Annotated in this window: 52 protein-coding genes (2 of these 52 cut by a window edge); 25 read left to right on the top strand and 27 right to left on the bottom strand. The window is 57.9% G+C overall.

The window, feature by feature from the left end:
* Positions 1-1,909, top strand: partial view of a T9SS type B sorting domain-containing protein gene (locus DNI29_RS08985; protein WP_110977750.1) — the 3' portion only. It extends 338 nt beyond the left edge of the window; the window shows 1,909 of its 2,247 coding nt (coding positions 339-2,247); the start codon falls outside the window, past its left edge; it ends in the stop codon at positions 1,907-1,909.
* 145 nt (positions 1,910-2,054) lie between these two features.
* Here the strand turns inward: DNI29_RS08985 and DNI29_RS08980 are convergent, their stop codons facing one another.
* The 3 genes from DNI29_RS08980 to DNI29_RS08970 form a co-directional block, all read right to left on the bottom strand.
* Entirely contained in the window at positions 2,055-2,702 is a 648-nt protein-coding gene (locus DNI29_RS08980) for a cytochrome c oxidase subunit 3 (protein WP_110977749.1), read from the bottom strand.
* A gap of 241 nt (positions 2,703-2,943) precedes the next feature.
* Positions 2,944-3,291, bottom strand: coding sequence for a hypothetical protein (locus tag DNI29_RS08975; protein ID WP_110977748.1), 348 nt, complete (start codon positions 3,289-3,291; stop codon positions 2,944-2,946).
* Positions 3,284-3,517: a hypothetical protein gene (locus DNI29_RS08970; protein WP_110977747.1), complete on the bottom strand. Its 234-nt coding sequence runs from the start codon at positions 3,515-3,517 to the stop codon at positions 3,284-3,286. The genes DNI29_RS08975 and DNI29_RS08970 overlap by 8 nt, the downstream gene beginning before the upstream one ends.
* Positions 3,518-3,712: 195 nt before the next feature.
* On the opposite strand from DNI29_RS08970, the gene DNI29_RS08965 reads away from it, so the two are divergent.
* The 4 genes from DNI29_RS08965 to DNI29_RS08950 all read left to right on the top strand — a co-directional run bounded on the left by DNI29_RS08965 (position 3,713) and on the right by DNI29_RS08950 (position 7,899).
* Complete coding sequence (locus DNI29_RS08965) at positions 3,713-4,510, top strand: TapB family protein (RefSeq protein WP_123823159.1); 798 nt, start codon at positions 3,713-3,715, stop codon at positions 4,508-4,510.
* Between the two features lie 42 nt (positions 4,511-4,552).
* Positions 4,553-5,101, top strand: coding sequence for a DUF4920 domain-containing protein (locus DNI29_RS08960; RefSeq protein WP_110977745.1), 549 nt, complete (start codon positions 4,553-4,555; stop codon positions 5,099-5,101).
* Positions 5,102-5,286: 185 nt separating this feature from the next.
* Positions 5,287-7,440 carry an NAD-dependent DNA ligase LigA gene (gene ligA / locus DNI29_RS08955; RefSeq protein ID WP_110977744.1) on the top strand — a complete coding sequence of 718 codons (2,154 nt, stop codon included), beginning with the start codon at positions 5,287-5,289 and terminating at the stop codon, positions 7,438-7,440.
* A 75-nt stretch (positions 7,441-7,515) separates the two neighbouring features.
* Complete coding sequence (locus tag DNI29_RS08950) at positions 7,516-7,899, top strand: rhodanese-like domain-containing protein (protein WP_202910403.1); 384 nt, start codon at positions 7,516-7,518, stop codon at positions 7,897-7,899.
* A gap of 272 nt (positions 7,900-8,171) precedes the next feature.
* On the opposite strand, the gene DNI29_RS08945 is transcribed toward DNI29_RS08950, so the two are convergent.
* The gene (locus DNI29_RS08945; RefSeq protein WP_110977743.1) at positions 8,172-9,104 is read right to left on the bottom strand and encodes a polysaccharide deacetylase family protein; all 933 of its coding nucleotides are present in this window, start codon (positions 9,102-9,104) and stop codon (positions 8,172-8,174) included.
* Positions 9,105-9,229: 125 nt separating this feature from the next.
* Here DNI29_RS08945 and dapA point away from each other — a divergent pair, with 125 nt between their 5' ends.
* Both dapA and DNI29_RS08935 read left to right on the top strand, forming a co-directional pair.
* Positions 9,230-10,102: a 4-hydroxy-tetrahydrodipicolinate synthase gene (gene dapA, locus DNI29_RS08940; protein WP_110977742.1), complete on the top strand. Its 873-nt coding sequence runs from the start codon at positions 9,230-9,232 to the stop codon at positions 10,100-10,102.
* Between the two features lie 298 nt (positions 10,103-10,400).
* On the top strand, positions 10,401-10,850 hold the full coding sequence (locus DNI29_RS08935) for a VOC family protein (protein ID WP_110977741.1): 450 nt from the start codon (positions 10,401-10,403) through the stop codon (positions 10,848-10,850).
* Between the two features lie 80 nt (positions 10,851-10,930).
* Here DNI29_RS08935 and DNI29_RS08930 read toward each other — a convergent pair whose 3' ends face one another.
* A complete protein-coding gene (locus DNI29_RS08930; protein ID WP_110977740.1) occupies positions 10,931-11,668 on the bottom strand; it encodes a (Fe-S)-binding protein in 738 nt (245 codons plus the stop codon).
* Between the two features lie 138 nt (positions 11,669-11,806).
* Positions 11,807-12,664, bottom strand: a complete 858-nt coding sequence (locus DNI29_RS08925; RefSeq protein ID WP_110977739.1) for a hydroxymethylglutaryl-CoA lyase — start codon at positions 12,662-12,664, stop codon at positions 11,807-11,809.
* 166 nt (positions 12,665-12,830) lie between these two features.
* Here DNI29_RS08925 and DNI29_RS08920 point away from each other — a divergent pair, with 166 nt between their 5' ends.
* Complete coding sequence (locus tag DNI29_RS08920) at positions 12,831-14,168, top strand: M23 family metallopeptidase (RefSeq protein WP_162303558.1); 1,338 nt, start codon at positions 12,831-12,833, stop codon at positions 14,166-14,168.
* Positions 14,169-14,404: 236 nt separating this feature from the next.
* On the opposite strand, the gene DNI29_RS08915 is transcribed toward DNI29_RS08920, so the two are convergent.
* The 3 genes from DNI29_RS08915 to DNI29_RS08905 form a co-directional block, all read right to left on the bottom strand.
* Positions 14,405-15,007, bottom strand: a complete 603-nt coding sequence (locus DNI29_RS08915; RefSeq protein ID WP_123823157.1) for a hypothetical protein — start codon at positions 15,005-15,007, stop codon at positions 14,405-14,407.
* 293 nt (positions 15,008-15,300) lie between these two features.
* Positions 15,301-16,029, bottom strand: coding sequence for a hypothetical protein (locus tag DNI29_RS08910; protein WP_123823155.1), 729 nt, complete (start codon positions 16,027-16,029; stop codon positions 15,301-15,303).
* Entirely contained in the window at positions 16,026-17,771 is a 1,746-nt protein-coding gene (locus tag DNI29_RS08905) for a S8 family serine peptidase (RefSeq protein ID WP_162303557.1), read from the bottom strand. Before DNI29_RS08905 ends, DNI29_RS08910 begins: the two co-directional genes overlap by 4 nt.
* Before the next feature lie 167 nt (positions 17,772-17,938).
* Between DNI29_RS08905 and DNI29_RS08900 the strand changes: the two genes are divergently transcribed.
* On the top strand, positions 17,939-18,772 hold the full coding sequence (locus DNI29_RS08900; RefSeq protein WP_202910401.1) for an OmpA family protein: 834 nt from the start codon (positions 17,939-17,941) through the stop codon (positions 18,770-18,772).
* Positions 18,773-19,154: 382 nt separating this feature from the next.
* Positions 19,155-19,388, top strand: a complete 234-nt coding sequence (locus DNI29_RS08895) for a hypothetical protein (RefSeq protein WP_110977734.1) — start codon at positions 19,155-19,157, stop codon at positions 19,386-19,388.
* A 60-nt stretch (positions 19,389-19,448) separates the two neighbouring features.
* Here the strand turns inward: DNI29_RS08895 and DNI29_RS08890 are convergent, their stop codons facing one another.
* From DNI29_RS08890 to DNI29_RS08870, 5 genes are all read right to left on the bottom strand, one after another.
* Positions 19,449-19,997 carry a 2'-5' RNA ligase family protein gene (locus DNI29_RS08890; RefSeq protein WP_110977733.1) on the bottom strand — a complete coding sequence of 183 codons (549 nt, stop codon included), beginning with the start codon at positions 19,995-19,997 and terminating at the stop codon, positions 19,449-19,451.
* 143 nt (positions 19,998-20,140) lie between these two features.
* A complete protein-coding gene (locus tag DNI29_RS08885) occupies positions 20,141-21,532 on the bottom strand; it encodes a M28 family peptidase (protein ID WP_110977732.1) in 1,392 nt (463 codons plus the stop codon).
* A 92-nt stretch (positions 21,533-21,624) separates the two neighbouring features.
* Entirely contained in the window at positions 21,625-22,761 is a 1,137-nt protein-coding gene (locus DNI29_RS08880; RefSeq protein WP_123823153.1) for a hypothetical protein, read from the bottom strand.
* A gap of 337 nt (positions 22,762-23,098) precedes the next feature.
* Positions 23,099-23,650 carry a SixA phosphatase family protein gene (locus DNI29_RS08875; RefSeq protein ID WP_110977730.1) on the bottom strand — a complete coding sequence of 184 codons (552 nt, stop codon included), beginning with the start codon at positions 23,648-23,650 and terminating at the stop codon, positions 23,099-23,101.
* 121 nt (positions 23,651-23,771) lie between these two features.
* Positions 23,772-24,767, bottom strand: a complete 996-nt coding sequence (locus DNI29_RS08870; protein ID WP_110977729.1) for a DUF1028 domain-containing protein — start codon at positions 24,765-24,767, stop codon at positions 23,772-23,774.
* 298 nt (positions 24,768-25,065) lie between these two features.
* Here DNI29_RS08870 and DNI29_RS08865 point away from each other — a divergent pair, with 298 nt between their 5' ends.
* Positions 25,066-26,493, top strand: coding sequence for a T9SS type A sorting domain-containing protein (locus DNI29_RS08865; protein ID WP_110977728.1), 1,428 nt, complete (start codon positions 25,066-25,068; stop codon positions 26,491-26,493).
* Between the two features lie 69 nt (positions 26,494-26,562).
* Here the strand turns inward: DNI29_RS08865 and DNI29_RS08860 are convergent, their stop codons facing one another.
* Positions 26,563-27,273 carry a TIGR04283 family arsenosugar biosynthesis glycosyltransferase gene (locus DNI29_RS08860; RefSeq protein WP_110977727.1) on the bottom strand — a complete coding sequence of 237 codons (711 nt, stop codon included), beginning with the start codon at positions 27,271-27,273 and terminating at the stop codon, positions 26,563-26,565.
* A 166-nt stretch (positions 27,274-27,439) separates the two neighbouring features.
* Between DNI29_RS08860 and DNI29_RS08855 the strand changes: the two genes are divergently transcribed.
* The 4 genes from DNI29_RS08855 (at position 27,440) to DNI29_RS24100 (ending at position 30,187) form a co-directional block, all read left to right on the top strand.
* Complete coding sequence (locus DNI29_RS08855; protein ID WP_110977726.1) at positions 27,440-28,120, top strand: response regulator transcription factor; 681 nt, start codon at positions 27,440-27,442, stop codon at positions 28,118-28,120.
* 144 nt (positions 28,121-28,264) lie between these two features.
* Entirely contained in the window at positions 28,265-29,590 is a 1,326-nt protein-coding gene (locus DNI29_RS08850; protein WP_110977725.1) for a sensor histidine kinase, read from the top strand.
* Between the two features lie 73 nt (positions 29,591-29,663).
* Positions 29,664-29,918 (top strand): hypothetical protein, encoded by a 255-nt coding sequence (locus DNI29_RS08845; RefSeq protein WP_123823151.1) that lies wholly within the window; start codon positions 29,664-29,666, stop codon positions 29,916-29,918.
* 68 nt (positions 29,919-29,986) lie between these two features.
* A complete protein-coding gene (locus DNI29_RS24100) occupies positions 29,987-30,187 on the top strand; it encodes a hypothetical protein (protein ID WP_123823150.1) in 201 nt (66 codons plus the stop codon).
* Positions 30,188-30,248: 61 nt separating this feature from the next.
* Here the strand turns inward: DNI29_RS24100 and surE are convergent, their stop codons facing one another.
* On the bottom strand, positions 30,249-31,124 hold the full coding sequence (gene surE, locus DNI29_RS08840; RefSeq protein ID WP_110977723.1) for a 5'/3'-nucleotidase SurE: 876 nt from the start codon (positions 31,122-31,124) through the stop codon (positions 30,249-30,251).
* Between the two features lie 130 nt (positions 31,125-31,254).
* Here surE and DNI29_RS08835 point away from each other — a divergent pair, with 130 nt between their 5' ends.
* From DNI29_RS08835 to DNI29_RS08825, 3 genes are all read left to right on the top strand, one after another.
* Complete coding sequence (locus DNI29_RS08835; protein ID WP_110977722.1) at positions 31,255-31,953, top strand: hypothetical protein; 699 nt, start codon at positions 31,255-31,257, stop codon at positions 31,951-31,953.
* 118 nt (positions 31,954-32,071) lie between these two features.
* Complete coding sequence (locus tag DNI29_RS08830; RefSeq protein WP_110977721.1) at positions 32,072-32,506, top strand: DoxX family protein; 435 nt, start codon at positions 32,072-32,074, stop codon at positions 32,504-32,506.
* Between the two features lie 237 nt (positions 32,507-32,743).
* On the top strand, positions 32,744-34,477 hold the full coding sequence (locus DNI29_RS08825; protein WP_110977720.1) for a M14 family metallopeptidase: 1,734 nt from the start codon (positions 32,744-32,746) through the stop codon (positions 34,475-34,477).
* Positions 34,478-34,598: 121 nt separating this feature from the next.
* Here the strand turns inward: DNI29_RS08825 and DNI29_RS08820 are convergent, their stop codons facing one another.
* The 6 genes from DNI29_RS08820 to proC form a co-directional block, all read right to left on the bottom strand.
* On the bottom strand, positions 34,599-35,387 hold the full coding sequence (locus DNI29_RS08820) for a hypothetical protein (RefSeq protein WP_110977719.1): 789 nt from the start codon (positions 35,385-35,387) through the stop codon (positions 34,599-34,601).
* Positions 35,388-35,420: 33 nt separating this feature from the next.
* Positions 35,421-36,113, bottom strand: coding sequence for a hypothetical protein (locus DNI29_RS08815; protein WP_123823148.1), 693 nt, complete (start codon positions 36,111-36,113; stop codon positions 35,421-35,423).
* A 191-nt stretch (positions 36,114-36,304) separates the two neighbouring features.
* Complete coding sequence (locus DNI29_RS08810; RefSeq protein WP_110977717.1) at positions 36,305-36,724, bottom strand: hypothetical protein; 420 nt, start codon at positions 36,722-36,724, stop codon at positions 36,305-36,307.
* Positions 36,658-37,038 carry a hypothetical protein gene (locus DNI29_RS24095; RefSeq protein ID WP_123823146.1) on the bottom strand — a complete coding sequence of 127 codons (381 nt, stop codon included), beginning with the start codon at positions 37,036-37,038 and terminating at the stop codon, positions 36,658-36,660. The genes DNI29_RS08810 and DNI29_RS24095 overlap by 67 nt, the downstream gene beginning before the upstream one ends.
* A gap of 126 nt (positions 37,039-37,164) precedes the next feature.
* The gene (locus DNI29_RS08805) at positions 37,165-38,412 is read right to left on the bottom strand and encodes a bifunctional 3,4-dihydroxy-2-butanone-4-phosphate synthase/GTP cyclohydrolase II (RefSeq protein ID WP_110977716.1); all 1,248 of its coding nucleotides are present in this window, start codon (positions 38,410-38,412) and stop codon (positions 37,165-37,167) included.
* 210 nt (positions 38,413-38,622) lie between these two features.
* Positions 38,623-39,426, bottom strand: coding sequence for a pyrroline-5-carboxylate reductase (gene proC, locus DNI29_RS08800; protein WP_110977787.1), 804 nt, complete (start codon positions 39,424-39,426; stop codon positions 38,623-38,625).
* A gap of 185 nt (positions 39,427-39,611) precedes the next feature.
* On the opposite strand from proC, the gene DNI29_RS08795 reads away from it, so the two are divergent.
* Positions 39,612-40,238, top strand: coding sequence for a hypothetical protein (locus tag DNI29_RS08795; protein WP_110977715.1), 627 nt, complete (start codon positions 39,612-39,614; stop codon positions 40,236-40,238).
* A 260-nt stretch (positions 40,239-40,498) separates the two neighbouring features.
* Here DNI29_RS08795 and DNI29_RS08790 read toward each other — a convergent pair whose 3' ends face one another.
* The 3 genes from DNI29_RS08790 to dnaG all read right to left on the bottom strand — a co-directional run bounded on the left by DNI29_RS08790 (position 40,499) and on the right by dnaG (position 45,087).
* Positions 40,499-41,704, bottom strand: coding sequence for a glycosyltransferase (locus DNI29_RS08790; protein WP_110977714.1), 1,206 nt, complete (start codon positions 41,702-41,704; stop codon positions 40,499-40,501).
* On the bottom strand, positions 41,688-42,914 hold the full coding sequence (locus tag DNI29_RS08785) for a glycosyltransferase family 4 protein (RefSeq protein WP_123823145.1): 1,227 nt from the start codon (positions 42,912-42,914) through the stop codon (positions 41,688-41,690). Before DNI29_RS08785 ends, DNI29_RS08790 begins: the two co-directional genes overlap by 17 nt.
* Before the next feature lie 100 nt (positions 42,915-43,014).
* Positions 43,015-45,087, bottom strand: coding sequence for a DNA primase (gene dnaG / locus DNI29_RS08780; RefSeq protein ID WP_110977712.1), 2,073 nt, complete (start codon positions 45,085-45,087; stop codon positions 43,015-43,017).
* A 369-nt stretch (positions 45,088-45,456) separates the two neighbouring features.
* Between dnaG and DNI29_RS08775 the strand changes: the two genes are divergently transcribed.
* The 6 genes from DNI29_RS08775 (at position 45,457) to DNI29_RS08750 (ending at position 56,558) form a co-directional block, all read left to right on the top strand.
* Positions 45,457-48,426, top strand: coding sequence for a T9SS type A sorting domain-containing protein (locus DNI29_RS08775; RefSeq protein ID WP_110977711.1), 2,970 nt, complete (start codon positions 45,457-45,459; stop codon positions 48,424-48,426).
* A gap of 393 nt (positions 48,427-48,819) precedes the next feature.
* Positions 48,820-49,908 (top strand): efflux RND transporter periplasmic adaptor subunit, encoded by a 1,089-nt coding sequence (locus tag DNI29_RS08770; protein WP_110977710.1) that lies wholly within the window; start codon positions 48,820-48,822, stop codon positions 49,906-49,908.
* Between the two features lie 97 nt (positions 49,909-50,005).
* Positions 50,006-53,194: an efflux RND transporter permease subunit gene (locus tag DNI29_RS08765; RefSeq protein ID WP_110977709.1), complete on the top strand. Its 3,189-nt coding sequence runs from the start codon at positions 50,006-50,008 to the stop codon at positions 53,192-53,194.
* Positions 53,187-54,626 (top strand): TolC family protein, encoded by a 1,440-nt coding sequence (locus DNI29_RS08760; protein WP_110977708.1) that lies wholly within the window; start codon positions 53,187-53,189, stop codon positions 54,624-54,626. The genes DNI29_RS08765 and DNI29_RS08760 overlap by 8 nt, the downstream gene beginning before the upstream one ends.
* Positions 54,627-54,897: 271 nt before the next feature.
* Positions 54,898-56,001: an Mrp/NBP35 family ATP-binding protein gene (locus DNI29_RS08755; protein ID WP_110977707.1), complete on the top strand. Its 1,104-nt coding sequence runs from the start codon at positions 54,898-54,900 to the stop codon at positions 55,999-56,001.
* Positions 56,002-56,222: 221 nt separating this feature from the next.
* Positions 56,223-56,558: a NifU family protein gene (locus tag DNI29_RS08750; RefSeq protein WP_110977706.1), complete on the top strand. Its 336-nt coding sequence runs from the start codon at positions 56,223-56,225 to the stop codon at positions 56,556-56,558.
* Positions 56,559-56,699: 141 nt separating this feature from the next.
* Here DNI29_RS08750 and DNI29_RS08745 read toward each other — a convergent pair whose 3' ends face one another.
* Positions 56,700-57,047, bottom strand: a complete 348-nt coding sequence (locus tag DNI29_RS08745; protein WP_110977705.1) for a nuclear transport factor 2 family protein — start codon at positions 57,045-57,047, stop codon at positions 56,700-56,702.
* 200 nt (positions 57,048-57,247) lie between these two features.
* A protein-coding gene (locus DNI29_RS24915) for a hypothetical protein (RefSeq protein WP_110977704.1) crosses the window boundary here: on the bottom strand, positions 57,248-57,308 show its 3' end. 458 nt of this gene lie beyond the right edge of the window; only the last 61 of its 519 coding nucleotides appear in the window; its start codon lies off the right edge, out of view; the stop codon is at positions 57,248-57,250.

Here is a 57,308-nt window from a genome sequence, read left to right as displayed (position 1 = left end):
CAGCCGGGTTATTACCCTCACGAGCCAGATGTACGCTAACCCCGGCGGTTACTACGTGGCGGTGGAGCGCTGCTGCCGCAACAATGGCATCAGCAACATTGTGAACCCCGGCGGGGCCGCCCAAACGTTCTACCTAGAGTTTCCGGCGGTAGTGCGCAACGCCCAGCCTTTCCGCAATTCCACACCGCGCATCTTCCCGCCCCTGAGTGATTATGCCTGCCGGGGCGAGTTATTCTATTACAACTTCGGGGGTGCTGATGCAGACGGCGACTCGCTGGTGTACGACCTGGTCACGCCCCTGAACGGCCACGCCGATACCTTTGAGCCAAAGCCTGCGCAGGCATTGTCGGCCCCCTACAGTACGGTGCAATGGACGGACAGCCTTTCCGCCACCCGCCAGATTCCGGGGCGACCAACGCTGAGTATCGGGCGGTTTACGGGGCGGCTGGAGGTGTTGCCTACCCGGCTGGGACTGTTTGTGTTTGGGGTGCGCTGTACCGAGTACCGAAAAGGCGTGCGCCTAGGCGAGGTCCGGCGTGACTTCCAGCTGAAAGTTATTAACTGCCCGACCAACTCCCGACCGAAAGTGGTTATGCAGCTGCCCGACCGCCCCCGCACCTACCAACCCGGCCGCGACACACTACGCATGACGCCTACTTCGGGCCGCTGCTTCACGCTTAAATTCACTGACCCCGATCTTACCTCGGCCCTTACGCTGTCGATGCGGCCGGTGAATTTTACGGGGCCGCTGCCTACCCTGAGCCTACTGCAGGGCCGGGTCCGGGCGCCCGGCGCACCCGATACACTGGTGTCGCAGCTCTGCTTTCCAAGCTGCTTTAACACGAAAGGCCAAGTTTACCTGCTGGATTTGATAGTGGCCGACGATGGGTGCAGCCTGCCCAAGCGCGACACCGTGCGGGTGGCTTTCACTTCCCTACCCGACCCAAACGCCCCGCCCCAGCTGCGCACTACAGCCACCCTACCTCTCCGGGCCCGTCCCGGCGACCTAGTGACTTTTGAAGTGGTAGCAACCGACCCTGAGAACGACCCCATGACGATGGAAATGGCCGGGCGGGGCTTCTCACCGGCTGGACTGGGTGCTCAGTTCTCCCAACTCCAAACTAACAGCCAGCTTACCGGCCGCTTCAGCTGGCGTGTTGATTGCCGAGCCGTGGATAAGCCCGTGTATGAGTTTGAGTTCACCTCTGCGGCCGCGCCCTGTTCTGATCGGCAAGCTACTACCTTGGTGATTCCGATACAGATTGACTATCTCAACCACGCGCCGGAGTTGGGGGGTACGCTACCCCCTATCGTGGCCGGAACCTCTGCTCCAATAGTGATTAAGCTTCCTTTGGGCGGGGTGTATGAAGCTTCGCTTACAGGCCTCGATGTTGATAACGACGCACTTGCGCTGGCCGCTGCCGGAACGGGGTTTGAGCTGGCTACTGCTGGTATGAGCTTCGTGCCCCGCAATGGCAATGGGCAGGCGGCGGGTACCTTCCGGTGGCAAGCCACCTGCGAGTCGGTGCGTCCTAATGGGCTGGAGGTAACGTTTTCGCTGCAGGAAAACACTTGCCGCCCCCAGCCGCAAACCCGTGTGGTACGCTTTGAGGTGGAGCCCCCAGTGGTACGGGAATTCATACCCTCCAACATTATCACGCCCTACCAGCGCGATGAAAAAAACGACTACTTCGAGTTGGACAACGTGACCAACAATCTACCGCCCGATTTCTGCGACTCGCGCTTCGCTGATATCGAAATTTTCAACCGCTGGGGGGCTCGGGTGTATCATACCACTAGCCGCAGCTTCCGCTGGGACGGGGGCGGGCTACCTGCCGGGGTGTACTACTACGTCATCGAATTCACAAACAAAAAACGCTATAAGGGCAGCGTTACAATAGCTAACTAGGGCAAAGGCGCATCCGCTATGCCTTGCTTCTGGCTCTGATATAAAGGATTGTAAATTGCCTTACATATCCTCAGTAGCAATCAGCAAAAAGGCCACCATGTAAAGCATGGTGGCCTTTTTGCTGATTAGAACTTGTTTGGCGGCACTAATACAAAAACAGAAACACAGCGAACAGCCCTATCCACAGCGCATCAATGAAGTGCCAGTACAGGGTGATCATGCGCAGCTGCAGGCGGCGGTAGGGGTTGCGGATAAAGACGAGGCTGCGCACAGCGTCGCGGGAGGCTTGGTGGGTGCGCAGCAGCAGTACCAACAGAAACAGCATGCCACCCAGCAAGTGCGCTACGTGCAGGGCCGAGAGCAAGTAAATGAACGTGCCACTAGCTACCCCCTCCAACACCAGTACCCCTTGGTTCTGAAGCTCGCGCCAGCCCAGTACTTGCAATCCGGCAAACACGCTACTCAGCAGCAAGGTAGCCCCCAGACAGCGGCCCAGGCCCACTAGCTCATCCTGGGCATAGAGGCGGCGGGCCTGGTTGATGGTATAGCTACTAATCAGCAGCACAATGGTGCTGAGCGAGAAGAAGCGGGGTAGCGGATAGATACCGGTGGGCGCATCACTCTGGTTGCGCGTGTACACGTAGGCAACTACCAGGATCAGAAAGAGCACGGTAACACCGGCCAAACCCAGGTAGAGCATCAGTAGCAGGGGCGGCACCCGCTCCATGCGCTGGAAGGCAGAAGTGGGCTGGCCAGCCCCAATTTTATTGGTACGTTCTTGATCAGAATTCATGGGTCGAAAGGCAGGGCTGCTTGCCAGTAAGCAAACCAATCAGAGGCCCTTTAGTTCCGGCCCGGCGGGGCTAAGTAGATAAGAGCCTGTTGAGCAAGATACGTAAAAATGCCCCTTACTATATGTGCTATTTTTGGGCGAAATGCACATATAGTAAGGGGCTTAAATACTTGAAAATCATCCGGTGCAGCGCCCTACCCCACGCGCGTAGCTGAATGCCGCTCCTAGAAGAGCACCGGCCTTAGTTACCCCGGAAAAACGAGCCGATTTTGCCTAATACCGCGTTCAGGGTAATCTTGGCAGTACGGCCCTTACCAAAAGTGACGTGGGTTTTGCCAGCTACCCGCATATCCAGCACCAGGCCCAGCTGCAGAGCAAGGTCGTTGAGTTGCTGAAGCGGGTCCAGGGGGGAGCTAGTTTTAGGTTTAGGTGGCGCGTTCGGGTCTTTGGGCGGGCCGCTGGTAATCTTATCGAAAACGCGCTGACTAGGGAAGTTGATGATGAGGTAACCTCCCGAGCCCGCTATTTGCACGTCGTCGCCGTCGAGGGTAATAACCAGCCGGGCTTCAATATCAAGGCCGCTAGCCAAGGTTGCTGGGGTTGGCGGGGGGTAGGGAGCCAGCGGGCGGGTTTTCGCCGCGGGTGCGGATACGCAGGGAACCGTTCAGACGCCAGGTGGTGGGCGTGGTTGGGTTGGCGGGGTTGGGTACCTGCAGCTCCATTTGCTCGAAGTTGAGGGCTACCTCTACCCCACCCGAAAGCTTGGACAACATGGAAGCGGCCGTATCGGCCCAGGAAGTAGGTTGGTCTGGCATAGCAGCTTGCTAAAAGGGAAAAACACAAAGCGCCGGACTAGGGGCAACTACCCTAGCAAAACGGCCCGGCGCGGGGCAAGTTACGAGTTGAGGCTGGCAAGACCTTTGCAACAGCCCGCTCCATATTCAGGTATCAAATCCTGAAAGCTTGCGTATGCAGCTCAACGGTTGGTTTTCCACCCTTTTTCTCGCTCTATGTCTTCCCTTCGTCTTTTGGTAGCGGGCCTCAGTCTGGCGGCTACCCCTGCCCTGTCCCAAAACCTCCCCGCCATCGACTGCGCCCACCCCTTCGGCCTCTACGATAACATGGAGATGGTGTACCAGCTTCAGGATGCCCACGGCAAATCTACCGGCACCATTCGCAACCGCGTGGTCAGCCTGGGCTCAGAGCAAAACAAGAAGCAGACGATTACTACGAATACCGTGCTGCTGAAAAGCGGCATGTACGATACTAAGCACAAGCTGCTGCGCCTTCAGGACCTCACCTTCCGCTGCCGCCAGGATACCAGCTTTACCGACGGCTCCAACGAGTTGAACCCCGAGAGCCTGCGCTCCTTCCGCGACCGACGCTTTGCTTACGCGCCCGTGCCCCTGGCCTGGCCCAATCAGCCCACGGTAGGCTCAGAGCTGCCCAGCGGCGGTATTACGGTGCAGGTTAGCAGCACGGCTGTGGATATTGCCCAAGTGTACACCACCGTGCAAAAGCGCCGCGTTACAGGTACCGAAAGCGTGACGACCCCAGCCGGCACTTTCCAATGTTACAAAGTAGAAGCCGAGCGGGAAAGCGCCACCGCCGCCCGCGCCGATATGGTGATGCGCACGGTAGTACGGGTGGTCGATTACTACTCGCCGGCCGTGGGCATTGTAAAATCGGAGGTGTACGACAAGAAAGGCAAGCTGGAACAAGTGCGCCTGCTGGCAGCCATCAACAAAGAGTCGGCGACGGATGCAGTGGAGAAAACCAAGGAGAAGTACAAGGTCAAAAAATCGTAACTTCAGGTCGGGTTTTCCTTTCACCTCTCAGCCTCTTTGCTCATGCCGAAGTCCTTCTTATATGGTGCCGCATTTGTTCTGCTAGCCCTAAGCCAGCCCCTGAGCGCCAGTGCTCAGAAAAGCAAGCTTAAGCCCAAGGAAGCCTGCGACGACAAGGCGGAAACAGCTGCTCAGGCTAAGGCCGCAACCCAGGCCCCCGGCAGCATTTACGGCGCTAGCTTTGCCGCCGCCGATGCCCGCCCCGTAGGCGAGCTGCGTCAGCTCCTTGGCACCCGCGACTCGGCCCAACTAAAGCTAGTAGGTACCGCCGAGGCAGTGTGCCAGGCCAAAGGCTGCTGGCTGACCATGGCCATGCCCGACGGCCAGAAGGTGCGCGTGCGCTTTAAGGATTACGCTTTCTTCGTACCAAAAGACATTACCGGCCGCCGGGTGGTCGTGAATGGCTGGGCGCACCGCGAGGTAGTATCGGTGGCCGCTCAGCAGCACTACGCCCAGGATGCCGGCAAATCGGCTAAGGAAATTGCGGCCATCACCCGCCCCCAGGAGCAGCTCAACTTTGAAGCCGATGGGGTGCTGATTGAAGGCAAATAACCTAGCTTTTCAGGCGCCGGCCTGATTCACTAAGACTGTATTTGGGCAAACCCGTCTGCTAACTCCAGGCGGGTTTTCTCGTTCACAGACTCACATAAAGCCGTAGCTTGCAGTCCTGAAATCGGGCGGGCAGCCAGGGCTTTACCCTCCGGCCGGCGCTTGTGCCTGTGCTCCAACTTCTTCCCATGACGACCGACATCCAGCAGCAGATAACGGCCCTCACCGAGCGCCTCCACCACCTCAACTACCAGTACTACCAGCGCGATATTTCCGAAGTGCCGGACCAGGAGTTCGACCAGATGCTGGCTGAGCTGGCCCGCCTGGAGCGGGAGTATCCGCAGTTTGTCCACCCTAACTCGCCCACCCAGCGCGTAGGAGGCACCATCACGAAGCAGTTTCCGACGGCCGAGCACCGCTACCCCATGCTTAGCCTGGGCAACACCTACTCTGAAGCTGATTTGCGCGAGTTCGACGAGCGGGTCCGTCGGGGCTTGGAGGGAGCCGATCTGCACTATGTTTGCGAGCTGAAGTTTGATGGGGTAGCGATGAGCCTGACTTACCAGGACGGCCAGCTGACCCAAGGCGTCACGCGCGGCGATGGTACGCGTGGCGACGTGGTAACGAGCAACGTGCGTACCATCCGGACCCTACCCCTGCACTTGCGCGCTGAGGGCCCTACCCAGCCCTCGGAGTTTGAGGTGCGCGGGGAAGTATTTATGCCCCTGCCGGTTTTTGCCGAGCTGAACGCCGAGCGGGAAGCCAACGGTGAGGCCCTGCTGGCCAACCCGCGCAACGCCGCCAGTGGTACCCTCAAGCTCCAGGACTCGGCGCAGGTGGCGGCTCGCAAGCTGCGCTTCTACGCCTATTCCTTCCTGATGCCGGGGCGCAACCAGTTTCCTACCCATAGCGCCTCGCTGGAAGCCCTGCAAGCCTGGGGCCTGCCCGTTTCGGATACGTGGCGGCTTTGCGGTACTATTGACGAGGTGCTGGACTTTGTGCACGAGTGGGAGAAAAAGCGGTTTACGCTGCCGGTTGCCACCGATGGTATCGTGATTAAAGTGGATGATTTCCGCCAGCAGGAGCTGCTGGGCTTCACCGCCAAAAGCCCCCGCTGGGCCATTGCCTACAAATACCCCGCCGAAGCCGCCCGCACCCGCCTCAATACCATTCAGTACCAGGTAGGCCGCACAGGCGCCGTAACGCCGGTAGCTTTGCTTGATCCGGTGCCCCTGGCCGGCACCGTGGTGAAGCGCGCCTCGGTGCACAACGCCAACCAGATTGCTGCCCTCGACCTGCGCCTCGGCGACCTGGTATTCGTGGAGAAAGGCGGCGAAATCATTCCCAAGATTACGGGCGTCGATTTTGCCGCTCGCCCCGCAGATGCTGTTCCCATTGTGTACCCCACGGAATGCCCGGCCTGCGGCACCCCACTGATTCGGCCCGAGGGGGAAGCGCACTTCCGCTGCCCCAACGAGCGGGGCTGTCCGCCCCAGCTTAAAGCCAAACTGGAGCACTTTGTATCGCGCAAAGCCATGAACATTGATGGGCTAGGTGCCGAAACCGTGGGCCGCTTTTTCGACCTGCGCCTGGTGACCAACGCTGCTTCCCTCTATGATCTGCCAGCCAAGGCCCACGAGTTGGCTCAGTTGGAGCGCATGGGCGAAAAATCGGTGCAGCGCCTCACCACCGGGCTGGAGCAAAGCAAGCAAGTACCTTTTGATCGGGTGCTGTTTGGGCTAGGCATCCGGTACGTGGGCGAAACCGTGGCCGAAAAGCTGGCGAATCATTACCGTACCATTGACGCGCTGGCTGCGGCTTCGGCTACCGAGTTGGCAGCCGTGCCGGAGGTAGGCGGGGTTATTGCTGAGTCGGTGGCCGCGTGGTTTCAGGAGCCCGAGAACCGACAGCTAGTGGAAGGGCTGCGGGCAGCTGGCGTGCAACTGGCCCTGACCGGCGAAGCGCCCCAGCCCGTGAGCGACCGGCTGGCCGGCCTAACCTTTGTGCTTTCCGGGGTATTTGAGCAGCACAGCCGCGAGGAATTGCAACACCTGATTCAGCAAAACGGCGGCAAGATTACGGGCAGCATCAGCAAGAAGCTCAGCTACCTGGTAGCTGGCGACAAAATGGGCCCCGCCAAGCGCGAAAAAGCCACAGAGCTAAAAGTGCCCATCATCACAGAAAACGAGCTACTAGCCATGATTCCGACTGGCTTCGACGCCACCGATGCCGTGCTGGACCAAATGCTAGGCACTCCGACTACTGAGGCTCCCGCTACTTCAGATGAGGCCCTACCCCCTGCTCCTGCTTCAAACCCAGGGCAACAAGGCACGCTTTTCTAATTGGTTTTGTCCGTTACGCGGGGTAGGAACTTCACAGAGTAGCTGCCCTGGTTTCATCCTCTTCTACACTCTTCAATGCCTATGCTTTTTCGCCTGCTTGCCGCCGCTGCCCTGCTGACCGTTGCCAGCCCCGGCTGCTCCCAAAACGGTGGTTTGCCCGTTACATCACCGGCTACCGTGCAGCAACAGTTGGCCCAGCCCGGCACCGTGCTACTAGATGTGCGCAGCCCTGAGGAATTTGAGGCAGGCCACCTGCCCGGCGCCCAAAACCTGGATTATCGCGCCGATGATTTCGCTCAGCAGGTTGCCAAGCTCGACCCCAAGCAAAGCTACGTGCTCTATTGCGCCTCGGGCAACCGCAGCGGCAAAGCCGCCATCCTCATGCAGGAGAAAGGTTTTAAGCAGGTGGTCAATGCGGGCGCTTACAAGACGCTGCAAGAGAATGGTGTAAAAAAATAGCGCCTAAACATCTAGAATGACAAAAAGCCCGCGCATCAGTCGATGCGCGGGCTTTTTGTCATTCCGAGCGGAGCGAGGAATCTGGGTTAGCAACTCATGATGACAACTGACTTGTAAGACCGTCATGTCGAGCTTGTCGAGACATCTCGCTTGCGCCGACTGGTTAGTATCCCAACGTCAGCAAGCGAGATGTCTCGACAAGCTCGACATGACGGTCTTTTTCTATCAGGATGTAGTATAGCTGGTTAATTGTCTTACTCTTTTCCTCCCCCTTAAAAGCTTTGAACCATGCTGTTATGCAAGGTGCGGGGGCTCCAGTAGCCGCTGGCGATGATGCGGCGGATAGTGTAGAGTGGGTCCTGCTGGTCGCGCTTTTCGGCTAGGATGAAGGCCGCATCCATGCCGCGCTTCTTCAGCTCCGGAATAGCCTCGGGGTTCCAGAGGCCGAAGGGGTAGGCGAAGTAGTTGATTTTCTTGCCGGTAATTTCTTCCAGCTGCTTGGTGGGCTTCTCAATCTGTGTTACCCAATCGTCGCCCTGGTACTTTTTCACATTGTGGTGGTCCCAGGTGTGCGAGCCGATAATGTTGCCTTCATCGGAAAGCTGCTTTACCTGCGCCTTGCTCATGTAGTTGGGCCGGCCCAGACTTACCGTCATAATAAAGTACACGGCCTTGAAACCATACTTGTCCAGCGTGGGGCGGGCCACCGTGAACTGGTCGAGGTCGGTGTCGTCGAAAGTCAGCATCACGGGCTTGCTGGGCAGCGGGGCGCCAGTGGTGAGGTAGGCGAACAGCTGGTCGGGCAGAATAGTATGGTAGCCCGAGTCGGCCAGCATCTTGATCTGGGCCTTAAACTGCTCTACCGGAACGATGTAGTCTTTAGCGCCCTTGGAGTCGCGGGGGCGCCAGTCGCGGATCTGGTGGTAGCACAGGATGGGCACCTGGGGCCGGGCAATGATGGTAGCGGCGTCGGCGCGCTTGTTGGCCGGGATGGTGGCGGGGCTGCCGCCATTGCCGACACTAGCAGCGGTGGCATTGCCGGCGGTGGTAATGGTAGCCGTTTCGGCTGAGTCGGCGGCTAGGGCCGAGGAGGTGGCGGCGTTGCTTTCAGCGGCGGTAGCATTTTTAGCGTCGCTGCAGGCTGTAAGGGCGCCTAGGCTGGCCAGAGAAACCGCGGCCAGCAGCGGGTAATAGGTAAATTTCATGAGGGAGAGGTACGCGGCCGACACCAGGGTAGCCGTACTTTTGAGAGAAACGGGCCGACCTTCGCCGCGGGTATTGTACCTTCGCCGCGGGTCTTCCCCTTACAAATCAACCGCTAATTTCCCGCATGGACAAACTACGTGGCACCGGCGTAGCCCTCGTTACCCCCTTCACTCCTACCCCCGAGCGCGCTGTGGACTACGCCGCCCTGCGCCGCCTCGTCGACTTCACCATTGAAGGCGGCGTAGAGTACCTCGTTATCAACGGCACTACCGCCGAATCGGCTACCCTCACCACCGAAGAAAAGGCCGAAGTGCTGCGCGTAGTGCGCGAGCAGGTAGCCGACCGCGTGCCCCTGGTATACGGCATTGGCGGCAATGACACAGCTGCTGTAGTGCGCACCATCCAAAGTACTGACTTGACGGGCATCGTAGCCCTCCTCTCGGCCTCGCCGTACTACAACAAACCCAGCCAGCGCGGCATCGTGGCCCATTACCAGCAACTGGCGGATGCCTCGCCGGTACCCGTGATTCTGTACAACGTGCCCGGCCGCACCAGCTCCAACATGACGGCGGCTACTACCCTCACCCTGGCCCAGCACCCTAACATCATCGGCATCAAGGAAGCCAGCGGCAACCTGGAGCAGTGCATTGCCATTGCCGCCACCAAACCTGCTGATTTCCTGCTGATTTCCGGCGATGATATGATGACGACTTCGCTCATCAGCTTCGGGGCGGTGGGTATTATCTCGGTACTGGCCAACGCCTTCCCGCGCCGCTTCTCCGACATGACCCGCCACGCCCTCCAGGGCGACTTTAAGGCTGCCAGCGAGCTGCTGTTCAGCTTTGTAGAGCTAAACCCCCTGATGTACGAGGAAAGCAACCCCGTCGGTGTGAAAGCCGCCCTGGCCGCCCAAGGCCTCTGCGCCGACGCCGTGCGCCTACCCCTCGTAGAAGGCTCAGAGAGTCTGCGGGCGCGGATTGCAGCTTGTGCTGAATAGAGAATTGCACGATGTATAATACGAAAAGGCGGCCTCGTGCCGCCTTTTGTTATAAGTGGTTATCCGTGCCAGCCATAAGCAGGACTATGTTCTCTGCTCATGCCTTTGTCTTATTACGCGACTTATGTTGGGTGATACGCTTCTGCAAAAACTGAAATATTCACCATAGCGCCCACCAGAAAGCCCCGGACCTTTGCACTACTCAGTTACTTACTCTTTCGGTTGCCCCGAGGTAGTCGACGAGCTTCTTGATACAGCACCAACGGCGGCTTACGGTTCGTCTTACGCGAAAAACACGATGGAAAACACTCAGTTGCCGATGCCAGCCAAAGCACCACACGGCATCAACGGAAAAATGCGCGCCGCCCACGTTGGCCTGCGCACTACCGACTATGCGGGCACCCTGAACTGGTACACGGAAAAACTAGGCTTCCGAATAGTAAAGGAATGGACTGTAGGAAACTTACAGCTAGCGTTCCTGGCGCTGGCCAATGATGACAACCTTTGGCTAGAAGTAGTTTGCGAAGAGACACTGGACTCTGCTCCGAAACCGCCCCGCCCCATTACGTCAGGCTTCCATCATCTGTGTCTGGAAGTCGACAATGTGGAAGAAACTCTGTCAGCGTTGCGGGAAAAAGAAGTTCAGGTTATCCGGGAGCCATTCTATGTGCCGGCCATTGGCAAGCGCTGCGGGTTCATTACCGACCTGCACGGCAACATAATTGAGTTTGCTGAGAACATCAACTAACTCCTATCAAACTCCGTCTCGGCTATATGGAGCCGGTCTGGTTTTTGGGCTTAATCAGACCCTGGCTCAGTACTTCCTACTTACCACCCGCTGGCCAGCACGTCGGCGACGTGCAGGGTTTTGATGGGCTTTTTCTCGCGGCGGATGTAGGCATCGAGGTGCATGAGGCAGCTCGTGTCGGTGCTGATGAGGTAGTCGGCGCCGGTAGCCAGGGCATGCTCCACTTTCTGCTCGGCCATGGCCACGGAAATGGCCTCAAACTTTACGGCGAAGGTGCCGCCGAAGCCGCAGCAGGTTTCGGTTTCGGCCATTTCCAGCCGCTCCAGACCCGGAATGGCGTCGAGCAACTGGCGCGGAGCCTCGCGGATGCCGCACTCCCGCAGGGCCGAGCAAGAATCGTGGTAAGTGTACTTACCTGCTAGTTGGGCCCGCGGGATGGACGTCACGCCCAGCACTTCTACCAGAAACTCCGTTAGCTCGAAGGCCCGGCGCTGCACCCCATGGTAGCGGCCTGAGTCGGGCGTACCCTCAAACAAATCGGCGTACGTGTTGCGCACCATGCCGATGCAGGAAGCCGAAGGGCTCACAATGTATCGCTCCTCCTGGGTAGGGAAGTCGTCGAGAAATTTGCGGGCAACCTCACAGCTCTGTTCCTTATAGCCCGCGTTATAGGCGGGCTGGCCGCAGCAGGTTTGGTTGGCATTGTAATGCACCTGGCATCCCACCGATTCCAGCACTTTTACCATGTTCAGGGCAGTGTGCGGGAACAGTTGATCTACAAAGCAGGGAATGAACAGATCGACTTGAGGAGCTGACATAGGGTAGGCTCAGAAAAATAAATCAGGCAGTGCGCCAACGAAAGTACGATTTGATTGCTTCCCGCAATTGTCAATTGGGGGGGCGCCGCGCCTGCCGCCGCTGGTGGTAAGGTGATACAGAGGCTTGCCGGGCGGCCATTAGTGCCCCCCCACAAAAATACGTTGGTTCAGCTGCATGGCTTTGCCTAAAGCCTCCAGGTTCAGCTTCGGCCCTACCCCCTGCTCCCCGGCAAACTCTAGTAACCGCTCGGTGGGCATGTTGCCGGTGAGCTGATCAGCGGCCATGGGGCAGCCGCCGTAGCCACCCAATGCCCCATCGAAGCGGCGGCAACCGGCCTCGTAGGCGGCTTGCACCTTTTCGCGCCAGGTGTCGGGGGTAGTGTGCAGGTGGGCCCCAAAGTTAATTTGCGGAAATGCGGCCGTCAGCTCCCGGAAGGCCGGACCGATGGTAGCGGGCGTAGAAACCCCGATGGTATCGGACAGGGCCACTATTTCCACACCCAGGTCAGCGAGCTTCTGGGTGAACTCGCCGAGCACGCTGGGGCTCCAAGGGTCGTTGTAGGGGTTGCCGAAGCCCATGCTCAGGTACACTACCTGCTTCTGCCCGCTGCGGGCGCACAATTCCTGCATCCGGGCCACGTCGTCGAGGGCCTGGGCAATACTTTTGTTTGTGTTGCGCTGCTGAAAGGTTTCGGACACCGACAGCGGAAAGCCGATGTAGCGGATTTGCTGGTACTGAGCAGCCGTTTCAGCCCCGCGCAGGTTGGCTACAATAGCCAGCAATTGAGTGTGGGTCTGGCTCAGGTCGAGGCCGGCCAGCACCTCGGCGGTATCGGCCAGCTGCGGAATAGCTTTGGGTGAAACGAAGGAGCCGAAATCGAGGGTGTCAAATCCTACTTGCAGCAGGGCGTTGAGGTAGGCCGTCTTGTCGGGGGTAGGAATGAAGGTGGGCCAGCCCTGCATAGCATCGCGCGGGCATTCGGTGAGGTGGAGCATGGGTGGGAAGGTGGTGAAGGTGCGAAGTTGAGAAATTGTAAGATAGGGAAGGCAGTTAACCAGTAGGTAGGCGAATGAGTGAAGTACTATGTTCATCTGCCTTCCTCGAACTAGTAGCGACCAACTGGGGTTTGTCCTATTGCTTACCTCCTATTACCTACAGCACTTGATACTACCTCGCTTGCGGGCCCTGCCGGCCGCGCTGTTCGTCCTATTTCTTACTGCTTGCAGCCAAAGCCAGACGCTGCAGGGAATCTTTCAACAATTAACTCCACACGAAGCCTACGCTCGTAAGCTGAAGCAGGCTGGCCTGGCTGAAACGGCCTTGGGCCGCGACTGGCTACGGGCCGCCGAACAGGCCCTACGCGACTCGCTGGTGGTTAAGTTGCCATTTCAGGAAAGCGGCTTTTTCCCCGCCGACCGGGCTGTTGCCACCGGTCTGCGCTACCTCGTGCGCGCCGGCGAAACCATTCAGATTAGCCTAACACTGGCGCCCGGCACCCAGGCGCCTAAGGTATTCGTGGATGCTTTTGAACTCAGCCCCGACCGGGCCGCCCCCCGCCACCTGGCCGCCGCTGATACTGCAGCCCTCTCGTTTCGCTACGTAGCCGATGCGGACCGTCAGCACGTATTGCGGGTGCAGCCGGAGCTGCTGCGTGGTGGCCGTTACACGTTACGCATCCGCCGCGAGCCTAGCCTGAGTTTCCCGGTAAAAGGCAAGACGGATGTGGCCGTGGGCTCGTTCTGGGGCGTGCCCCGCGACGGGGGTGCCCGCCGCCACGAGGGTATTGATATTTTCGCCAAACGCGGCACTCCAGCCATTGCCTCTGCCAATGGCTACATCACCCGCGTAAACGAAACTAAGCTAGGCGGCCTGGTGGTGTGGCTAGCTGATACCGACCACGGCCAGCACCTGTACTACGCCCACCTCGATAAGCAACTGGTGCAGCCCGGGCAGCGGGTAAAGCCCGGCGATACGCTTGGGCTGGTGGGCAACACCGGCAACGCCCGCACCACCTCGCCTCACCTGCACTTCGGAGTATACCGCAATGGAGCCGTTGACCCCTACCCGTTCGTGCGCCACGCCGATGTGCTGCCACCCGTGCCCAAGGTGCTGCCAAGCCGACTAGGCCAGTGGGTACGGGCCCGTGAAATCCGCCTGACGCTGCGCCGCACGCCCACTACTACCGGGGTAACGGCAGCTACCGCCACGCGCCCTACCCCCCTGCTGGTACTAGGAGCCACAGCCGAGTGGCTACGGGTACAGTTGCCCACTGGCCGCACAGGCTTTGTGCCGGCTAAAGCAGTGCTAACGGCTACCCCGCTGCGCCGCGAAAACCTCGCCCTCCCCACCGACCTGCGCGCCCGCCCCACCGCCGATGCCCTAACCGTAGCGGCCCTTCCGGCGCAAACTACTGTGGCGGTGCTCGGCGAATACGGCAAGTTCCGATTGGTGCGCCAGGCCAATGGCCGCACGGGTTGGCTGGCCGTAGCCGCATCATAAGCTAGCCTATAACGACCTGATGAATATAGACTGATCAGAAACTGCTGATTTATCTAGTTCTTCATGCATTGTTCATGCAGCGGCGCGTAGGTTCACACCGGTGATTGGAGTAAAGACGGGGAGTAGCTTCTACGGAAGCTGCTCCCCGTTTTCCGTTACCACGCTACCTGCTCCCCAAAGCAAAAGGCCGCCAGACGAACTGTCCAGCGGCCTTTTGCTTTGGGGATGTAGTCGTGTTACTCAGCAATAACAACAGCGCGCCCTAACTTTTTGGAGTAGGCCACCCGCCGCTCCCGGCCATCTGCTGAGGGGTAGTCGAAGCCCACGGCGCGGGTATCTTCCTTCACTGAGCTCCAGGATTGGGCATCTACGTTTTCGGGTTGGGTAGCGGTACGGGGTACGGCTGGTTGCACAAACCGGTCGTCGCGGAAGAAGCTATTCATGCCCTGCAGAATGGCAATTTCCTTGTCGCGCACAGTAGCGGCCTGAGGGTCAGCCAGGTCACGCTCGTTAATAAGCGCCGTGGCCGGAATAACTTCTTTGCGCAGCGTATCGCCGGTGCTGCTGATAATCATGAAGTAGGCCTGGGAAGAGGCGATTTTCGGACCGCGCAGCTGCAACACAAAGTTGTCTTTGCTGCGAGGGTTGGAGAAGGTATGGGCAGCGTTTACCGTCCGCAGAACGGTGCGTGCCGACACACGACCCCGATTGGCCTCGGGGGTAGGCGTAAATACCCGGTCGGCATTTTTGGATGTTCCCACTTCGCGCTCTGTATTGATACAAGAGGCCAGCTGGAGCATACAGAAAGCCCCGAAGGTGGGGAATAAAAGCTTTTTCATGAAGGGGAAGTCAGCCATCGTCAATTCAGTTCGGCAAATTACAAAACTACCGACCGCCCAGCGTCAAGATGGCTGGGCGTAAGGGGGTGTTTTTTTGGGAGGGGGTAGTGAAACCGTGTACCGCAAAAGTCGGCGGCGGGTTGTGCCCAAAACCAAGGAAATACGCTGCTACTTTGACCGCCTAGTATCAGAGTAGCGTTGCGCTACCTTGGTAGCAGGCGGCAGCAATACGCGGCGCCTTGTACGGACGAAATCCTGCATCTGGTTGTGCTCTAACCCTAGTTTTTCCGGGATTAAAACAGGCCCAGCTCTAGGCCTACTACCCAGCGGGGCAACTCAGCGTAAGTAGGGCTTGCCTGCGGAGTGAAGGTATCAGAGAGGCGGTAGCGAGCTGTGGCTACGTAGCGCCCCGACCCCAACCGCGCCCCCAGCCCAAAAGGCCAGCGCCGCACGTAATCCAAATCACGCTCTACAACCACGGTGCGTTTGCTGCCGCCGGTGCCGGGCCGGTCTTCGTAGTGATGCGAGGTAGCCAAGGCCCAGCCACCCCAACCGGTCACATCTACAAAGTGGCCAATAACATTGCCCCGGCGCCCGAACCCCACGCGCACATACGGCTCCAGCTGCAGTTGCGAAACCACTAGTGATTCAGAATGATGCTGGCTGGAGTTCGGTAAGAGCTTTTGGCTATTCTGCTGCAGATGGTAGGCGAGCCGGGCATAGCGCACATCGAAGCCGGCCGCCACGGAGCGGGTCAGACGGTACTTGTGGCGCACCCCCACGAAAAATTCCGCCGACTTGAAATAGCGCAGATCGGCTCCCGGTCCATCAGCTTGGCCTACCACTGGCGCGTAGCCCAGATACAGATGGCGGTAAAAGGCCCGGTTTGGTCCGTAGCGGGCCTTGGCAGAATCAGCGGGCGGATCGACGCGCAACAGCACGCGCTGGGCTTGGGCCTCCGGCCGCACAGTCAGGAGCAGTGCCAAACCTAATCCGGCCGGCAGTAGAATTCGCCTCCTCATGGGGCAGCATACGTTTTAGTGTAACCCCGATAATGAACGCGCACGGCATCGCCGGGGCGCAGTAGGCGCAGGGGCACGCGCAGCACAGCCCGCTGCTGCACTTCCAGCACCTCGTAGCGGCGGATGCCACCTTCTCGGTCCAGCAGCTGCCAGTACAGGTAGGCGGGCGGGGTAGCGGGCACCAACTCATTAGGAGATGCCGAAGCGGCGCGTGGCTGCTCCTTCCCTACCTCCCCAACCGGAGCAACGGCCTCGGTGGAAGCCTGCACTGAATCGGCGAACAGCGGCAGGATGCGCGCCGGTACACGGGCTGCTTCCACCCGAATCAGGACGGACAGCACTGAATCCTGGGGCACTAGGTCGAAGGAAGCCGGAGCATCAGAAGCCGGAGCAGTAAAAAAGGAAGCGCGGGGCAGGCCGTAGCCGTGGGCGTAGTCGAAATACGGGTAAAGGGCCGCCGATTCCTGGAGCTTGGCAAACAGCTGCATGGCCGTAAGATGACGCTGCTGCTGCCAGACGCAGGCCGCAAACCCCGCTACCAGCGGGCTAGCGAAGGAGGTGCCTTCTATGCGCACGTAGCCGCCCCGCGGTGCCGCCGCCATGACAACCCCAAACGCGGAAACATTAGGCTTCAGCCGTTGCCCTGGGGCTGGCCCGTAGCTACTGAAATCAAGGTGCAGGAATGTATCAGGGTCGAGGCCCCCAACGGCCAGCACAGAGTCGCCATCGGCGGGCGTGCCCACAGTGCGCCACTGCGGGTCGTCGCCGTCGTTACCAGCAGCATTTACCACCAGCATGCCCTTGCGCACGGCCAGCTCGGCGGCCCGCGCTACCAAACTGGTGCGGCCGTTCATCTGTTCCGGGAAATAGCGGCGGGTAGTGTAGCCCAGCGAAGAGTTGATAATGTCGGCGCCGTTGCGGTCAGCCCACTCGGCGGCGGCGAGCCAGGCTTCTTCTTCGGCGTACTTTTCGCGATGCATCTGCTCCGTGCGGGCCAGCAGGAACTCAGCCCCCTCCCCTAGCCCCAGCCGGGTGCTATCGGGCAGGCGGCCGGCTATGCACGACAGCACTTCAGTGCCGTGGCTTCCGCCCTGATAGACGAAGGGGGTGCGGCGCAGGAAATCATAGGTAGCTACAATGGCTTGGCGCCGCCACAAGTGGGCAAACGCCGGGTGCTTTTCGGCCCCATTAAAACCCACATCAAAAATAGCAATCCGCAGGCCCCGGCCGTTCAGCTGGGCCCGGCGGAAATCTGCGGCGCCCAGGCTGGCCGCTTGACGGCGGGCCAGCGAGCGGTCAGCGGCGGTGAGGATGGTAGTTTCCGGGGGCGAGGCGGTAGCACGGGCAGCGGGCAGCAGCACCGTTTCGGGCCATTCCGTAACGGCTCGCACGCCCGGCAGTTGGCGCAGTTTGGCGGCCTGAGCGGGGGTAGCCCGGCAAGCCACCGCATTAAACCAGCGGCTTACCAGGGTCACGGTATCTGTGATTTTCCGCACATGAGCCAGGTAGTCGGGCCGCACTGGAAAGTCGGTGCTATCGGCAGCGGGCAGGTGCTGGCGGCGCCGACGGGCTTGGGCGGCGGCGCTGAAGTACACGGCGGGCTGAAACTGCTGCCCCGCTTTGTCGCGGAAGGTAACCCAGTAGCGGACGGTAACCGGGTTTGCGGGGCCGGCAGGGGTAGCGGCTCTGCAACAAGCCCCATCAACCAGCAGCAAAACGAATAACAGGATAGAAAAACGCAAGCGCAGGGAAATACAAAAGCCTTAAAGGAGCCGCCAAGGTACAACAAACGACGGGGCCCATTGAATGCCTACCCCCTAATTTCTGCTGAACCCCTTGACATGAATTACAACTCCTGTGTACCGGAAAACGTTTTTAGCTGATTATAATTTTCATTCATATTTACAGCATGAAAAATTCTCTTGCTTCTCCTTTTCTTTCTTCCTGCTTAGGCGCGGCCCTACTGATTGGCAGCGTAAGCTGTGTATCGCAAAAGAAATACACTGCGCTTCAGACGCAATACACTGATGCTGCCCGCTCGCGTGACCAATTACAGGCAGAAAAGAATGCCCTACAAGACGAAAAAAATCGAAATGAGGAGGCGTTGCGCACTAGCTTATTAACTAAAAATCAGCAGGTAAATCAGCTGAACGCCAGCTTGAGCGGAGCCCAGCAGGAAAACACACAGCTCTCTGCCGATTTGCGGGGTAAAGAGCAGCGCATTGCGGAAATGCAGCGTATTCTTGATCAAAAAGACGCGGCAGTAAAAGCATTGCGGCAGAAAGTGGGCGATGCCCTGTTGGGATTTAACGCGCAGGATTTACAAGTGAACGTGCGCAATGGGAAAGTGTACGTTTCGCTTTCCGAACAACTGCTGTTTAAATCTGGCTCTACTAAAGTAGATCCGAAAGGACAGGAAGCATTAAGCAAGCTGGCTGCGGCGCTTAAGGGTAACCAAGATGTAAACGTTTTGGTAGAAGGTCATACTGACACAGTTCCTATTGCCAAAGGTACCCCCGGCATGCGCGACAACTGGGACCTGAGTGTGCTGCGGGCCACTGAAATTACGCGTATTCTAACCCAGTCTGGGCTACCCGCCTCGCAGGTAACTCCCTCGGGCCGTGCCCAGTACATGCCGGTAGCGCAGAATGATACCCCCGCGAATAAGGCCTTGAACCGGCGTACAGAAATAATTCTGACACCTAAACTTGATGAACTGTTCCAAATTTTGGAGCAGAACTAACTCACAGGTTTTCCCTTTGTATTGCAAAAACCCGGGCGTTCTTTTTTAAGAAAAGTATGCCCGGGTTTTTGCTGTTAACTAAAGCGTTATTAGTCTTAATTATTCAATGCAGATCTCCTGCATATTATGCCTTACCCATTTTTTTAATTAGAATTGAGTGGATGCGCCCTGAGATTCACATGTTTTTCATAATATATCCAACAAACAAAACATCTTAACCGTAGGATACGGGGTGTAATTCATGGTGAATGCTTTTCAGACGAATTGCTAAATTGGTTTGGGAATTTAAAGCGAAGCCAATTACTCTCGGGAGTATTATTTTGTCCTGACGAAAAAAAATTTCACCTTTGAATAATATCTCTCTTCTTAAATAAACATTACAATGGCAACTGCTGACCTCAACAAGCTACAACAGATTTTGGCTAATGCTGAAGAAAACGACGCTGTTCTGACCCAGATTCGTAAGCACGTGGTAAAAGTAAACGAGCTGATGACGGAATTGAACGCTATGCTGGAGCCCGGCTACCGGATAGAAAAGAAAGAGCGTAAGCCGCGCGCTACCAATGGCACCGGCAAACGCCCCGGCCGCCCAAAGAAAAATGCCAGCGCTGAATAATTCAGTTTTGCATATAGAAAACCCCGCTGCCTTTTAAGGCAGCGGGGTTTCTTTTTTATATCAGCCCTCCTGTTCAGGTTGCAACTGCAGGGTTTCCCGCGCCTGCCATTTATGGCCGTCATGCCGAAATAGCACTAGCTCGTTCCATACGGCTGTGGCCGCGTAGGTGCGCTGCGCGAATTCTGCTCGTAGTGTCGGCACTTGCGCCGGTGGTAGGTCGCGGGTGGCCAGGGTTACATGCGGCACAAACGGCCGGGTAGGCGCTGGCACCTCTGGCAGACGGGTAGCACACCACTGGTACAGTGCCGCATGTAGCCTTTGTACAGCCTCTGCCTCGGCCACATGCACGTACAGGGTCCGGCTCTGAAACCATGCGAAGTTTTCGAGGCGAATGGGACAGGCCAGCTGTCCGGCCGCAAATTCGCGCAGGGTCTCGGCGGCTTTTGCGTCAAACTCCGGGGGTTGCCGCAGGGGTGGCACCAGCGTAATGTGCGGAAGTAAGTTAATAGCGTTGCGGCTGCCGGTGCGCTGGTGCACTTCCTGCTTCAGCGCCCACATCTCACTTCGTATGGGCTCGGGGGGTAGCAGAGCTACGAGGTATAGGTTCATGAGCGGGGAATTTCCGAAGTACGACCAATAAAAAGACCCACCAAAAGCGCAGTGCTACTTTGCAGCAGCCATAGGCTTTCGATGGGTCTTGGTGTACGCAGGCCGCGGGGCAGCGTTCCTACCCTTGCTTATTAGGGCAAAGATTACAGGCCATATTTACTGAGCAGATACACTAGGGCGGCCATACTGGCCCCACCCAACTCCAGCTCGCGGCGGTTTACTTTATCGAAGGTATCGGCGGCAGTGTGGTGAATATCGAAGTAGCGTTGAGAATCACACTCGTAGCCGATAAGGGCTTTAGCCTGGCTTTTCAGAGGGCCAATGTCGGTGCCGGCGTGGCCCGCCGAAAACTCGCCGCTACCATAAGGCACAAACAGGGGCTGCCATTGCTGCACCTTGCGCACAGTAGCAGGGTCGGCCTCAATATTAAAGCCGCGGGGCGTGAAGCCGCCACCATCCGACTCCATAGCGGCCAAGTGCTTCTCGCCGGCAGTTTTGGCTAGCTCGGCGTACTTGTTGCCGCCGCGCACGCCATTTTCTTCATTCATGAACAGTACTGCCCGGATGGTGCGCTCAGGCCGCAGGCCGGTGGCTTTCAGCAGGCGTAGCACTTCCATGCTCTGAGTGCAGCCGGTGCCGTCGTCATGGGCACCCTGGGCCAGATCCCAGGAATCGAGGTGGCCACCTACCGTAATAATCTCGTCGGGGTACTTCGAGCCTTTGATTTCCCCAACCACGTTGTAGCTCTTCACTTCAGGCAACTGCTGGCAGCTCATTTCCAGCTCTACTGTCAGAGTAGGGTCGGCTTTGAGCAGCTGGCTTAGCTCGTCGGCACCGTTAGTGCTAACGGCAGCGGCGGGCACCTTGGTTACCTGATCGTTGTAGCTCATGGTACCGGTGTGCGGGAAGTCATCGTGGGCCAGAGAAAGGCTGCGCACCAGCGCCCCCACAGCCCCACGCTTCGCGGCTTCAATGGCCCCGCTGCGGCGCTGGTCGCCGGCTTCGCCGTAGGCGCGGCCTGTTTCAATGTACAGCGGGTTCATGGGGCGGTTGAAAAACACGATTTTACCTTTCACCTTTTCGGCGGGCAGCTCGGCCAGTTCCCGCAGGCTCTGCACTTCCACCACCTGGGCCCGGAGCTTGCCGTTGGTCCCGATGGAGCCGCCTAAAGCGCACACGTTTAGGTCAACCCCCTTGCCTTTCGAGCTTTTCACCTGGGCTTTCTCCTTGGCTCCGCGCACCCAATGAGGCACCATTACTTCCTGCAGATACACCCGGTCGAGGCCCATCTTTTCCATCACGGTTTTGCCCCACTGCACGGCTTGCTCAGCCTGGGGCGAGCCGCTAAGGCGCCCTCCAATGCGGGTTGTGAGGTAGCGCAGGTTCTCGTAGCTCTGCCCCCGGGCCAGGGCCTCATCATATATTTTGCGGATGACGAGGGAGTCGATCTTGGAGGCAGCAGTTTGAGCCTGGGTCGTCAGACTCAGAAAGCCCAAGCTTGAAAGCAGCAAGCCGCGGCGAAGAAATGAGCGCATATAAAGGAAAATGAAATGGGTAAGCTCGCGGTTAACTGGCAAAACGGAACTTGGTATGAAAGCTTTACACAGCCGTTTTTCTACTCTCTGAACTATTGACACTCTCTTTTGCCCTGTACGTTGTAAGGATATACCTCCGCAACATAAGGCTGCTGTTGAAAAGTCGTTACGGTCATGTGAGGCTTGATGGCATCCTGCACCATTGCATGTGCCGGCTTAGCGGTTAGGGTCACTTGCTCGTCAAAGGAGGAGCATATGCGCCCCGTAACAGCTTTACTTTTCATCAGGCGGAAACTAACGGGGATTCCTCCATTGATAGGGGCAATCAGATTCCCTAAGGTATAGCGGTAGTTTCCTTCGGCACTTAATACCCTACCAAATCCGGAAAACCATTTTCCCTCCGGATCTGCTTCCAACGAATTAGCGGCTTGTACTGGCTGCCAGTTTGCATCCATTTCTGCAATGAATAGCCCCTGTCTAGCCCCGGGAAGTAACATGCTGTTGGTATTATTATGACCAACAAAGGTGGCACTTCCTTTAGGTGACATGCTTACGCTACTCACATCCATTTTCAATCCTTGTATTGCTTGAGCACGAACTACCTCCCCGGTAGCTGTCAGCTGCAGCAATACTACCTCTTGCTCATTATTGGTTTGGGTTGCAACTACCACCAAGCTTCCATCAGCCAGACAGGTAAGCTTGGCTTGCCATAAATTATGCCCTGGTATTTCGACATCCTTGTTCCAGAGAACTTCGCCTCGATCATCGAAACCCGTGAGAAAAATTCTAGGGTTGGTATCACGGTAGCCCAATAGAACAATTTTGCCGTCCGGCATGGATACAATATTCCCTACTTCTCCCCGGTCTTCTGGGCTACCCGGCCTAAGAGGATGCGTATAGCTTTTCATCCATTCAACTTGGCCAGTTGCGCTAATTTTGCCCATCATCATTTCATCTCGCCGCTGACGTTCAAGCTCTCCGATGAAGATGCTGCCTCCCGCCGATAGTGTAATCAGGCTATTAATAATGACAGGATTGTAATAGAACCCTGTATAATACTCAATTGCTTGGCTCCACCTAATTGTGCCCTCAGCAGTCAGGCGGGCTATTTTATTGGCTCCCGCAACCCAACATCCACCATCGGGACTAGCCTGAACCGCCTTAGTAGTAGCATATACTCTTTTTGTAACTAGCACCTGACCAGCAGTATCTAATCGGGTTAGGCTCATAGACTCGAGAGTAGTTGCTCCTACCCACATAGGCTGGTCAGACCCATACGTGGAGAAACCTACATAATACCACCCTATCGGGTCCAGGGCTGCCGGCCACGAGGTAGTGGACAGACACTGGTAGAAAGTACGGAATCCAGAAACTGGTAACTGAGGCAAACCTGGTTGCTTGTCGGGAGAGTTACCAGGTTGAGGGTCGTTCTGCTTTGGCTTATCACAACTAGTAAAACTAATAATACCAAAGGCCGCCCAAATGAAAGGATAGCGAGTCATTTTCAATACGAATGCTTTAGCTGGCAAATATCTCTAAAGAAAAGGCTGATTTTCTCACGCCAAACTATTTGCCGCCGTAGCGCCTGGCTATTGCCGTTGCAGCCTGGGTAGAATCGCGCGGAATGCGCACTTCCAGCAGATAGTTGTACTCGTTGTCCTGCACGGTGGGCGCGGGCCGCGTGGCACCCAGGGCCTCTACCGTTTCCAGAATGGTGTTGGAGTGCCCCACTACCAGCACCGTCTGGCCCTGATGCTGCCGCCGGATGCGGGCAGCCAGCGCCCCGAGTTGGCGAGCATCGTAAGGCTCGATGCTGAGCGAGCGGGCAGCGGCCAACGGGGCGGCCGTGTTTCGGGTGCGCAGCGTAGCCGTGGAGAAAATAGCTGCTACCTGGGCTTTGCGCAAAGTATCAACTAGGGCCTGGGCGCGTTGCTGGCCGGCCGCCGTGAGCGGCGGGTCCTGCAGGCCAGGGGTGGTTTCTTTCTCGCCGTGGCGCACCACGTACACAATAGTAGCAGACTGCTTGCCTGTTTTCTGGTTTGATGACGCACAGCCGGCCATCAGTAGCACCAACAAGGAAAGCAGCCAGGCCCGCAGAAAGGGGATTCGGATCAGCATAGGAAAAGGAATGCAGCGCTAAGCTTTGGCGTGGCGCTACGTTGAACGGGAATTACTAGGTAGGCAGCAGCTTCTTTTCCCGCCCCAGCTGCGGAGGGTTTAGCCCGCAAACGGGGGTAGGCTACTTGGCTGCCAGAATCTGCTTTAGCTCAGCCTCGCTGACGGTCAATAACCCAACCTTGGGGAGGCGCTGAGTGAGAGTGCGCCAGTTGGCATCCTGCCGGAAGATGGGTGCTAGCAACTTTATGGCCTGTGGTACCTGCTGCTTATTGGCCAGACTGATGGCGTGCCAGTACTTCATTTCCAGGTTTTGAGGAAACAGCTTTTCGGCGGCCTCATACTCGCGGATAGCGCCGGGCACGTCGTTTTTCTCAACGGCCAGGTCGCCGGCGTTCATGTGTTCATAGGCGCGGTGCAAGCGCAGCAGGCGGCTAAGCTCCTGGAGCGGCTCGGCGGCGTCATCTACGCGCAGGTCAATGAGGCGGTCTTCCCAGATGCCCGCGCCAGGCTTAGCCCTCACCACCAACAAGGCAGCCGACTGACGCCCCCGAATGTCGCCGCCAGCCGCCTGAGCCGCATCCAGCGCCGACACTACCCGCTCGGCGAAGGGTAGGCGGGCGTTCTGCTCGTAGGCTTTGGCCATGGCCGCAGGCACAGTGCTATTTAGCATCATGTTAGCCTGCACCGAAAACTGGTTGCCCTGCTGATGGCCCGCCATATCAATGCACTTGCTGCCCGTGTGGGTGGCTACTCTGCCCTGATTATCGATAATAGCTACCTGGCGTACGTCGCGGCCTTCGTCGGTGCGCAGAAGTTCATCCAACGCCTGTTGGGCCGATTTACCGCTTTTTAGCAGCGCCAGGCCGCGCGGCCCGAAGGACTTATTGGTGAACGACTGCGTAGCCACGGCCCCTACCCCGGCCTCAGCCCAGCTCACACTGGTGCCTACTGAAAACCAATGGCTCTGCACAGCCACGGCCAAGTCGCCGGTTTGCGGGTCGCGGGCCACAATGCTGTAGGTATGGGCCAGCGGATCGGAGGCGGTATAAACCTGAGCAGTTGCTGACCAAGCCATTAAGCTCAGTAACAGGGGTAGGAAAAAGGCAAATCGTTTCATGTGCTAAAGCAAGGAAGAATAACGGCGGGGCGCAAACAGCTCGTCAAAAGCACCGTTTTCAAAATGGGCTAAAACCGCCAGTCTTTTGGGAAACCTCCTCAGTAGGACTAAGCCTTGCGGGCACTTGGCAGAAGGAAAATTCCTTAAAGCAGTCCAATTTTAGTGTAATTTTTAAGGGAAATAATTCTAGGATTACAGAATAATCACATAGTTTTACACCAGATTTATGTAACCCTACGCTTACTCATTAAAAAAGCTCTTCGCTGAATTCAGCCTACTGCAGCCTCATTTTATTCCCATGATGAAAAAAATTACCCTCGTAGCCGCCGCTATCTTCGGCAGTACTCTTTCCAGCCAAGCCCAAGGAGTAAACGGCGTCACTGAAATTATTACCGATTTCGGCGGTTTCTGGCAGAGCTCTGCTACCACAGTTAGCGCCGTTAAACCCGACAATTCGCACGATCTGTTGGCCTTCACGCTGAATGGAGTTCGTTATTCTACCGGTGTTGACGATGACCTTCTGACAACTAAAGGCATTTCTTTCACCAAAGCCCGGTATCAGGCTTTGCCCTTGAATACCATTAGTGGTGCTCTTACCGGTAACACCAAGGTAGGCCTGGGTGAGTTTTTTGACGGGGTGCGGAATGGCGCTAGCTCACCTACTCCGCGCCGCGACATTCCGTACTACCTGCGCGACGGCCGCAATGGGTTGAACTTAGGAACAGGGGTAGCCAACGTGCCGGCAGGTACGCTTGACCTGAACATCTCCCAGGTAACCTCAGGCAGCATCGGAGACGGTATTCCCGACATTCTGGTTACCCAGTTCGCTGACCCCAGCAGTTCGCAGGACAGCTACCAGTTTCTGGACGAGAATGGCAACGTGCTTGGTGGTACTGTAACCGTGACGTTCACGAACATTCCGACGGTTGGCCGCTGGACGGCCGACTTCTACGAAGCCTCCTCCTCCCCCATGACGCTGCAGAGCGGCTTCACGCAAACTGACCGGGACCTGCGGCTGTGGTCAGCTGATTTGCTTGCTTTCAACATTAAACTAGAGGATGTAAGCCGCATTCGGAAGTTCCGGATTCTGCTTAGCGGCAGCAGCGACTTGGCGTTTGTAGCTTATAATACCGCATCGGCCACCTTCGTGAACCCGCCCCTGCCGGTGCAGCTTACGTCGTTTGTGGGCGAAGCGGCCCCTGCTCACACCAACCTGACCTGGCAAACCGCCCAGGAGCTCAACTCAGCCGCCTTTGAGGTTGAAGCCAGCTCCGACGGTCGCACGTTCCGGACAGTGGGCAAGGTAGCCGCCGCCGGTACTTCAGCGCAGGCACACACCTACCGCTACCAACACGCGGCCACCGGTACGGGCACCCGCTTCTACCGCCTGCGGCAGGTGGATGTGGATGGCAGCAGCACCTACTCCTCGGTGCTGGCCCTGTCGGTGAAAGGTGCGGCTAACTCGGCCGTGCGGGTAGTGGCAGCGCCCAACCCCTTCAGAACAAGCCTGCAGCTGCGGCTTAGCGCTACGGAAGCCCTGCCCACCAGCGGCTCCGTACAGCTGACGACTCTGGCCGGCCAAACAGTTTACCAACAGAATATTAGCAGCCTGCTGACTCAGGCCGTGGTAGAGCTGCCTCAGTTGCCGCGCCTGCCAGCGGGCGTGTACATGGCCCAGGTTGTGCTGGATGGCCACACCACTTTCCTGAAAGTAGTACGCGAGTAGGTATTTCCCTACCCCCTACTTCAACTCAAAGGCCTCCCCGTTCGGGGAGGCCTTTTTTTGCTCTAGGTCTCACAGTTTATCCTGCCGGATGAGGTAGCGGTAAAGCTGCACCAGCCGGGGCTGCGACACACCCAGCCAGTGCAGCACGGCAATCAGGGTGAAAATCAGCTGCAGCCGGTACACGCCGTTATCCAGGTACTTGCGGGCCGAGGTAACAACAGCCTGGGGCAGCACCCGGAAGGGCCCACCGCGCCGCAGCCTACTGATAATCTCCTGATCCTCCATCACCAGGAGGTCTTCCCGGTAGCCCCTGGCTTGCTCGAACACGTCGCGCCGCACAAACAGGCTCTGGTCGCCGAAGCGAATGAGGTCCACATCGAAGCGGGTAAACCAAGCGTTGAGTTGCAGAAACCAGTGGGGGTAGTCGAATTGCAGGCGGAAGCAGCCGCTGCCGGCACCGGCCGCCACCGCCTCCCGGACGTGCTGCAAAAAGCCCACGGGCGGGTATGTATCGGCATGCAGGAAATATAAAATTTGCCCGCGGGCCTGACTGGCGCCGTGGTTGAGCTGGGCAGCCCTACCCCGCCGGGGGCTCTGAAGCACCCGTGCCCCAGCGGCCTGGGCAGCGGCGGCGGTACCATCGGGGCTGGCGGCATCTACTACCACCAGCTCAGTGGCTTCGTCGGCTTCGGCACGCAGATACGCCAGCAAGTGCCCAATGCCAGCCGCTTCGTTGTAGGCCGGGATGATAATGCTAACGGGTACCGCAGATGAGGCCAAGTGAAAAAGAGGTGGATGAGCGCACAAGAACCAATATTTTGCGCAACCAACGCAAGTCCGCCCTACCCCCTCACGCAGCCGCAGCCCCACTAACCCCACCGGCGCTTCATCGTCTCTTCACGGCGGGGCTGCGTACTTACGTTATCATTTAGCCCTGAATTGCCCTATGCACGTTCTGATTGTGGAAGACGAAAAAAGCCTGCACCAGGAGGTCCGCCAGTTTCTGCTGCAGTCCCAATACCTCGTCGATTCGGCGTTTACCTACGCCGAGGCCTCGGAGAAAATCTTTGTCAATAGTTATGATTTCGTGCTGCTGGACCTGGGCCTGCCGGGCGGCGACGGGCTAGACCTGCTCCGGGAGGCCCGGCAAAATGAGCGGCAGGAAGCCTCCTTTATTATCCTGACGGCCCGCGGCGCCATCGACGACCGGGTAAAGGGCCTGGACCTGGGCGCCGATGATTACCTACCCAAACCCTTCTCTTTGCTGGAGCTGCAAAGCCGCATGCAGGCCATTATGCGGCGCAAGTTTGGTCTTAAGCGCCAGGAGCTAACCTTCGGGCAGGGCTTCCAGCTGGATGCTACCGGCCGTACCCTGCGCTACCAAGATCAGGATGTGACGCTCACCAAAAAGGAATTCGACTTACTGCATTACCTGCTGCTGCACAAAAACCGGGTACTCACGCGCCTGCAGTTAGGGGAACACCTGTGGGGCAACGTGCTGGAAGATGACTCGGACTCCAACTACATCGACGTGCATATCAAGAATATCCGCAAGAAGCTTGCTCAGTTTGCGCCCACTCATTTTCTGGAAACCGTGCGCGGCATTGGTTATAGAATGACGGAGTAAACTGCGCTAACCATTTCAGAACAGCTCTGCATAACGTCGCTTCTCTACTGCCCTCAGGAATGACGTGCCAGACACGCGTGCTGCCTCTACTATCCATTCAGCAGTATTCTCAAAGCACTTTACTCAGCTACACAATTCCCTCCCATGCGGCTCGAAGCAAAGCTGGCCCTGTTTAATGCGTTGTCGAAGCTGCTGCTAGTATTGCTGGGAGCTCTCGTGATTCCGCCTATTGTGAGCCGGGTGGCTATATCGCACACCGATCAGCGCCTGCACGAGAAACAGGCGGAAGTAGTGCAGCTAATTCACCGCAGCGGAATTTCAACCTTTGTGCAGGGCGAGGCCTACGCCGACTACAACATTCTGAAGCAGGAGTACATCACGCTAACGCCCCTACCTGCCACCGCCGACACAGCCGCGCACACGCCGCGTATTTTCGATGAACCCCGGCAGGTAGATAATCAGATTGAGGACTTCCGCATCCTGAGCGAGCAGTTTTCGGAGGGTGGGCGCAGTTACCGGCTGGAAATTGGCTCCTCGCTGGCTACCGTAGAGCTACTGACGGACACGTTGCGGCGCATGGCGCTGTGGGTGTTGGTGATTGGGGCAGCCCTGACCATTTTCACCGATGCGGCCTTTGCCCACTACCTGCTGCGGCCGCTACGGGAGCTGATTACCCGCAAGCTTCAGGGCGTGCATCACCCCTCGGCCTTTTCGTACACCCCCCTGCACACCGATACCGCCGACTTCCGCCGCCTCGATAACAGCCTCAACGAGATGATGAGCAAGATTCAGTCGGCCTTTGAGAAGGAGCGGGAGTTTATGTCGAACGTGTCGCATGAGTTGCTGACGCCGGTCAGCATCCTGCAATCCAGGTTCGAGAACCTGCTGCAAGACCCGGAACTCGGCCACGCCCACTCCCTGAAAATTGTGGAGTCGCAGAAGACGCTGTATCGCCTGCGCAACACCGTCAAAACCCTGCTGCTGATTGCCAACATCGAAAATGAGCAGTATCTGCGCGACGAAGCCGTGTCGCTAACGTCCGTGTTGACTGACGTAACCGACGAGCTGGAAGACCGCCTGACCCAGCGGGAACTGGAGCTACAGCTCGATCTGCAGCCCGATTACGTGCTACCCCAGGCCAACCGCACGCTGCTGTTTACGCTGCTGTTCAACTTGGTCAGCAACGCTATTAAATACAACCGTTGGGGTGGCAGCATTGTGGTGCAGGGACGGCCGGCTCCGCAGGGCGGCTACCTGCTTAGGGTCACGGACACCGGCCCTGGCATTGCCGCCGAGCATCTACCTCACCTCTTCGACCGGTTTCGGCGGTTTCAGGCCGGGGCTTCGGCGCCGGAAGGCTACGGGCTGGGCCTGCCCATTGCCAAAACCATTGCCACCTTCCACAAGCTTACGCTTACGGTAGAATCAGAGGTAGGAAAAGGCACCACGTTTCAGTTGCAGTTTCCCTGAGGGGCCGGAAGCACATCCGTAAATGGTGGGCTGCGTAGAAGAAGTTATTCTCTACCCACACACCTACCCACCCATGAAAAAGCTTCTTGCCTTGCTGGCTTTGTCAGCTTTTGCCTGCAGTGCCCAGGCCCAGGCCGTTCAACAGAAAACCACGGCCACCAAAACCACCTCTACCGGGACCCAAACTACCCGCACCCACCAGGTTGCTACCCCCAGCGGTAACACCAAAACCACCACCCAGACTCAAACCACCAAGAAACCGGCGGCCGTTAAACGCACGACCACCATCCGCCGGACCTCTACCGTGCGCCACGGCGGTGCCCACTAAGACTGCTTGGGTTCACGCAGCCTTCATACGGCCGCGTGTAGTTTTGAGCACCATCTTATGCCGTGCTCATGATGAAAAAACTGCTGTTGGCGGCATTCCTGTTGGCTGCCTTATTTCTCTTGCTTAGGGGCTGGAATCAACCGCCGTCCCTACCCCGACATATGGCCTCAGTGCCCGTTATCCGGCGGCACGTTCCGGAGCTGCACAAGCACGTTTCGGCCCTACCCCCGCACCAGCCTCCAACCCATTCCCACACGCCTTGGCGTTAAGTAAAAAAAGTCCTTGCCGGTATTGGCAAGGACTTTTTTGTAGTTATATGCACAAATACGGTTACCCTAGCCCTTCGGCCGATTCGCCGGGAGCGGGCTGGGCACTGCCCAAGGTGGGCGCTGGCGCGGCCTTGCCCTGAGGCGTGCCGCTGAGCTGCCAGGAAGTGTTCATTTCGCGCAGAGCATGCAGGGCCGTGAGGTCGAACTGGCAGGGCACAATGGAAATGTAGTTGTTAGCCAAAGCGTACTCATCGGTATCCTGGCCCTTATCCTCATTCACGAAGTTGCCAATCAGCCAGTAGTAGGGGCGGTTGTGGGGGTCGTAGCGCAGGTCGAACTCTTCCTGCCACTTCGCCCGGGCTTGGCGGCACAGGCGGGCCCCAGCAATGGGCTGGGCGGAGTTTTTAGGAATGTTGATGTTCAGAGCCGTACCCTGCGGAATGCCATGCTCCAGGGCCTGGCGCGTGAGGTACTCCACCCACTCTTCTACGTGCGAGAAGTCGGCGCCGTGGCCGTAATCGCAGAGGGAAAAGCCAATGGCAGGCAGCCCTTCAATGGCTGCCTCAATAGCCGCCGACATGGTGCCGGAGTACAGTACGTTCACCGAGGAGTTAGAGCCGTGGTTGATGCCGGACACCACCAGATCGGGCTGGCGGTCCTTTAGTACGTGATGCTTGGCCAGCTTCACGCAATCGGCAGGGGTGCCGCTGCATTCATAGGCTTCAATGCCCTCGAAAATAGTGCTGGGGTCGAGGCGAAGCGACGTGCCAATGGTAATGGCATGGCCCATTCCTGATTGGGGCGAGTTAGGGGCCACGACCACCACTTCCCCAATGCGGCGCATCACGCGCACAAGCGTAGCAATACCGGGGGCCGTGATGCCATCGTCGTTGGAAATCAGAATAAGTGGTTTGCGAGCTTCAGCAGACACAAGCAAAAGGATTGGGTGAAAGGAAGGGCCAAAGGTAGGAACAGCACGGTGGGGCCGCCTGGCCTGGCTGAAACACTAACGCCTCATAACGCCATCGGGTTTTCAACGCCTGGCCTACCCCCTGCGTATAGCCCGTATGCAACACCGCGTTTATTCAGTAAGTAAATTTCTGGCCGTTAGCACCTTGTTGGCTGGACTAGCAGGGTGCGACTCCAGTACCACCCGCAACGCCAACGACCCTGGCACGGCTCCTTTCGCCCCGGCTGCTGGCACCACCGCTACGGCCTCGCCAGGAAGTGCCGCGGTAGCTCAGGATGCCAGTGCGCCCACCACCAACCCCGGCGCCCCTACCCCCGACTCCTTGCACTTGCTAAGCCCCGGGCGGGCGGGCCGTTTGCTGCTAGGCATGCGCGAAGACCGCATCAAGGCGGTGATACCGGCCAGCCTGCTGCGCGCCACCACCTATCAGGACAAAGGGCAGACCCTACCCGCCTACGAAATGCGCGATGCCCAGCGCCCAACGGCCCCACCTACCATCCTGCACCTCATCGGCGACTCGGCCACCGGGTTTCGCCTGCGCCGCATCCGTATTTATGACTCGCAATACCGTACGGCCGAGGGCATTGGAGTAGGCTCTCCGTTCGGAGCGGCCCGCCAGACATTGGGGCTCACGAAGGTGCGCAATACGCCGGCGGGCTTCGCCGCCGTATCGGGTGAGGTGCAAATGGCCTGGGTAATTGATCCGAAATCATTGCCGGCCAAGCATCCGGAAGAAATCAGCTCCTCTGAGATTCCACCAGCGGCCCGCATCACGGGGGTATTACTTTACCAGTAGGCTACTTGGCGGCACTGTTGCATTCCGCTGCAAATCTTGTACTTTGGCAACGCCGGAAGCAGCCGCTTATCTTAATCTACTGTCGAACTTACCTGCACGGCCTGCCTTCTCCCTGCTTATGGCCTTCTTTGAAAACCGCTACCGCACCCACGACTTCGGCCTGCTTGCACTGCGCGTAGGAATCGGCATCATGTTTACCATCCATGGCTACCCGAAGCTTACGGGTGGCCCTGAGGCCTGGGCACAGGTAGGCGGTGCCATGAAGCTGGTGGGTCTCGATTTTGCTCCGGCCTTCTGGGGTTTTCTGGCAGCTGCCGCCGAAGCAGTAGGCGGGCAACTTATTGCCATTGGGCTGTTTTTTCGGTGGGCCTGCGTGCTGCTACTGGGCACAATGCTAGTGGCCACCATTATGCACCTCAGCAGCGGCCACGATTTCAATACCTACTCGCATGCCTTGGAAGCGGCCTTTTTGTTTTTTGGGCTGGCGTTTGCCGGCCCCGGCAAATACAGCGTGGATCAGCTACTGTTCCCGGCCCCACGCCGACTGTACTAGTAGATAACCCGATAGTAAAAAGCCCGCCGGGTCGAGATGTGTCGACTCGGCGGGCTTTTTACTACCTGTTCTTACAGCCCGAACCGTTTTTTGCTGCCCACTATTCACCCCATGAAAAGTAGTTGCCCCTGCAAGTTGCTGCAGCTTCTCAGGCGTGAAAAATACGGGGCTTTGTGCAGGATGACGTGTTTTTAGGCTATTTGCACTTCCGACATCCAGTTCTCCTCTTCCTGCCTTATGCTTGCACTGCTTCTTTCCTCCTTTCTGCTGACTGGCCCCGCCCTACCCCCCGCCGACTGGCAAACCCCTTTCGAGAAAGGTAACGGCAACACCACTACTACTCACGCCGAGTGCATCAACTATTACCAGCAGCTCGATGCAGCTTATCCCGAGATTCAACTGCGCGAGGTGGGTAGCACAGATAGCGGGCGGCCTTTGCACGAGGTGGTAGTTTCTTTGGATGGCGACTTCGAGCCGGCTTCGGTGCGCAGTAAGGGTAGGCGCATTGTTTTTATTCAGAACGGCATTCACCCCGGCGAGCCGGAAGGCATTGACGCCAGTATGATGCTGGCCCGCGACTACGTGCAGAAAAAGGAGCTGCGCCGCCAGCTGGCCGATGTGGTGCTCGTATTCATTCCGATTTATAATGTGGATGGCTCCCTGAACCGCAATTCCACCACCCGCACCAACCAGAATGGGCCCGAGAGCTACGGATTTCGCGGCAACGCCCGCAACCTCGACCTGAACCGGGACTACATTAAGCAGGACTCGCGCAACGCCCGCTCCTTTGCGCAGCTCTTTCAGCGCTGGCAGCCCGACATCTACGTAGACACCCACACCTCCAACGGGGCCGACTACCAGTACACCATGACGCTCATTGCCACGCAGAAAGACAAGCTGCACCCGGCCCTGAGCCAGTATCTGCAACAGAAATTGCTACCCTCTCTTTACGGGGGCATGGACAAAAAGAAGTGGTACCTGACGCCCTACGTCGATTTTGAGGGCCGCACTCCTGATGCCCGCGGCCTGGTGGGTTTTCTGGAAACGCCGCGCTACTCAACTGGCTACACTACCCTGTTCAACACCATCGGGTTTGTGACGGAAACCCACATGCTGAAGGCCTACACGCCCCGCGTGAAAGCCACCTACGATTTCCTGGACCTGCTGATTAAAACCGTACACCAGGATGCTGCAGCCATTGCCCAGGCCCGCGCCACAGCCGCTGACCAAACCCGCACCCAGCAGCAATTCGCCCTGGGTTGGCGCCTGGACACTACCGCTGCTGAACGCTTCAGCTTCCGGGGTTTCGAGGGCAAAACCAAGCCCAGCGAGGTAAGCGGCCTACCCCGCCTCACCTACGACCGGAAGGCACCTTACACCAAATCCATCCCGTATTACAACACCTTCCGTCCGACCGTAACGGTGCAGCGGCCAGTGGCCTACGTCATCCCGCAAGCCTGGGGCGAGGTAGTGGACCGCCTGCGCCTCTCCGGTGTACAGCTACGGCAGCTCCCGGCCGATACTACTATCAGCGGAGAGGTCTATTACATCCAGGACTACAAAACCAGCCCCCGCCCCTACGAAGGCCACTACCTTCACTCCCAGGTGCAGGTGCGCCCCGTGCGCCAAAGCCTCCCTTTCCTACGTGGCGACTATGTGGTAACGCTCAGCCAGCCGGCGGCCCGCTACCTCATCGAAACCCTCGAACCTCAGGCCACTGACTCGTTTTTTGCGTGGGGGTTCTTCGATGGCATTCTGCAGCAGAAAGAGCACTTCTCCGACTATGTGTTCGAGGATATAGCGGCTGAATTATTGCGCCAGAAGCCGGAGCTGCGCGCTCAGCTAGAAGCAAAAAAGAAAGCCGAGCCCACCTTCGCCACCAGCGCCCAGGCCCAGCTTGATTGGGTGTATCGCCAGTCGGAGCATTATGAGCCGAGCTACCTGCGCTACCCCGTGCTAAGGGTGCTATAAGAAGAAGTAGCTCAAGTTTATTACCTGTCACCCAAAGCAGCGCGAAGGACCTCTACCCTGACTCTTTTTAGGAGCCATAGGCAGAGGCCCTTCGCGCTGCTTTGGGTGACAGGTTGTTTTATTATTTTCCCTTAGTTCCTAATGAGTTAGCGTAATTCACGAGGTAGGCCAGCTCGCGGGCATCGGTGTAGCTGAGCTTGTTTTCCTTGGCATACTGCTCAATCTGGCGGGAGTGGGTGCGGAAATAGCTGAGCAGATCCTTTTTCGGATTACGTAAGCTGAGCACATTCCCGTTGGGTAGGCCCAAGTAAAAGTTATCCTTCACATCGGTGTAGTAGCCCATAGTCCGGCCCGGCATACCACCGTAGCCATAACCGCCGTACCCATATGGGCCATTGTAGGTGATGGGGCGCTCAACCAAGCCTTCGCGGCGGAGCAGAATGATGGGGCCGCCGCTCAACTGCTCAAAAAAACCAGGGGCCCGGAAGTCGCTGTAGTCATTGTCGCGGTTCCAGCGGTAGGTCCGGAACACGCGCACCAGGGCCGTATCGGGCTGCTCGCGGCGGCGTGGCCGTGGCAGGGAGTTGAAGTAGGGGTTACCGTAGTAGTAGCCCTGCCGCATGGAATAGAAATCGTCGTAATAAAACCGCTCCCGGCTCCGGTCGTACCGCTCGCCCTGCACGGCAAAGCTTTGCACATTCACGGCGGGTAGCGTGCGCACAGTGTTGTCGGCCATGGTCATGGTCAGCATTTCCTCGGAGCGGTGCAGGGCCAGCGGGCCGGTAATGGTGTCGCCGGTGCTCAGCAACACGGTGGCCTGGTTAAACTGCTGGGTAAAGCCCTGCCCACCACGCTGGGCCTGGGTGGTGAGAGGCAGCAGAAGCAGCAGGTAGCAGAGAAGTTTCTTCATATGACAGAGTACACAAATCCGCTTTTTGGACGGCTAGGGTAATCGTACGAAACGCCCCTGACGGAAGATAAGTTTAAATGGCTTGAATGGCTCATCGGAGTAGAAATCCGCCTTTCCTGGGCCGCCCGCATCGTCCAACGATAGGATTTGTCGGGCCGGATTAAACGTCATAGCCACGTTGCAAATCGTCAGCTCGTTTTTGTTGCTATGGTCTTTGACGCTGAACACCTGATTATCCAGAATCAGGTAATTCCCTTTCAGTTCCAGCACGTAGGCCGTGTAGCCCAAGCATAAACCGCTTCCCTTTTCATGCCCCAGTAACAAGTACATGGTGCGACCGGGAGCCGTCAGTGGATAGAGGGTAGTAAAGTAGCTTTCTACCGGCAGGTAGTAGGCGAATAACTCGCCCGCCGCATTTTGCCACTGCACTACCACATTATCAACGGTTCCCCGAGTACCACCCGACTCGTGCGAGAAGCTACAGACCCGCAGCTGAGCTGCGTCTCGCGAAACGGGCCCCAGCGTGAGGCCCAGCTTACCAGCCTCCGAAGCACTCAGCTTATGGGCTTTTAGGTAGGCAACCACTTTCCGGCCCACGCGCACTGCCATTTCCCCATCGTCGGCTTCGCCTTGGTGAAAGCTCGCTAAGTGCGCTACGGCGTTTATTACTTCTAGGGCAGTAGGTGCCTTCCGGGCTGGAGTTTGGGCTTGTATGGCAGCGGACATAAACAGCCCACCCGCTACCAGCAGTCCAAGGGGCGGTTTAAAACGATACTGCATCAGGTTCACGAAAGCAATGCTAAGGGCCTACGGTTGCGGAGCAGCCGTGAGCAAGTTAGCGTAGTTGACCGGGTACGCCAACTTGCTCACGGTTGGTAAAGCTCAGGCTGTAATGGCGGGCATAGTGCTTGATTTAGCTACCGCAGCGGCACAAACCGGCCTTGCTGAAAGCGAAGTTTAAACGGCTTAAACGGTGTAGCAGAAAAGCCATCTCCCTCTTCACTTTTTGGAAGACCGTCATCTATATCCACTGACAGAACCTGCCGGGCCGGATCGAAGGTCATTTCCACGTTACAGGCTGACAACTCATTCTTGTCACTGTATCCGTTTACACTGAACACCTGGTTATCTAAAATCAGATAGTCTCCTTTAAGCTCCACCACGTACGCCGTGAAGGCGAGGCAAAAGGTATAGGCTTTCTCACGGCCCAGCAACAAATACATGTTGCGGCCTGGCGTCTTAAGCGGATACAATTCAGTAAAGGCACATTCTACCGGCAAGTGATACGCAAACAGCTTACCCGCTGCATTTTGCCACTGCAGCACCACGTTATCCACGGTGCCGGGGTACCGCCCGAGTCGTGCGAGAAATAGTACACACATAACTGGGCCTGATCATCTGAGGCGGCTGCCAAGGTGAGGCCTAGCTCACTAGCTTCGTCATCATCAAGCCGATGTGCTTTCAGGTAGGCCACTACTTTTCGAGCCACAAAATCGGCCTCACCATCACCTATTGCAAGGTCAGCCAAGTGCTCAACTGCTTGTTTCACCTCGCGGGCCGTAGGCGTTTTTCGGATGGTCTGTTGAGCCTGCGCGGTAGAGGTTGCAAACAATGAAGCAGCTGCTATGCAGGTTGAAAACAGACGCATCATAAGGAATAAAGGATATTTCCGTGTCGAAGTATTGCCGTTAAAATCATTGATTTTCCGAAAGAAACAGGCTCCTGCCGAAACTACGTTCGACAGGAGCCTAGTGTAATCGGTGACGCTGGATTTGTTTTACTCCGCCGCCGTAGTGGCCGCCGTATCCGGGTGGGGGGTGCGGTCTTTGTGCAGAATGGTGTGGCCCAGCTTGTCGCGCTTGGTGGTGAGGTAGCGCTCATTGTGCTCGTTGGGTTCCACCTCAATAGGCACCGACTCCACGATTTCGAGGCCGTAGCCCATCAGGCCGGTCCGCTTGCGCGGGTTGTTGGAAAGCAGGCGCATCTTGCTAATGCCCAAATCACGCAGCAGGGCGGCGCCTACCCCATAATCCCGCTCATCCATGCCGAAGCCGAGTTCAATGTTAGCTTCTACCGTGTCGCGGCCCTGCTCCTGCAGCTTGTAGGCGCGCAGCTTGTTCAGGAGGCCAATGCCACGGCCTTCTTGGTTCATATACACGATAACGCCGCGGCCTTCACGCTCAATCTGTTGCATGGCGCGGTGCAGTTGGGGGCCGCAGTCACAACGGCAACTCCCGAAGATGTCGCCGGTTACGCAGGAGCTGTGCACGCGCACCAGCACGGGCTCGGGGCCCGAAATGTCGCCTTTTACCAGGGCCAGGTGCTGAGCGTTGGTGCTGCGCTGGGTGTAGGCAATCAGGTCGAAGTCGCCATAGTCAGTAGGCAGCTTCACCGAAATTTCGCGGGTAATGAGGCTTTCTTTCTCGAGACGGTACTTGATCAGGTCCTGTACCGAAATCAGCTTGAGGTTCCATTTGGTTGCTACCTCGCGCAGTTCGGGCAAACGGGCCATTTCGCCGTCTTCCCGCAGAATCTCTACCAGCACCCCGGCCGGCTCAAACCCCGCGAGGCGGGCCAGGTCGATGGCCGCTTCAGTGTGACCAGCCCGGCGTAATACACCTTCTTTGCGGGCTTTCAGGGGGAAGATGTGGCCCGGCTTGCCCAGCTCCTCCGGCTTAGTATCGGGGTCAATGAGGGCCAGAATGGTTTTGGAACGGTCGGAAGCCGAGATGCCGGTAGTTACACCATTTTTCAGCAAGTCGATGCTGACAGTGAAGGGCGTAGAGTGGAGAGCCGTGTTGCGGCCTACCATCAGCTCCAAACCCAACTCTTCGCAGCGCTGCTCAATGAGCGGAGCACATACCAGGCCCCGGCCGTGGGTAGCCATGAAATTGATAACTTCGGGGGTGGCACAACGGGCGGCGCAGATAAAGTCGCCTTCGTTTTCACGGTCTTCGTCGTCCACAACCACCACTACCTTTCCGGCGCGGATATCGGCAATGGCGTCTTCGATGGAATCCAGCATGAATAGCGGATTTAAACGGATTAAAAAGGATTTCGCGGATTTCAGATTCGGGAAATCAGCCGCGAACTGCTGCTACAACCAGCAACGGCCGCCCGAAGTTACGAAAGGTGAGATGGTGAAATAGGGAAATGGTGAGTTTGCTGTTCTGTTGGCGCATCAGCACTAACGGAACCCCGAACTCACCTTTTCCCTATTTCATCATTTTAGCACTTATTCCTTCGCGAGTTGGGTGGCGCGGTGTTGAGCGGCTTTGATGCCGGCGGCGAGGGTTTGGGCCAAGTCGCCGGCCTGAAATTCGCGCAGAGCGGCTTCGGTAGTGCCGCCCTTGGAGGCTACGGCGGCAATCAACTCGTCGGGGGTTTTATCGGACGTGTTGAGTAGATGGTAGGCGCCCAGCATCGTTTGCTTTACCAGCAACCCAGCTACTGATTCGGAGAAGCCCAGTTCCTGCCCGGCCCGCATCATAGCCTGCACGATATAGTAGAAGTAAGCCGGGCCACTGCCACTTACGGCCGTGACGGCGTCGAGCAGGCTTTCATCTTCCAGGAAAATAGAGCGCCCGGTGGCGTTCAGCAGGTTTTCTACCTGGTGCAGGCGGCTACGCTCTACCTCCGGCGCGGCCGAAAACCCGGTAATGCCCATGCCCAGTAAGGCCGGCGTGTTGGGCATGGCCCGCAGCACCTGCTGGTGCGCCAGTTCCCGCTGCAACCGCGCAATCGGGATACCTGCCATAATAGACACCACCACCTGTTTTGGCTGTAGTACCGCGCGGAGCCCTTCAGCAATTTTGCCAAAATCCTGAGGCTTAACCGCTACCAGCACCACATCATAGGCACCGACGGCCGGCGTCAGCTCGGCACTGGGCAGGCCGGGGTGGCTGGCGGCCAGGCGTTGGCAGTGCTCCTGGTGGCGGCCCAGCAGCAATAAGTCGGCGCGGGCCACGAGGTTGTAGTGCAAAAAGGCTTTGGCGAAGGCCATGCCCATGTTGCCACAGCCCAGAATGGCAATACGCAGGGTTTTCATAGCGGTAAGAATTCAGGAAACCAACGAAAATCAAGGCCTTAACATAGCCAGGAAAGAGGACAAGCTCACTATAGGTGGTTCCGGTGAGGGCAACAGCAGCTTGGAGTTCCTGCGGCTTGCTGTGTGGGCAAGACCTCTATATTTGAAACCTAATATATTCTTCACCCACCACTTCTATGAATAAACTCCTACCTGTACTTGTGGGCGCAACCCTGCTGCTGACTTCTTGCGAGCAGGCCCAACAGGCAAAGAAATCGTACGACTCGCTGGCAAAGCTGAAGGATGCTGGTGAGAAGATGACGACGGCCCTAGACGAGGCCGAGAGCCGCCGGGCTGAGCGCGAGAAGCGCGGCGACACTCTCTCCCTACCCTATAAGGAGCTGCAAGCCTTCTTGCCCGCCGAAGTAAGCGGCTACACCGCAGCTAACCCCACCGGCCAGTCGATGAAGATGAGCGGAATGGCATTCTCCAATGCTGGGCGCGAGTTCACCAACGACAGCGCAACCGTGAAGCTGGAACTCATTGACTACAACGGCGCCAATAAGCTGTATCAGGGTGCGGGCGCCATCTTGGGCATGGGCATGGAAAGCGAAGACGATGAGCAGATCATCAAATCGACTAACCTGGGTATAGATGGAGTTTCCGGCATGGAAACCTACCGCAAAAAGGACCGCCAGGCCGAGCTGATGCTGGCCGTAGGAGGCCGCTTTATGGTAAAAGTGACAGCCGATAAGCAGCCCGACCTGGAGCTGGTAGAATCCGTGGCGAAACAGGTAGACCTCAACAAGCTCGCGAAGCTGTAGGCTTTCTTAGGCTCACTATGCAAGCACTTCACCCACCGGAGGAGGGGTAGGAAAACTCACTTTCTACCCCTCCTCCGGTGGGTGAAGTGCTTTCTGAGTGCCAACCTATGAAGAGCCACAAACACGTCATGTCGAGCTGGTCGAGACATCTCGCGTGCAATGGTAATCAGATTACTCTGGCGACATCAGCACGCGAGATGTCTCGACCAGCTCGACATGACGTGCCCTTACCCTGTCCCCTATCACCTCATCACCCTACCTCACCCTTTGTGCTGAAACCGTTGGGTAGGCTCCCAGACGGTGGTTTTTACTCCTTTCAGGAAGCGCCACAGGCCCACCAGCAGAGCCATATTCATGCTATAAAAGTGGGTGATGAAGCGCAAGAGCCGGAAATGTACATTCAGGCGGTGCAAGGCCGAGTCCAGAAGCAGCACGGCCGGGGCCGCTATCTGCCCAGCCAGCATGAGTTGGTAAAACCAGCCTGCCCCGCGTAGCACCAGCACCAGGTTGCTCAGTAGCATCAGCACTAGCAGCAGGGGCGTCAGCCAACGCAGCACCTTGTGCGACCAGTATGCGAAGCTCACGCCCCGCCAGGGCGGCCACAGCAGGCGCCGGAACGCCACTAAGTTCTGGAAGTTACCAGTTGAAATGCGGGCTTTGCGCCGGAACTCCTCCGGCAGCTTATCCGATACGTCCTCGTGGCAAATGGCCTCCAGCTCGTTGATGGCCTGATAGCCCTCCTGCAGCACGGCCATCGAGATAAAAAAGTCATCGACGATAAAGGAACGTGGGGCCGGGTAGTAGCAGGCTCGGCGGACGGCAAAGCACCCCCCAAAGGCCCCAATCATCGCACCCCACACAACGCCTTCCTGGTATTTCAGAAGGTTTTCGCGCTCCAGATAGGCTTTTTCCTGACCTGAAATGCCGGTGTGCTGGCTGTCGGGGTTGAGGATGTTGCCGCCCACTTGCCCGATGCGCGGGTTTCGGAAGTGCTTGACGAGGTGATAAAGGGTATCGGGGGTGAAGAATACGTTGGCATCCGTCAGTACCAACACGGGAGCCGTAGCCTCGGCCGACAAGGCCTCCATGACGCCGGGCTTACCAGTGCGCTGGTGAAAGGGCCGGAACTGCAGGCCGGGGTGGTGGGCGGCCAGCCGGGTTATCAGGGCGTTCGTCTGATCTTGGGAGTTATCGGAGCCGATGTAAAAAGTGAGCTTATCGAGCGGATAGGTGGTAGTAAACGTGGAGCGAATCTTCTCCTCTATCACCTGCTCCTCGTTGTACACGGCCAGCAGAATATCCACGCGGGGGAGCTCCGGGTCAGCGGGCTGATACACCTGCCGGTTTTGCCGACGGCCGCGGGCCAGGCGCGACAGAAGCAACGGAAACAGCACATAGGTGTGCGCTACCAGCAGCAGGCTACCCCAAAGCACGGCCGCAACCCCGGCATCAACGAGTGGCAGCACGGGGTTGGGGCGTCAGGATGGTGTACAGATCAAGGAAGCTTTCCACGACCCGGCGGTTGTCGTAGAGGCGGGCAATGGTGCGGGCAGCTTCTTCGCCAATGTCCTGCTGGCCTAGCTCGCCGCGGTAGTAGCGGCCCAAGCGCTCAATCCACTCCAAGGGCTCGTCGCAGAGCACAATATCAAAGTTGTCGCGCACGTGAATACCCTCCGAACCCAGGCCAGTGCTGATAATGCACTTGCCCAGGGCCATGCCTTCGATGATTTTAATGCGCATACCGCCCCCACTGAGCAAGGGCACCAGCATCACCTCGTACTGCTGCATAAACTCCGCCGCCGACTCCACGAAGCCGTGAATAGTAACGCCGGGAAGGTTCAGGTTGCGGATGTGAGGTGGGGTTTCCTTGCCGGCAATGTGCAGCTCAAGCTCGGGGTATAGCTCATGGGCTTTGGGCCACACCTCGCGCAGCAGCCAGTCCACGCCCTCTTGGTTAGGTAGCCAGTCCAGGGAGCCAATCATGAACAGGGTACGCGGTTTGGGCCGGATGGCGGGGTCGCGCTGAAACCGGTTCAAATCGACGCCGGCGGGCACGAATACTACTGGCTCCTGGCAGCCCAGCTCCCGCAGGCGGCGCTGGTCGGGCTCGGTAATGGCGGCTACGGCATCGAAGCGGGGCAACGTCTGGTGTTCGAAGCGGCGCAGGCGTTTGGCCAGGTGACTTAGGTAGAAGCGTTTGAGCACGTTGGTTTCGCGCTCGGCCAGCATCTGCCAGATGGTGTACTCCACATTGTGAGCCCGCAGCACCACCGGAATACCGGGTGCCAGGCGCTGCACCGTATCCACGTACCACGAAACCAGACCGCCTTCCACCTGAATTACATCAATGGTTTCCGTGCTCAGGACGTCCTGTAACCGCGCTACCACCGCCGGGCTCACAAACCGCTCAATGTTGTAAGGCAACTCACTGAACAGCAGGTTCCGCAGGGCTTTCACCGGCGAGAGGCGCGTGTCCACGTCCACCGGAATCAGGCGCACCAGGGAGCCCAGGTGGTCGAGCACGTTGGCGGGCTGGTGGTGTTTGGGCGTGTTCAGGGCCAGTACCGTTACCTGGTGCCCCGCCCGGCTCAGGCCCGCCGTTACGTCGTACATGGCAATGGCCCCGCCATCGGTGGGCGGATACGGAACGCGCGGACAGAGCTGGAGGATGTGCACAGGCAAAAGGAGCTGGTGAGGCGCGTAAAGCTACAAAGAAGAACCACTGCCCACCGATAGCCAGGCCAGTTTCCTACCCCACCCCATGCCGCAAACCCGTTTACATAGCAGCCCGCGGAATGACAGTGCCTAGCAGGTTAGCCAGTTGGTTATCCATCTGCTTGAGCAGGCGAATGTTGGTCAGATGCTCGTCTAGGGCAGCCTCATCCATGGGGCGACGCAGGGCTTCCATGTGCTCGGCCAGGGCACGCTCCACATTTACTTTGTTGAAGCGCAGAATGGCATTGTCGCAGGCGGTTTGCAGCAAATCCAGCTCCCGGGGCACGTAAATCTGGTGCGTTGTCCAGTTGGGGCTCAGCTCGTACTTCTCCGTGGCCAGCTCCGCCACTAGGGCCCGAATATCAGAGCGGCCGTGCTGGATGAGGGTGCGCACTTCGGGCCAGCGTCCCTGATTCATTTCCTCCTGACATAGGTGGAGCAAATCGGCGTAAATACCGGTTTTGAAGGGCGTATCGAGTTGCTGCAGCAGGTACTGGGCCACGCTGATGTCGGGGGCCAAGGGCTGGGGCGAGTACAGCAGCAGCAGGCGCACAATTTCCCGCTCGCACTGCTCCAGCACGTCGGGCACGGGCTCCAGGTCCTCCTTGGTAATGGCCAGCAGGTCGCCACCGCCGCCCATCAGGTCTTCGGGCGAGGCCCCGTACATTAGGGCTTCGGCTTCCTCCTCGGGGCTCATCGGCCTTGGGGCCGGGCGGGGGGTAGCGGCCGGAGTCGGCAAGGCCGAACTGCCGCTGGCCCCTACCCCACTGCTACTGCCCGAAGCCCCGCCGGCCGCCTTGCCCGAGGCGTTGCGTACCAGCTTGTTATACTCCGAAATCAGGACCTGCTCATCAATGCTGAAGGCCTGCGACGTTTGCTGCAGAAAAACCTGCCGCTTAATCGGGTCGGGTACTTTGCTGATGCTTTGCAGCACCTCCCGGATGGCCTCGGCCTTCTTCACGGGGTCCTGGGCGGCCTCGCGGCTTACCAAATCCGTTTTAAACTGAATAAAGTCCTGGCTGGCGTTTTCGAGGTGGTCCTTGAAACGCTGGTCGCCTACTTTTCGGATGTAGCTGTCCGGGTCGTCGCCGTCGGGGAACAGCACCACGCGCACGTTCAGGCCGCCTTCCAGGAGCATATCAATACCCCGCAACGAGGCCCGGATGCCGGCCGCGTCGCCGTCGTAGAGCACCGTTACGTTGTCGGTGTAGCGCTTGATAAGGCGGATTTGCCCGTCGGTGAGTGAGGTTCCCGACGAAGCCACCACGTTCTTGATGCCGCCTTGGTGCAAACTCAGCACATCGAGGTAGCCCTCTACCAGGTAGCACAGCTCCTCCGTGCGGATGGCCTGCCGCCCCTGGTAAAGCCCATAAAGTACATCGGACTTGTGGTAGATTTCCGACTCCGGCGAGTTGAGGTACTTGGCCGTTTTATCGTTGGGCTTGAGCGTGCGCGCCCCGAAGCCAATTACGCGGCCCGATACGTTGTGAATCGGGAACATCACACGGCCCCGGAACCGGTCGTAGCGGCGGCCGGTGTCGTGGCCCTGGTCATCTTCCTTCGTGATGACGAGGCCAGTTTTCTCGAGGTACTTGCGCTCGAAGCCTGCCTTTTCCGCCGATTTCAGTAGGTCGTCCCACTGGTCGAGGGAGTAGCCCAGCTCGAAGGTTTTGATAGTCGTCTGGTTGAGGCCGCGCTGGCGCAGGTAGCTCAACCCAATGCCCTGGCCTTCATCAGTGTTTAGCAGCAGGCGGTGGTAGTGGTCCTTGGCCCAGTTGGAAACGATGTACTGGGAGTCTTTTTCGTTTTGGGCCAGCTGCTGCTCGGGCGTCTTTTCTTCCTCTTCAACATCAATCCCATACTTCTTGGCCAGGTATTTCAGGGCCTCCACGTAGCTGGTGCCCTCAATGTCCATGATGAACTGGACTACCCCCCCAGCCTTGCCGCACCCGAAGCACTTGTACAGCCCCTTGGCCGGCGCTACTGAGAAACTCGGCGACTTCTCGTGGTGAAACGGGCAGCAGGCCCACATATTCTGGCCCTTGCGCTTCAACGACACAAAGTCGCCGACTACCTCCACTATATCGGCGTGGTGGATGATCTGATCAACGGTTTCTTTCGGGATGCGGGCCATACTACCTACAAAGGTAGGCAGGAACCTGCGCGCGACGCCAGACTCGTCTGGTTTTACGGAACGGCTACTTCCTGCTGACTTTCCATAGCGGCCGGCAAGGCCGTCTTGGCTGCCTATGCGTCCTGCTCCGAAGTACCGGAAAACTGATTTTTATCAGTTCTATAATAAAATTAATAACCAACTAAGCCGCTTATTCCACTTATAGGATGCGACAGAGCAGGTATACACTAACATTTTCCCATATATAGAGCAGCAAGCCCGTTCTGAGAGCCCAGCCTTTCTTATACACGCCTACTTTATCGATTATACTTTTCTCATTTTATCCGACCTTTGCAGCCACAAGCAAAGCCCTGATTTACATCTTATTGCATGAAGACATTCTTACCTCATTTAAGTCCATTTTTGCTGGGATTAGGCCTGACGGTTGGGCAGGCCAGCGCCCAGACCACGGGTAGCGCGCCTGGCCTCTATGTGAACGATGCAGCCACTACCGGCGACGTCTTCACGACGGCCCCTGGCAACGACGCTACGGGCAATGGCTCGGCAGCAGCACCCTATGCTACGGTAGCCCGCGCCCTCGCCCAGGCCGGCCCCGAAGTGCAAACCATTTTTATTGATGCCGGCACGTACACAGAGCGCATCGTACTCAACAAAAATGTGAACCTCCAGGGCGCAGGCACTGCCTCGGCGGCCCCTACCCGTGCCACTATCTTTGATGGCGGCCTGCAGCCCGCTCCTACTCAGACCACCGAAGTAGGGCTGCTGCTTACGGCCAGCGGCGGTACCAGCGCGCAGCCACTTACCATTGCCGACCTGACCCTGCGCGCCTACGACTTCGGCCTGCAAACCGACGGTGCGGCCCGGGCCAACGTGTTGCTGGAAGATGTGGAAGCTGTGGCCAACCGCCAGTGCGGCATTTTCTGGAACAGTTTGGGTGGCGTGCAAAACCTGACGTTCCGGCGGGTAACTGCCTCCCGCAGCGCCGAGGGGGCTAACACCACCAGCAACGGTGCCGGCCGAGGCCTGTTCCTAGTGAACGGACACAAGCAGAACATCCTGATTGAGAACGGGGTGTTCGAGGGCAACCGCCGGAGCGGAATTGACGTGAACGATGGCAGCGTAAGCGGGCTGATTATTCGGGGCTCCCGGTTTGAGCAGAACCAAGAGCCAGCCCTGGCCATTCTGGGGGCCGGGGGCCAGCGCGATGCCAACGGAGCATTTACCAGCCCAGCGGCTCTCATTGAAGGCAACACTATCCGTAACAACGCGGCAGTGGGCATGGAGCTGAAATCGTGCACCGGCAACGGCCAGCGCGGTGGGGCCGGCAGCTTCGTGGTGCGCAACAACTACATTGCCCGGCCTCTGAGCGCTTCGGCGTCCTTAAGCATCGACCATGCAGGCATTGTATTCATTGATCGGGACCGGAACGTGATTAACGCGGGCGGCGGCCTCAACGGCGACTTGCTTACGGGTGGGGCCTACATTCAGGGCAACACCATCCGGGGCTTCCAGGCCGATGCTGCTAGCTCAGCAGGTTTCTTCAATGGGTTTGGGATAGTGGTAGAGGGTAGCCGGAACAAAGTATTCGGCAACGTGGTGGCCCAGTGCCAGATTGCGGTGCAGGTGCAGGACCGCCCGGCCAACAGCACCGGTGCTACCCCCTTCTTCAACATGACCCGCAACGGCTACGTGCCTGCCAGCGGCGACAGTATCCGCGGCAACCGGCTGGACAGCTGCGCTACCGCCATTCGGGCCGTAAACCTGAGCAGCCCCGTAGAGGCGTCCCTGAACTGGCTGGGAAGCAACCAGCCGGCCGTCGTGCGCGGTGAGGCTGGCCTGGGCGGATTAGTAGTAACCCTAGGCGGCCCCGATGCCGGTTTCGCGCCTATATCTAGCTTGGCGCCTACTGGCTTGGTTGATTTCGCGCCCTACCTCCACGCGGCCACTGATGCTGACGCGGCCGTTGGCCCTCTGCCAACCTTCGCCTACCTCCACACCGACGCCCAAAGCCCCCAAACCGGCACTGCCTCGCAGTTGCAGGAAGCCGCCGACTTGCTGGCAGAAAACGGCACGCTGAGCGCCGCTGCTGGGGTGTACCAAGGTGAATTGAACGTGACGCGCGGCTTCACCCTGACCAACACGGGTGCTACCTCTTTGCAGAACCTAACCCTGAATGCTGCCGGCAAAACCCTGACGCTGGCCGCGCCCTTCACCCTGACGGGCACTCTTACCCTGACGAATGGCCTAGTGCAGACTTCGGCGGCTACCCTTCTAACCCTTGCCAACGAAGCTACTGCCACGCCGGGTAATACGGGTTCCTACGTAGCGGGCCCACTGCGCAAGCTGGGCGAGCAAGCCTTTGTGTTCCCCCTCGGAAAAGATGGGCAATGGGCGCGCCTAGGCATTTCGGCTCCGGCCAGCACCACTGCTTCCTTCACGGCTGAATACGTGCCCACCGCCTACCCCACCCGCACGGCCAATACCCCGCTGAGCGAGGTTAGCCAGGTAGAGCACTGGTTACTGGAAGGCTCGGCGGCTAGCCTGGTTACGGTGCAGTTGTACTGGGAAAATGCCTTCCGTAGTGGCATTGATGACTTTTCGCAGGATCTGCAGGTAGCGCGCCTGGAGGGCAGCACCTGGACGACTACCGGCTCCGGCACCCTGGGCGGAGCACTAGGCGCAGGCTCAGTAGCCTCGGGGCAGCCCCTCAGCAGCGGCATCTTCACCTTCGGCTCGCTCTCCCCTACCATCAACCCGCTGTCTGTGCAGATGTCGAGCTTTACCGCCACGCAGCCCCAGCCCGGCACCGTGGATCTGGAGTGGACGATGAGCAGCGAAACGAGCACGGCCGGTTATGCCGTAGAACGCTCCCCGGACGCCAGCGCCTGGCAGCAGATTGGCTTTGTAGCCAGCCGGGGCATTACGGCTCAATCACTCAAATACACCTACCAGGATCAGGCCCTACCGAATCTGAAGCAGGCCTTTTACCGGTTGCGGCAGGCCAGCGCCACTGGTGCCCGCTACTCTGAGGTAGAAGCCGTAGCCCTGCGCACAGCCGTTCTGGCTACCACCACGGCCCAAACCAGCCAGCTGGCTCTCTATCCCAACCCCACCAGCACTGGCCGCGTGACGCTGAGCTTACCCAAAGCAGCCCAGGGCCCCATTCAGGTAACGCTACGCGACCTAAGCGGCCGCGCCGTGATGACCCAAAACCTGAGCAAAACCACCCAACTGGAAGTGCCGCTGCAACTGCCGGCTACCTTGGGTGCGGGGGTATACTTGCTGCAGGTGCAAGGCACCGGGCTCCCCAGCAAGCCCTTGCGGTTGGTTATCCGCTAGCATAACTCATCTTACCAGAAACAAAAAAGGCGGCCCGTGGGCCGCCTTTTTTGTTTCCCCATGCTATCTGTTTATGTGGGTTTTCCGCAGTCTACCCTTAGTAAGTGAGGGTTTGCGACGAGTGCGGGGGTAGGCAAATGCCCTATTTAAACCCTACCCCCTCCCGCGGCCCGAACGTGCCGGCCAAATTTCTGATTGCTTCATACCGTCTTCATGTCGAGGTAAGTGCTTTGCATCATTAATCAGCCGACAACATGATGCTGCGTCCGCATTTTATCTGGGTTTTACCTGCTCCGGCCTGACACGCACCGGTCATTGATGCCCCTCCTTCTCCTGCCCTTTGGTAGCGCACTCCCCTCAATTATATCTCTTCAGATCACCAGTATAGTTCTTATGAACAGAACGTTCACGCTCATGCTTATGAGCTTAGGGCTCTTGTACGGAAGTACAAGCTGCTCCGAAAAGAAGAAAGAAAAGGAAGAAAAGGTAAAGTTCCTGGTTACCAGCCCTCTGCAGAAAGACACGACCATCACCAAGGAGTACGTGTCGCAGATTCATGCCTACCAGCACATTGAGTTGCGGGCGCTGGAAAAAGGCTACCTCCAGAAGATTTTCGTGGACGAGGGCCAGTACGTGCACGAAGGACAGATGATGTTTCAGATCATGCCCTTGCTCTACCAGGCTGAGCTGAAAAAAGCCCAGGCCGAGGCCAAGTTCGTGAACATCGAGTACCAGAACACCAAGAAGCTGGCCGACGGCAACATCGTATCGCCCAATGAGCTGGCTCTGTCGCAGGCCAAGCTGGAAAAGGCAAAAGCAGAAGTATCCTTGGCCCAAACTCACCTGCAGTTCACCGCCATTAAGGCTCCCTTCAATGGCATCATGGACCACTTCCAGGCGCGGCTCGGTAGTCTGGTAGATGAGGGTGACCTGCTCACTACCCTCTCCGACAACAGCAAGATGTGGGTGTACTACAACGTGCCGGAAGCAGAATACCTGTCCTATAAATCGCACGCCCAGTCCGACAGCCCCTTGCAGGTGAAGCTGCGCATGGCCAACAACGAGGTGTTTGATTACCCCGGCGTGGTACAAACCATTGAGGCCGACTTCAATAACGAAACCGGCAACATTGCCTTCCGGGCCACCTTCCCCAACCCCAAAGGCCTGCTGCGCAACGGCGAAACGGGCTCGGTGCTGATGACTGTACCGCTCAAAAACGCCGTGATTATTCCGCAGAAAGCCACCTTCGAAGTGCTCGAGAAAAAATTCGTGTACGTGGTGGATGGCAAGAACAAGGTGCACCAGAAAGAGGTGACCGTGGCCGCTGAAATGCCCGACCTCTACATCATCTCCTCGGGGTTGAAGGCCGACGACAAGATTATGCTGGAAGGCATCCGGAAAGTAAAAGATGGCGACAAAATCCACTTCAACTACCAAGAGCCGAAGTCGGTGATTGCCCACCTGAAAACCTACTCTGAGTAGTTACCAGTTGCCAGTTACGAGTTGTCAGATGTCAGGAACAAGCCCTGGCACGGACCGACAACCGACAACCGGCAGCTGACAACTGAAACCATCAGTTATGTTCAGTAAATTTCTTCGTCGGCCAGTATTTGCCATCGTCATATCGGTGGTCATTCTCTTCCTGGGCATACTGGCCATCAATACCCTGCCCACCTCCCAGTTTCCGGAGATTTCGCCGCCCATGGTGATGGTGAGCACTGCCTACCCCGGTGCCAGCGCCAAAGTGCTGACCGAGTCGGTGCTGATTCCGTTGGAACAGGCCATCAACGGCGTGCCCGGCATGAAGTACATGACCTCCGACGCCGTATCGGCGGGTGAGGCCAACATCCAGATTGTCTTCAACCTGGGTACTGACCCGGAGCAGGCCGTGGTGAACGTAAACACCCGTATTGCGCAGGTGCTCAACCGCTTGCCGGTGTTGGTGCAGCGCGAGGGGGTAGTGGTAAACCGCGTGGTGCCCAACATGCTCATGTATGTGAACCTCTACAGCAAAGACAAGAATACCGACATGCGGTACCTCTTCAACTTTGCTGGGGTAAACATGCTGCCCGAAATCCAGCGCATCGACGGCATCGGCCGGGCCAGCATTCTGGGCTCTCGGCAGTACGCCATGCGCGTGTGGCTGAAGCCGGACCGCATGCGGGCCTACAACCTGTCGGTGGATGATGTGATGGAAGCCCTCAACGACCAGAGCGTGATTGGCTCGCCGGGTCGTATCGGCCGCAGTGACGGCAAAGAGGCCTCGGCGCTGGAATACGTGCTGACCTACAAAGGCCGCTTCAACGACGTGGAGGAGTATAAGAACGTCATCATCAGGGCCAACGCCAATGGTGAAACCCTGCGCCTAAAGGACGTGGCCAACGTGGAGCTGGGCTCCGAGTTCTACGACATCTACTCCAACCTCGACGGCTACCCCTCGGCGGCCATCATGCTCAAGCAAACCTACGGCTCCAACGCCGTGGACGTGATTAAGAGCGTGAAAGCGAAGCTGGAGGAGCTGAAGAAAACCATGCCGCCCGGCATGGACTACAAAATCAGCTACGACGTGTCGAACTTCCTCGACGCATCCACCGAGAACGTAATTCACACCCTGCGCGACGCCTTTATTCTGGTGGCCCTGGTGGTGTTCCTGTTCCTGGGCGACTGGCGCTCCACGCTCATCCCGATTATTGCCGTGCCGGTTTCACTGGTAGGCGCCTTCATTGCCATGCAGGCCTTCGGGATGACCATCAACATGATTACCCTGTTTGCCCTCGTGCTGGCCATTGGTATCGTGGTCGATGACGCCATTGTGGTGGTGGAAGCCGTGCACGCCAAGATGGAGGAAAAGCACCTCTCGCCCTATGGGGCGGTACGCGAGGTAGTAGGTGAAATCAGCGGCGCCATCATTGCCATTACTATCCTGATGACGGCCGTATTCGTGCCGGTGGCCTTCATGAGCGGCCCGGTGGGTATTTTCTACCGGCAGTTCTCGATTACCATGGCTTCGTCTATCGTCATTTCGGGTATAGTGGCCCTGACCCTGACGCCGGTGCTCTGCGCCATGATCCTGAAGAACACCCACGGCCAACCGCGCAAGAAAACGCCCATCAACCGGTTCATCGACTGGTTTAACCGGGGTTTCGAGCGCCTGACTGGCCGCTACGTGGGCTTCCTGGAAAAGCTGGTGGACCGCCGCCTTATCACCTTCTTGATTCTGATGGGCTTCGGCCTAGGCATTTTCGGCATCTCCTCTACCCTCCCTTCGGGCTTCATCCCGGCCGAGGACCAGGGCATGCTCTACGCCATCATCCAGACGCCGCCCGGCTCCACGCTGGAGCGCACCAATGCCCTGTCGCAACAGCTTTCGAAGCTGGCCAAGGAAGTACCCGGCGTGGAAAGCATTTCCTCCCTGGCCGGCTACGAGGTACTGACCGAGGGCCGCGGCTCCAACGCCGGCACCCTGCTGATTGACCTTAAGCCCTGGGACAAGCGCAAGCAATCTATCCATGACATTGTGGAAGGGCTGGAGGAAAAGGCCAAGGAGATTCCTGGCGCGACCATCGAATTCTTCGAGCCGCCAGCAGTTCCAGGCTACGGCGCCGCTGGTGGTTTCCAGCTGCAGCTACTCGACAAAACCAGCACTGGCGACTACAAGGCGCTGGAAAAGGTGAACGAGGACTTTATGGCCGAGCTGAAAAAGCGCAAGGAGCTGAGCGGGCTATTTACCTTCTTCTCAGCTAACTACCCCCAGTACGAGCTGCAGATCGACAACCAGCTGGCTATGCAGAAGGGCGTGAGCATCGGCAATGCCATGAACACGCTGAGCATTATGGTAGGCTCGACCTACGAGCTGGGCTTCATCAAGTACCAGCGCTTCTTCAAGGTGTTCGTGCAGGCCTCGCCCGAGTACCGCCGCCTACCCAAAGACATCCTGGATATGTGGGTGAAGAATGATAAGGGCGAAATGGTGCCATTCTCGGCCTTCATGAAGATTGTGAAGGGCCAGGGTGCCAACGAAATCAACCGCTACAACATGTACCCCACAGCCTCCATTCGCGGCGACGCGGCCCCCGGCTATAGCTCGGGTGAGGCCATCAAGGCGGTGCAGGAGGTAGCAGCCAAAACCCTACCCCGCGGCTACGACATCGACTGGGGTGGCCTCTCGAAGGACGAGGTAAGCCGGGGCAACGAAGCCATCTACATCTTCCTGGTGGTGATTGTGTTCGTGTATCTGGTGCTGGCCGCCCAGTACGAAAGCTTCCTGCTGCCGCTGGCCGTTATTTTCTCCTTGCCAGCCGGTATTTTCGGCTCCTTCCTGCTCATTAAGGGCATGGGCCTGGCTAACAATATCTACGCTCAGGTGGGCCTGGTGATGCTGGTAGGTCTGCTGGGGAAAAACGCGGTGCTCATTGTAGAATTCGCGGTGCAGAAACGCGAAGAAGGCATGTCCGTCCGCGACGCGGCCATTGAAGGCGCCAAAGTGCGTTTCCGCCCCATCTTGATGACTTCCTTCGCCTTCATCGCCGGGTTGATTCCGCTGGTTATTGCCCACGGCGCCGGCGCCATCGGCAACCGCACCATTGGTACCTCGGCCCTGGGCGGCATGTTGTTCGGGACGGTTTTCGGGGTCATCATCGTGCCCGGCCTATACTACATTTTCGGTTCTCTGGCCGATGGCCGCAAGCTGATCAGCGACGAGAATGAACACCCGCTGTCAGAGTTCGAGCCGCACGTTTTAGTTGAAGAAGTTGAAGCTCATGCTTAAAAGACGCATCTACCAAGGCCTGAGCGCCGCCGCCCTGGCCCTGGCCGTGGGTGCCTGCAAAACCCCACAGCTGACGCAGAAAACCGAGAACCGCGCGGTTCCGGCTTCCTACACGGGTAGCACCCAGGACTCGACGAACACCACGGGAAAGGTGCAGTGGAAACAGTTTTTCACTGACCCCAACCTGGTAGCTCTGATTGACACCGCCCTGCACAACAACCAGGAGCTGAACATCACCCTGCAGGAAATTCAGATTGCCCGCAACGAGGTGCAAGTTCGTAAGGGCGAGTACCTGCCCTTCATCGGCTTAGGCGCCCGCGCCGATGCGGACCGGCCCGGCCGCTACACCCTGCAGGGTGCCACAGAAGAGCAGGTGGCCATCAAGCCCGACAAGCCCAACCCCGACCCACTGACCAATTACCAGGTAGGCGCTTTTGCTACCTGGGAGGTGGACATCTGGCACAAGCTGCGCAACTCCCGGAAGGCGGCGGCTAACCGCTACCTGGCTTCGGTGGAGGGCAAGAACTTTATGGTGACCAATCTGATTGCCGAAATTGCCACCTCGTACTACGAGCTGCTGGCCCTCGACAACCAACTGGCCATTGTGAAGCAGAACATTGCCATTCAAAGCAATGCCCTGGAAGCTGTGCGCCTGCAGAAGGAAGCTGCCCGCACCACCGAGCTGGCTGTGCGCCGCTTCGAGGCCCAGGTACACAATACCCAGAGCCTGCAATACAACGTGCAGCAGCGCATCGTGGAAACCGAGAACCGGCTTAACTTTCTGGTGGGCCGCTACCCCCGCGCCATTGTCCGCGACGATGCCTCCTTCAACAGCTTCGTGCCGGCCACCATTCAGGCCGGGGTGCCGGCCCAGCTCCTGCTAAACCGCCCCGACATCCGGCAGGCCGAGCAGAACCTGGCGGCTTCCAAGCTCGATGTGCAGGTAGCGCGGGCCAATTTCTACCCCTCGCTGCGCATCACGGGCTCGGCCGGCTTCGGTGCCTTCAAGCCCGGCCTGCTGTTCTCCAGCCCTGAGTCGATGCTGTACTCACTTGGGGGTGATTTGATAGCGCCGCTGGTAAACCGCAACGGCATCAATGCGGTGTATTCCAGCGCCAACGCCCGCCAGATTCAGACGGCCTACCAGTACGAGCAGACCATTCTGAAGGCCTACGTGGAGGTAGCCAACCAACTGGCCAACCTGAATAACCTCGATAAAAGCTACGGCGAGAAAGCCAAGGCCGTGGAGGCTCTGAACCAGTCCATTACCATTTCCAACAGCCTGTTCCGCTCTGCCCGCGCCGACTACACGGAGGTGCTCCTAACCCAGCGGGAAGCTCTGGAATCCAAGTTCGACCTTACTGAAACCAAGCTGCAGCAGCTCACGGCCATGGTCAATGTGTACCGGGCCCTGGGTGGCGGCTGGAAGTAAGCCGGCAGAATAACCGTATTCAGCAAAAAGCCCCTCCATGCGGAGGGGCTTTTTTGTAACCTAAGGGTTGAGCAAATCGGAGGAGGTAGGACCAAGCACTTACTTGCCGCATCCTGCCTCCTACCCGGCAGTATGTCAGCAAACCCGGTACGCCTACCCCCTACAGCTCGCACAAGGGTTCGCCAATTTCATCTGGAACTGCTAGCAACTTCCGCCCCGGTTTCCGGGTTATCTTTGCGCTTCGTTTCTGCATTTTCTTCCCCTGACTATAATGGCAACCATAACCAAAGAAGACGTTCTCAAGGCCCTGAGCTACGTGGAGGAGCCTGACCTAGGCAAAGACCTGGTGACGCTCAACATGATTGAGAACGTAGTAATTGACGGCAACCGAGTGTCGTTTACGGTGGTGCTCACTACCCCCGCCTGCCCTCTCAAGCAGCTCATTCACGATGCTTGCGAGCGGGCCATCCATACGATGGTAGATAAAGATGCGGAGGTGGTGATTGTGATGACCTCGCGCGTGACCACCATGCGCCAGAACCACGACATCCTGCCCGGTGTGAAGAACATTATTGCCATTGCCTCGGGCAAGGGGGGCGTGGGTAAAAGCACCGTGACGGCTAACCTGGCCATTGCCCTGGCCAAAACCGGCGCCAAAGTAGGCCTCGTGGACGCCGATATTTCGGGGCCCAGCATGCCGCTCATGTTTGGGGTAGAGGATGCCCGCCCGCACGTGTACCAGAACGAGCAGGGCCGCAACCTGATTCAGCCGGTAGAGGCTCACGGCGTGAAGCTGATGAGCATTGGCTTCCTGGCCCCGGCCGAGTCGGCTATTGTGTGGCGCGGCCCCATGGCCTCCTCGGCCCTGAAGCAGTTCATTACGGAAGTGGAGTGGGGTGAGCTGGACTACCTGCTTCTCGACATGCCTCCCGGAACCTCCGACATCCACCTGACCATGGTGCAGACGGTGCCCGTCACTGGCTCACTCATCGTGACCACGCCCCAGAAAGTAGCTCTGGCCGATGCGGAGAAAGGCTTGCAAATGTTCCGCCTACCCCAGATCAACGTGCCGGTGCTGGGTATCGTGGAGAACATGGCGTGGTTCACTCCCGCCGAGCTGCCCGAGAATAAGTACTTTATCTTTGGCGAAGGCGGCGGACAGCAGTTGGCTGCCAAGCACGAAGTGCCCTTGCTAGGCCATATTCCACTGGTGCAGAGCATCCGCGAAAACGGCGACCAAGGCACCCCTGCCATCCTGCAGGACGGTTCGCCGGCAGCCGCCGTATTCGAACAGCTGGCCGAAGACTTGGCCCGCCAGGTTTCCATCCGCAACGCCGTGGCGCCTCGCACCAACGTGGTGCAGATGCAGTCATAAGCAGATGCCGGCACCTGACCGCTGGTAGTCCTGCTTGGCGCAGAACTACCAGCGGCCAGCAACTCTGCCCGGGGGTTAGCGTAAGCTCAACCCTAGCAACAGGCAACTTTACGGCCGAACCAAGTGTTGCCCTCATACGCCCCAAAAGCGTTACCTTTGGTAAAGTACTCCGCTGCTATTCTCTTCTTTTCTGACAGGATCAGCAGCACAATTTTAGCTCCATGACGCATTCCGCCGCCGTAGAACACCACCCGCTTCTCTCCCGCATCGAGCAGGCCCTGGACACCATCCGGCCCTACCTCGCCGCCGATGGAGGCAACGTGCGCGTGTTGGATATCACCGAAGACATGGTGCTCCAACTAGAGTTGCTGGGTGCCTGCGGCACCTGCCCCATGTCGCCGATGACGCTGAAAGCCGGGGTAGAAGAATCGGTAAAGAAAGCCGTTCCGGAAATCCGGGCTGTAGAAGCCATCAACGTGACACCCATGGGTGAGCAGCCCGCTGGCCAGACTGGCCGCCCCGTGCAGCCGAACCCGGTGCCTACCCCGCAGTTCTAATTTTCCGAGTTCCAATAGTCGAAAGGCCGACTTCTCTTCTGAGAAGCCGGCCTTTTTATTAGTCTAGAGTTAAAACGCTTGGCAGGGGTAGCAACGGCTAACCCTCTGTTAACTCTGGCTAAGCCGTAAGAGGCTCTATTCTTAGGCTTTAATGACGAAAGCTTGCAACTCGGCCATTTTGCCATCTTGGAAGCGCCATACGTCGCAGTATGCATAGCTAGCCTCCTCTCCTGCTTCATCCTTCAGATTGATTTTGCCGATTGCGGTAACAAAATCACCCTCAGCAATCAGGTTATCGACCATGAACTTGGGTGGCTCTGCATACGCCGTTTTCATCCATTGCCGAACGGCTTCTTTGCCTTGTAGTACTCTCTCGCCTACAAATACCCATTTGGTATCCTCAGTGCAATGAGACAGAAAACCCTCGTTGTCACCCGCAGTGACGGCGGCGTTTGCCTTTTCCAAAACGGCTTTGTTGCTCTCAGTCATGTGACTTCTTTTATCAAATATTCGAGTTAGTCGTGTAGTACTATACTATTTAAACAAGCAGCATTATGCGTTTACATAAAAGCGAATTATCAACTATAATTATAAACATATAGACAAGAAAAACCGACACTACCTACTACTTGCTATTCTTTCTTGCTGACCATTTTTATAGGTCACAAAATCAATTCCCAGGTAATCATCTACTGTAGGTCAACTGCATAAACCTCTCCTGTCTTTTTATTCTCAATTATCACAAAGTCG

It is taken from the genome of Hymenobacter sediminis (genome assembly GCF_003231285.1).
In the GTDB taxonomy this organism is placed as follows: domain Bacteria; phylum Bacteroidota; class Bacteroidia; order Cytophagales; family Hymenobacteraceae; genus Hymenobacter; species Hymenobacter sediminis.
Note: the sequence above shows the minus strand (reverse complement) of the source record. Positions and strands in the feature narration are given on the sequence as shown.

Bases quoted from the DNA above. Each gene is read 5' to 3' on its own strand.
- DNI29_RS08980 (WP_110977749.1), bottom strand. From the start codon at position 2,702: ATGAATTCTGATCAAGAACGTACCAATAAAATTGGGGCTGGCCAGCCC.
- DNI29_RS08970 (WP_110977747.1), bottom strand. From the start codon at position 3,517: ATGCCAGACCAACCTACTTCCTGGGCCGATACGGCCGCTTCCATGTTG.
- DNI29_RS08965 (WP_123823159.1), top strand. From the start codon at position 3,713: ATGTCTTCCCTTCGTCTTTTGGTAGCGGGCCTCAGTCTGGCGGCTACC.
- DNI29_RS08960 (WP_110977745.1), top strand. From the start codon at position 4,553: ATGCCGAAGTCCTTCTTATATGGTGCCGCATTTGTTCTGCTAGCCCTA.
- ligA (WP_110977744.1), top strand. From the start codon at position 5,287: ATGACGACCGACATCCAGCAGCAGATAACGGCCCTCACCGAGCGCCTC.
- DNI29_RS08950 (WP_202910403.1), top strand. From the start codon at position 7,516: ATGCCTATGCTTTTTCGCCTGCTTGCCGCCGCTGCCCTGCTGACCGTT.
- DNI29_RS08945 (WP_110977743.1), bottom strand. From the start codon at position 9,104: ATGAAATTTACCTATTACCCGCTGCTGGCCGCGGTTTCTCTGGCCAGC.
- dapA (WP_110977742.1), top strand. From the start codon at position 9,230: ATGGACAAACTACGTGGCACCGGCGTAGCCCTCGTTACCCCCTTCACT.
- DNI29_RS08935 (WP_110977741.1), top strand. From the start codon at position 10,401: ATGGAAAACACTCAGTTGCCGATGCCAGCCAAAGCACCACACGGCATC.
- DNI29_RS08930 (WP_110977740.1), bottom strand. From the start codon at position 11,668: ATGTCAGCTCCTCAAGTCGATCTGTTCATTCCCTGCTTTGTAGATCAA.
- DNI29_RS08925 (WP_110977739.1), bottom strand. From the start codon at position 12,664: ATGCTCCACCTCACCGAATGCCCGCGCGATGCTATGCAGGGCTGGCCC.
- DNI29_RS08915 (WP_123823157.1), bottom strand. From the start codon at position 15,007: ATGAAAAAGCTTTTATTCCCCACCTTCGGGGCTTTCTGTATGCTCCAG.
- DNI29_RS08910 (WP_123823155.1), bottom strand. From the start codon at position 16,029: ATGAGGAGGCGAATTCTACTGCCGGCCGGATTAGGTTTGGCACTGCTC.
- DNI29_RS08900 (WP_202910401.1), top strand. From the start codon at position 17,939: ATGAAAAATTCTCTTGCTTCTCCTTTTCTTTCTTCCTGCTTAGGCGCG.
- DNI29_RS08895 (WP_110977734.1), top strand. From the start codon at position 19,155: ATGGCAACTGCTGACCTCAACAAGCTACAACAGATTTTGGCTAATGCT.
- DNI29_RS08890 (WP_110977733.1), bottom strand. From the start codon at position 19,997: ATGAACCTATACCTCGTAGCTCTGCTACCCCCCGAGCCCATACGAAGT.
- DNI29_RS08885 (WP_110977732.1), bottom strand. From the start codon at position 21,532: ATGCGCTCATTTCTTCGCCGCGGCTTGCTGCTTTCAAGCTTGGGCTTT.
- DNI29_RS08880 (WP_123823153.1), bottom strand. From the start codon at position 22,761: ATGAGCCTAACCCGATTAGATACTGCTGGTCAGGTGCTAGTTACAAAA.
- DNI29_RS08875 (WP_110977730.1), bottom strand. From the start codon at position 23,650: ATGCTGATCCGAATCCCCTTTCTGCGGGCCTGGCTGCTTTCCTTGTTG.
- DNI29_RS08870 (WP_110977729.1), bottom strand. From the start codon at position 24,767: ATGAAACGATTTGCCTTTTTCCTACCCCTGTTACTGAGCTTAATGGCT.
- DNI29_RS08865 (WP_110977728.1), top strand. From the start codon at position 25,066: ATGATGAAAAAAATTACCCTCGTAGCCGCCGCTATCTTCGGCAGTACT.
- DNI29_RS08855 (WP_110977726.1), top strand. From the start codon at position 27,440: ATGCACGTTCTGATTGTGGAAGACGAAAAAAGCCTGCACCAGGAGGTC.
- DNI29_RS08850 (WP_110977725.1), top strand. From the start codon at position 28,265: ATGCGGCTCGAAGCAAAGCTGGCCCTGTTTAATGCGTTGTCGAAGCTG.
- DNI29_RS08845 (WP_123823151.1), top strand. From the start codon at position 29,664: ATGAAAAAGCTTCTTGCCTTGCTGGCTTTGTCAGCTTTTGCCTGCAGT.
- DNI29_RS24100 (WP_123823150.1), top strand. From the start codon at position 29,987: ATGATGAAAAAACTGCTGTTGGCGGCATTCCTGTTGGCTGCCTTATTT.
- DNI29_RS08835 (WP_110977722.1), top strand. From the start codon at position 31,255: ATGCAACACCGCGTTTATTCAGTAAGTAAATTTCTGGCCGTTAGCACC.
- DNI29_RS08830 (WP_110977721.1), top strand. From the start codon at position 32,072: ATGGCCTTCTTTGAAAACCGCTACCGCACCCACGACTTCGGCCTGCTT.
- DNI29_RS08825 (WP_110977720.1), top strand. From the start codon at position 32,744: ATGCTTGCACTGCTTCTTTCCTCCTTTCTGCTGACTGGCCCCGCCCTA.
- DNI29_RS08820 (WP_110977719.1), bottom strand. From the start codon at position 35,387: ATGAAGAAACTTCTCTGCTACCTGCTGCTTCTGCTGCCTCTCACCACC.
- DNI29_RS08815 (WP_123823148.1), bottom strand. From the start codon at position 36,113: ATGTCCGCTGCCATACAAGCCCAAACTCCAGCCCGGAAGGCACCTACT.
- DNI29_RS24095 (WP_123823146.1), bottom strand. From the start codon at position 37,038: ATGATGCGTCTGTTTTCAACCTGCATAGCAGCTGCTTCATTGTTTGCA.
- DNI29_RS08805 (WP_110977716.1), bottom strand. From the start codon at position 38,412: ATGCTGGATTCCATCGAAGACGCCATTGCCGATATCCGCGCCGGAAAG.
- DNI29_RS08795 (WP_110977715.1), top strand. From the start codon at position 39,612: ATGAATAAACTCCTACCTGTACTTGTGGGCGCAACCCTGCTGCTGACT.
- dnaG (WP_110977712.1), bottom strand. From the start codon at position 45,087: ATGGCCCGCATCCCGAAAGAAACCGTTGATCAGATCATCCACCACGCC.
- DNI29_RS08775 (WP_110977711.1), top strand. From the start codon at position 45,457: ATGAAGACATTCTTACCTCATTTAAGTCCATTTTTGCTGGGATTAGGC.
- DNI29_RS08770 (WP_110977710.1), top strand. From the start codon at position 48,820: ATGAACAGAACGTTCACGCTCATGCTTATGAGCTTAGGGCTCTTGTAC.
- DNI29_RS08765 (WP_110977709.1), top strand. From the start codon at position 50,006: ATGTTCAGTAAATTTCTTCGTCGGCCAGTATTTGCCATCGTCATATCG.
- DNI29_RS08760 (WP_110977708.1), top strand. From the start codon at position 53,187: ATGCTTAAAAGACGCATCTACCAAGGCCTGAGCGCCGCCGCCCTGGCC.
- DNI29_RS08755 (WP_110977707.1), top strand. From the start codon at position 54,898: ATGGCAACCATAACCAAAGAAGACGTTCTCAAGGCCCTGAGCTACGTG.
- DNI29_RS08750 (WP_110977706.1), top strand. From the start codon at position 56,223: ATGACGCATTCCGCCGCCGTAGAACACCACCCGCTTCTCTCCCGCATC.
- DNI29_RS08745 (WP_110977705.1), bottom strand. From the start codon at position 57,047: ATGACTGAGAGCAACAAAGCCGTTTTGGAAAAGGCAAACGCCGCCGTC.